Origin of the sequence: Nostoc sp. DedQUE09 (assembly GCF_034530915.1) — a bacterium.
In the GTDB taxonomy this organism is placed as follows: domain Bacteria; phylum Cyanobacteriota; class Cyanobacteriia; order Cyanobacteriales; family Nostocaceae; genus Nostoc.
The window spans coordinates 1-50,057 of sequence record NZ_JAVRCE010000060.1; the positions used below are offsets into that span (position 1 = coordinate 1).

A 50,057-nucleotide genomic window follows, 5' to 3' on the forward strand; every position below is an offset into this window, starting at 1 on the left:
GGTGGGGTAAAAACCAGATTCGTAAACGACTCCAGACTTGTGTGTACACCGTAGCTCCGACTCGGAGAGGGACGGTTTTGCGTAATAAAACCAGGGAGAGGTTTTTTGATTGAGCAAATTGGGTAGATATTATATGAGCAATCGAATTCACGTTAATGTTAATTGTCATCGTGTGTTCTACTGTGCGATCGCTTACTAGCCCAAGTTAGGCATCGCCGACAATTAATGCTGCATAACATAGGCCAACTAGCTATCATTAGCTAAGTGGTATGCCAGATATATCGTCGGCAATACCATTTAGCTAGCAGTCTTTCTTTACTGCTTACACTCGCACCCATAAAAAGTAGTTTGATCCACTTTCTATTCCCTGCTCTCTATTGTGATACGCATTGGCTAAAAGTACTCTAAATAAGTACGGGGTGCAAAAAATACAAAAAATTCTTCAAGATTCAAGATTAAGGATACGGCTATGGCAACCGAACAGTTAACTAGAGACAGCGACAATCTAGATTTAAATCAGCTACTAAAAACGCTGAATGCTGTTAAACAGGGTGACTTCTCTGCTCGGATGCCCATAGATCATACTGGTGTGGCAGGGAAAATAGCTGATACGCTCAATGATATTATTTACCAGAATGAGCGGATGGCGGCGGAACTACAACGGATTGGTAACGTTGTTGGCAAAGAAGGAAAAATTGTCGAACGTGCCTCTCTTGGAGATGTTCAAGGTTCTTGGTCAGATTGTGTTAATTCTGTCAATACTCTAATTACAGATTTAGTTCAACCAACAGCTGAAACGACTCGCGTAATTCGGTCGGTCGCTAATGGTGACTTATCGCAAACGATCGCCACAGAAATTGAAGGCAGAGCCCTGCAAGGTGAGTTTCTTCAAACTGCTAATATCGTCAACACGATGGTAGATCGGCTTGGTTCTTTTGCATCGGAAGTAACGCGGGTGGCGCGTGAGGTGGGAACTGAAGGTAAGTTGGGCGTTCAAGCCGAAGTGCAAGGTGTGGCTGGCACTTGGAAAGATTTGACTGATAACGTTAACTTGATGGCGGGTAATCTTACCGGACAAGTTCGCAACATTGCCGAAGTTGCTACTGCGATCGCAAATGGTGACTTATCCAAAAAAATTACCGTTAATGTCAAAGGCGAAATTCTGGAACTAAAAAACACCGTCAACACGATGGTGGATCAGCTTAATTCTTTTGCATCGGAAGTAACAAGAGTTGCCCGTGAAGTGGGAACTGAAGGGAAGTTGGGTGTACAAGCAGAAGTTAAAGGTGTAGCAGGTACTTGGAAGGATTTAACTGACAACGTTAACTTGATGGCAGGAAATTTAACAGCCCAAGTCCGTAACATTGCGGAAGTGACAACGGCGGTAGCGAATGGCGACTTATCCAAGAAAATTACTGTTGATGTCAAAGGCGAAATTTTAGAGTTGAAAAACACCGTCAACATCATGGTGGATCAACTTAATTCTTTTGCATCGGAAGTAACAAGAGTCGCGCGTGAAGTGGGTGCTGAAGGAAAATTAGGCGGTCAAGCAGAAGTTCGCGGGGTAGCGGGTACGTGGAAAGACCTGACCGATAGTGTGAATTTCATGGCGGGAAGCTTAACGGCACAGGTGCGGAACATTGCCGAAGTTACAACTGCGGTTGCAAATGGCGACTTATCTAAGAAAATCACTGTCGATGTCAAAGGTGAAATTCTGGAACTTAAGAACACCATTAACACAATGGTGGATCAGCTTAATTCCTTTGCATCAGAAGTGACGCGAGTTGCGCGTGAGGTGGGAACTGAAGGAAAGTTAGGCGTACAAGCAGAAGTCCGAGGAGTAGCGGGTACTTGGAAAGATTTAACTGATAACGTTAACTTAATGGCGGGTAATCTCACCGGACAGGTGCGAAATATTGCCGAAGTTGCCACTGCGATCGCAAATGGTGATCTATCTAAAAAAATCACCGTCGATGTTAGAGGTGAAATTTTTGAACTCAAAAACACCATCAATATCATGGTGGATCAACTTAGTTCCTTTGCATCGGAAGTAACAAGGGTTGCCCGTGAGGTGGGCAGTGAAGGTAAACTGGGCGTGCAAGCCGATGTGCGCGGTGTGGCTGGTACTTGGAAAGATTTAACTGATAGCGTGAACTTCATGGCGGGAAGTTTAACGGCACAGGTGCGGAATATTGCCGAAGTGACTACGGCGGTTGCAACAGGCGACTTATCCAAAAAAATCACCGTCGATGTCAAAGGTGAAATTCTGGAACTTAAAAACACCATTAACACAATGGTGGATCAACTCAATTCCTTTGCATCAGAAGTAACACGGGTTGCCCGTGAGGTAGGAAGTGAGGGTAAATTGGGCGTGCAAGCAGAAGTGCGCGGCGTGGCTGGCACTTGGAAAGATTTAACCGACAGCGTAAATTTCATGGCGGGAAGCTTGACGGCACAAGTACGGAATATTGCCGAAGTAACTACGGCGGTTGCAACAGGCGACTTATCCAAGAAAATCACTGTCGATGTTAAAGGTGAAATTCTGGAGTTGAAAAATACCATTAATACAATGGTGGATCAACTCAGTTCCTTTGCAAGTGAAGTGACGCGAGTCGCCCGTGAGGTGGGAACTGAAGGTAAATTGGGTGTACAAGCAGAAGTAAAAGACGTTGCTGGTACTTGGAAAGATTTAACCGACAGCGTGAACTTCATGGCGGGAAGCTTGACGGCGCAGGTGCGGAACATTGCCGAAGTTACAACTGCGATCGCCAATGGTGATTTATCTAAGAAAATTACTGTTGCCGTCAAAGGCGAAATTCTGGAGTTAAAAAATACCATCAATATAATGGTGGATCAACTTAATTCCTTTGCAAGTGAAGTGACGCGGGTGGCGCGGGAAGTGGGAAGCGAGGGTAAGCTGGGTGTGCAAGCAGATGTGCGCGGCGTAGCTGGAACTTGGAAAGATTTAACCGACAGCGTGAACTTCATGGCGGGAAGTTTAACGGCACAGGTGCGAAACATTGCTACAGTAACCACGGCGGTGGCAAATGGCGACCTCTCGAAGAAAATCTCCGTTGATGTCAAAGGTGAAATATTGGAACTCAAGAACACCATCAATACGATGGTGGATCAACTCAACTCCTTTGCAAGTGAAGTGACGCGGGTGGCGCGGGAGGTGGGAACTGAAGGTAAATTGGGCGTGCAAGCAGAAGTTAAGGGAGTGGCAGGTACTTGGAAAGATCTCACCGAAAGTGTAAACTTCATGGCGGGAAGCTTGACGGCGCAAGTGCGGAACATTGCCGAAGTTACCACGGCGGTAGCTAACGGTGACTTATCCAAGAAAATCACTGTTGATGTTAAAGGTGAAATTCAGGAACTCAAAAACACCATTAATACAATGGTTGATCAGCTTAATTCTTTTGCATCAGAAGTAACAAGGGTTGCCCGTGAGGTGGGAACCGAAGGTAAATTAGGCGTACAAGCTTACGTTAGAGGAGTTGCTGGCACTTGGAAAGATTTGACGGACAACGTGAACTCGATGGCGGGGAACCTCACCGGACAAGTCCGCAACATCGCGGAAGTTACCAAAGCGGTGGCTAATGGCGACTTATCTAAGAAAATTACCGTCGATGCCAAAGGCGAAATTTTGGATTTGAAGAACACCACCAACACGATGGTGGATCAACTCAGTTCCTTTGCCAGTGAAGTAACACGGGTGGCGCGGGAAGTGGGAACTGAAGGTAAGTTAGGCGGACAAGCGCAAGTCCAAGGTGTCGCGGGTACTTGGAAGGATTTAACTGACAACGTGAACTCGATGGCGGGGAACTTAACGGCACAAGTGCGCGGTATCGCCAGAGTTGTAACAGCAGTTGCTAACGGTGACTTGAAACGGAAACTGATGTTAGATGCTAAGGGAGAAATTGAAACCTTGGCAGAGACAATCAACGAGATGATTGATACTCTAGCAACATTTGCCAATCAGGTAACTACAGTAGCGCGGGAAGTGGGAATTGAAGGGAAGTTAGGCGGACAAGCTAGAGTCCCTGGCGCGGCTGGAACTTGGAAAGATTTGACAGATAACGTGAATGAACTTGCTGCTACACTGACAACTCAGTTGCGAGCGATCGCAGAAGTTGCTACAGCTGTAACTAAGGGCGATTTAACTCGTTCAATTGCCGTCGAAGCATTAGGTGAAGTAGCGATACTCAAAGACAACATCAACCAGATGATTGCCAATCTGCGGGAGACAACGCAGAAAAATACTGAGCAAGATTGGTTGAAAACTAACTTAGCCAAGTTTACTCGAATGCTGCAAGGGCAGCGAGACTTAGAAACCGTATCTAAACTAATTCTTTCAGAACTAGCACCCTTGGTAGGAGCGCAACACGGTGTATTCTTCCTGATGGACTCCTTGGAAAATACACCGTATTTGAAACTAATTAGTAGCTATGCTTACCGCGAACGCAGACATCTAGCTAACCGCTTCCACTTGGGCGAAGGTTTGGTAGGACAATGCGCTTTAGAAAAAGAGCGAATTCTGCTGACGGATGTACCAAACGATTATGTCAAAATTGCTTCTGGGTTAGGAGAAGCTACGCCCCTGAATGCCGTGGTGTTACCTGTACTTTTTGAAGGACAGGTGACAGCAGTGATTGAATTAGCATCTTTCCGCCGCTTTAGCGAAATTCATCTGACATTCTTCGATCAGCTTACCGAAAGTATCGCGATCGTCCTCAACACGATCGCAGCATCGATGCGAACTGAAGAATTGCTCAAGCAGTCGCAATCTTTGGCTGAAGAACTCCAAACCCAGCAAAGCGAACTCCGCGAAACCAACAAGCGCTTAGAACAACAAGCCCAATCACTCAAAACCTCTGAAGATTTACTCAAAGGACAGCAAGAGGAACTGCAACAAACCAACGCCGAATTAGAAGAAAAGGCAGAGTTGTTGGCGATGCAAAAGAAAGAAGTCGAGCGCAAAAATCGGGAAATTGAACAAGCAAGACTGTCTTTAGAAGACAAAGCTGAACAACTTGCCCTCTCCTCAAAATACAAATCAGAATTCCTCGCCAATATGTCCCATGAACTGCGGACACCGTTAAATAGCTTGTTGATTTTGGCGAAATTGTTGACAGATAATATCGAGCGCAACCTCACCGACAAGCAAGTCGAATACAGCCAGACAATTTACTCAGCCGGTACTGACTTGTTGGCGTTAATCAATGACATTCTGGATCTCGCGAAAATTGAATCTGGAACCATGTCCATTGACATGACTCAAATGCCATTGGCAGAGTTGGGTGAACAGATTGAGCGCACCTTCCGACAAATCGCTCAGAGCAAAGGACTTGGTTTCACAATTGAATTTACTCCCGAATTACCAAACAGTATTTATACAGATGTCAAACGTATCCAACAGGTATTGAAAAATCTGCTCTCCAATGCTTTTAAATTTACAGAGCATGGGGAGGTACGCTTACGGATTGCAGTAGCCAAGCTAGGGTGGAGCAACGACAACGAAACCTTAAATCGTGCCCAGTTGGTGATTGCTTTCTCAGTCAGCGATACAGGCATTGGCATTGCCCCCGAAAAACAGAAAGTGATTTTTGAAGCATTCCAGCAAGCCGATGGCTCTACCAGTCGCAGATACGGCGGTACCGGATTAGGCTTATCAATTAGCCGCGAAATTGCCCGTCTATTCGGCGGCGAAATTAAACTCATCAGTCAACCCGGTGAAGGTAGCACCTTCACATTCTACTTACCACAATTGAGTGCTGAGTCACGAGTGCTGAGTGCTGAGTCTAGATCGACACTTCCCACTACTTCGGCTTCTCTACGAGACGCTACGCGAACGCTCAGTACAAGTCCCTACTCCCCACTCCCCACTACTTCGGCTTCGCTCAGTACAAGTCCCCACTCAGCACTCAGCACTCAGCACTCAGCACTCATAAATGATGATCGCACGACTATAGAAAGGGGCGATCGCGTGTTACTAATTGTCGAAGATGACGTTAATTTTGCGCGTATCCTTCTAGATATGGCGCAACAACAAGGATTTAAGGTGATAGCAGCCCAAACCGGTAGTACAGGTTTGATGCTAGCGCAGCAATTCCTACCTTCAGCCATTTTGCTAGATATCCGGTTGCCAGAAATGGATGGTTGGACGGTATTGGATCGTCTCAAACATGACCCAAATACCCGTCACATTCCCGTACATATCATGACTGTTGAAGAAGGAAAACAGCGCGGTTTACAACTAGGTGCGATCGCATATCTCCAAAAACCCTTAACCAGCGAGACAATATCCGAGGCGTTGACCAAAATTAAAGGTTTTGTTGAGCGCCAAGTGAAAAATTTATTGGTAGTCGAAGACGACGACACTCAACGGCTGAGTATTGTTGAGTTGATTGGTAACAGCGATGTTTCAACTACTGCTGTGGCTGACGGTGCAGCTGCTCTAGAAGCTATTCGCACCCAGCATTTTGATTGCCTTGTCCTCGATTTAGGGCTACCCGACATGACCGGGTTTGAACTGATCGAGCAGATAAAGCTTTTACCTCACGGTAAAACTTTACCAATTATTGTCTACACAGGTAGAGAAATTAGCAAAGCTCAAGAAACAGAACTCAGACGAATTGCCGAAACAATCATCATTAAAGATGTGCGATCGCCTGAACGTCTGCTTGATGAAACAGCATTATTTTTACACCGAGTCCAAGCAAATTTACCTGCACCAAAACGACAAATACTCGAACAACTGCATTCACAAGACTACTTACTTACTGGCAAAAAAGCGCTAATTGTAGACGATGATATGCGGAATATCTTCGCCCTTACCAGTATGCTGGAGCGTTATCAAATCCAGGTTTTATATGCTGAGAATGGTAGAGAGGGAATTGCTATGTTAGAAAATACACCAGATATTGATGTTGTTTTGATGGACGTAATGATGCCAGAAATGGATGGTTACGAAACAACACGCACGATCCGCCAAAACGAGCAATTTAAGTCTTTGCCGATTATTGCACTGACCGCTAAAGCTATGCAAGGCGATCGCGAGAAGTGTATTGAAGCCGGCGCATCAGACTACATTACTAAACCCGTAGATACCGAACAATTGCTGTCGCTGTTGCGTGTTTGGCTATATCGTTAATGATGCGATCGCTTTCACTAATTCCTCTGAATCTACAGGCTTAGAAATATGCCGTTGAAATCCGGCAGCGATCGCTTGCTGATGATCTATCTCACTAGCGTAAGCAGTTAAAGCGATCGCGGGAATTGTCCCTCCTTGCTCTGGTTCCAGACTCCTCACCTGTCGCATCAGCATATAGCCATCCATTTCGGGCATTCCGATATCGCTGATAATTAGATTTGGCAGGGATTGACTCAATGCAGTTAAAGCTTCAATGCCTGAAGGGACAACGGTAACAGTTGCACCATATTGCTCCAGCATGAAGGGCAAAAATTCTCGCATATCTGCATCATCATCCACTACCAGAATCTCTAAGCCAGACAGTGGTGAAGACTGAGCCGCCACCAGTGAGGAGTTAGCTTTTGCATCCTTAATTCCTTTGTTTTCATCCTGTAAGCATGGAAGTCTGACGGTGAAAATTGCTCCTTGTCCTTCGCCCAGGCTTTTTACCTGCACAGTTCCCCCGTGAAGTTCTACGAGATGGCGGACGATCGCTAATCCTAAACCTAAACCGCCAAATTTTCGAGTTGTCGCCCCATCTGCTTGACGGAAATAATCAAAGACATAAGGTAAAAACTCAGGTGCAATCCCTTTTCCTGTGTCAGTTACACAAATTTGTACCTGTGAGCTAACTTGCTCTAATTTAATTTTTACCTGTCCCCCAGTAGAAGTAAACTTAATGGCATTAGAAAGGATATTCCAAATGACTTGTTGCAATCGATTGGCATCGCCTAAAACGTCCCCGACACCAGATTTAAGAATTGTCTGAATTTGGATAGACTTAGCCTCCGCCGATAAACGCACTGTCTCGATCGCAGCTTCAATGACTGATACCAAATTAATCCGGCCAAAGTCGAGGTTAAGTTTACCCTGAAGGATGCGGGAAACATCGAGCAAATCTTCAATTAATTGGGTTTGTAACTTGGCATTACGCTCAATGGTTTCTAGGGCGCGATCGCTTGTTGCTTGATCGAGCTTGCGGGTTCGCATTAATTTTGCCCAACCGAGAATCGGGTTGAGTGGGGTTCTCAGTTCATGAGATAAGACAGCAAGAAATTCATCTTTGATGCGGTTTGCTGATTCAGCAGCGCTTCGTGCGGTTAGTTCGGCTTCGTAAAGATGGGCACGAGCGATCGCTTGGGCGCATTGTTGAGCAACAGCCAAGATAAACGCTTGATCTTCTCCACTCAATTGTTGAGGCTGGGCAAATCCTAAAGTTATACCTCCAACTGCCGAACCTTCTACCATCAATGGAATAGAAATCCAGGCTTCAAAGTCATATTTAGAGTAAGCTTCAGCTAAATGAGGGTAACGAGCGATCCGATTTTTTGTTGATTCAGCCCAAATAGGTTGCCCAGTCCGCACAGCTTCTGCTAAAGGAGAAGGTAAATCAATGGAAAAATGCCGCCAAGTGTCTACCAAATCTTGGTTATAGCCAACCGCCCGCACAATTTCCAGTTCAGTTTTACTTTCATTCACCAAGGCGACAAGAGCAGAACTGGCTCCCAAGGCAGCCATACTCTGCTCGACAATCACATCAGATACTTGGGCTGGTGTCAGCGATTCTGAAAGAGCAGCTGTGATGGATTGAAGACGGGCAATGCGCTCTAATGCTCGTTCTGCTGTTTTTTGTGCTTGCTGCGCTTCTTGGTAAAGGCGAGCATTATCAATAGCGATCGCCGCCCGATGAGCAATATTCTCCGCCAATGACAAGTCAGCCGTGCTGTAACGACGTTCTGATTCAGCGTTTACAAAGGAAATAGCACCAAAAATTCTTCCACGTGCCATTAATGGCAAAATTATACACGATTTTAAACCAAGCTCACGTATAATACGCAGATGTTCTGGATCTGGGATGACTCTTGCTAGCAATGCATCTGAAATTTCAGTTATCATTTCAGCTTGTCCAGTACGCAAAACTTTAGGCACGCCTTCCTGTGCATCCAAATTTCTGGGATAACGTTGATAAAGTTCCCAGCCTAATCTCACTTTCTGTGGATCGCGGTGAGCAACTGCTACCCGATTAATTGATTGGTTGTCTTGCAACAGATCAACGCCGCACCAATCAGCGAAGTAAGGCACAGCCAGATTTGCCACACTTACTAATGTGCTTTCATAATCGAGCGAAGAACCAAGGGTTGCACTGACTTGAGCCAAAAATGTTGCCCGTTGCTGATCGGCTTCTGCTTCTTGTCGCGCGGTTTGCTCTTGAATCAGTTGGATACGTTCGGCTTCAGATTGTTTGCGATCTGTAATATCAAGCACAACACCACTCATGTGTGTGGCTTTACCTGCTTCATTAAAAAAGGCTTTTCCTCGGCAGGCTAGGTAGCGAACACTGCCATCATCTCGAATAATTCGATATTCTAAATCATGCTCTACACCTTGGTTAATCGCTCGGCTCAACGATTGAGTCAGCAATCCCCGATCATCTGGATGCAGACGAGCTAAAATTGCTTCAAAAGTGGCAACACAGGTTTCAAGTGTTAAGCCAAATAGTTGATAAATCTGCTCATCCCAGTCAAAGCGATCGTTGGCAATATCCCAACTCCAAACACCGATCTGGGCAGATTTCAACACTAGATTGAGTTTTTCTTGACTATTTTCTAGACCTTGATAAAGACGAGCATTTTCTAAAGAAATAGCAATTTGAACTATCAATATTTCTAGTACAGAAAGTTTATCGTGTGTAAAAGCGCTAGAAATAAGATTATTTTCTAAATATAAAATACCAATTAATTTTGACTGAAGCGCGATCGGTAAACAAAGTACAGATTTAGGTTGCTTTCGTATTATATATTCGTCTTTGGAAAACAGATTTTGCTCCGTGGCATTTTGCAAAATCACTGCTTCTTGAGTTCGCTGGACATAATTGAGCATTGATTGCGGAATAACCTGTGAAATTTCACCCTCTAATACAGGTCGATAAACATTGAGCTTTTCTGCTTGGGAATTAAATTTAGCTTCTACTTCGATTACCAAGTTTTGCTCGTATTCAAGCAATAAATAACCAATTTCTGCTCCTGCTTGCTCAAGAACAATCTGCATTAAAGTCTTCAACAACCGTGAAAACACAATTTCACTAGATATGCTTTGAGATGCTTTAACAACCGATAAAAAGTCTAGTTGTTCACCTGTGCTGAAAAACGTTCCATTAGAGATAAGCTGTTGTTGCGGCAATAGCTGAGGATAGGATTCTTCGAGGTGTTTAACTTTAGCAGATGCCTCCCAGCGTACATAAGCATTTTTAGCTTCTTGCAAGTAGGTTTTGGCAATTAATTCAAACTTCCGTTCCACATAAAATTTAGCGCATAACTCATTAGCCAAAGCTTCATATTGAACAAATCCTTGCTCACAGGCTGAAGCAATTGATTGCTCATACAAGCGCATTGCATCTAAATCTCGATTTTCAATGCGAGCTATTTCAGCAGCTACTAATTGAGACTTGTGTAAGAAGTTTGCAGGGCAATGATTAGCCCAGTATTGCAATTGCTGCTGATGGAATTTTAAGGTTTGCAAAAACTGTTTTTGCTCTTGCTCAGATAGTGTTGGATAAAGAGCCGTGAGAGTCAGTGAGTAATATAAGATATAATCTGTTTCAATTAGTGATGCTAGTGTTGTCACTGGGAAATTAGACAATTTTAAAGCAGAATTAAATGCCTCTGTATATTTTCCATAAGTAAAAAATATAATTAATTTAATAACATGATAAAAAATAATTCCACTGACGAAACCTGCATCTGTAATAATAGATAAAGCTGATGCTTCATCAAATTGATCATTACTGAGAATCAGATTGTGGTGAGTTAGTCCGCGCAGATTCATCAGTAGCATCTGCTGTAGTTTGATTGTCTGATAGACAGTCTCATGTTTAGACTGCCGGGCGAATGTAGTATATTTATCTAGAGATTTGTATGTTTCTGCAAGTGGAAAACCTAACTGGATAATTTGCCATGAGCTTTGATAACCATTGTAGTTAGCCATCGTCACATCACCAGCTTCTACACAGCCGATAAATCCTCGCTCTAAAAATTGAATATCGTTCAAAATATGGTTACACCAAAGGTTAATATGACTTCCATGAATGTGCAGAACAACTCCTCTAAGTTTCAAGCCATGCAACTTTTCATTTAATTGAATTGTCATCTCAGAGAATGCGTACCCAGTAGGAATATCATGAAAGATGGAAACCAACAACATGGCATACATGCTGTAGGCAAAACAGGAATCTTCTGTATTGCCAAACTTGAGTGAGTAGTTAACTGCTTTAAGTACGACTAACGGAAAGAGATCAGGTCTACTGAGATAAGTAGGTGCGCCCAAAGTTGTCAACAGGCTAATGACTGTTTTAATATTTGGATCTTGGATTACTATAGAATTAATTAAATCAGAGACTTGTCTATTACCTAAATTGGTTAATACTTGGATTTTTTCAATTGCGATCGCAGCTTGCACTTCCTCATTTGTATCAGGGAATGTCACCCCGAAAAGTTTTAAAGCTTCTAATCCCAATGTCAGCGCCTCTTCATACCTTCCTGCAACTTGATAGAGTCTGATTTGCAGCATATAAATATTAGATTTATCGATAGAAGACGCTGCTTTTATAAATAGCAATTCAAATAATTTTTCTGCTTGTACTAAATTACCTGTTAAAAATTCACACTCAGCTAATTCTCTGAATAGCGTAAATGTTTGTTCATATTGTTCAATCCAGGCATTTTCAGCTAAAAGATTAATGGCAACGCTAAAAAACTTTTTAGCAGGAGCGTAGGCTGTAGAAGCTTTTGCTTTCTTAGCAGCGATTAAATTCAACCGTAGCAATTCATCTTTTTCTGTCTGTTCAATAATTAGATCCACAGCGAAATTGAGTTGATTGACTAAATCAAATATTTGCTCGTTTACTTGTTCAAAACTAGCATTTTTCAGCAAAAGTCGTCCAATTGCCAGGTGAACTGCCGACTTTGATTCATCAGCAGTTAAGGAGTATGCAGCTTGCTGAACTCGGTCATGATAGAAACGATAGTTTTTCTGGGCAGTTTCATCTGATATGGGTATAATTAATCCTCTTAAAATTGCATCAACAAGCGCATTCGCTGTTTTCTCAATAGATTGTTCACCAACGATCGCTAAAATTTCTAAATCAAAACGATTACCAATACAAGAAGCTAACTTAAGTACCTGTTGAGTTGCGGCTGGCAGTTTTTGCAGCCGCTCAATCATCAGACTAACAATATTATCTGTAATCCCTTGAGCTTCAATCTGAGTTAAATTCCATCGCCAAATACGATGTTGGCGGTCAAAAATCAGCAGATTTTCTTGATGCAGTGTTTTCAAAAACTCATTGACAAAAAAAGGATTACCGTCAGTTTTTTTGAAAATCAATTGAGCAAGAGGCTCTACTTGTTCTACTGAACTATGCAAAGTATCAGCAATCAACTGATTTACATAAACAATACTCAATGGCGTAAGGATAATTTCGGTTATTCTTGCTCCATACTGGCAAACCTTCTCCATCATCAAACTAAAGGGATGCACAACATCTACTTCGTTATCTCGAAAGACCAAAATGAAGCAGAGATATTGGATACTAGACCCAGTAATGACGGTTTGAATTAAATTTAAAGTAGCGCTGTCTGCCCACTGCATATCATCTAAAAAAACAGTGAGAGGATGCTCTTTTTGAGCAAAGACGCTGATAAAATTCTGAAACACCAAATTGAATCGGTTTTGAGATTCGGCAGGCCCCAACTCTGGTATAGGAGGCTGTTCTCCAACGATTAATTCAACTTCGGGAATTACATCTGCGATCAATCTACCATTGTTTCCTAATGCTGCTTGTATTCGCTTTTTCCAGGTAGCAAGTTGATCTTCAGGCTGCGTTAAAATTTGTCGAGCGAGTGTTTGAAAAGCTTGAACAATAGTGGAATAAGGAATATCTCGTTTGTACTGATCAAATTTACCAAAGATAAAAACCCCACGTTCTCTAACAATGGGTTTGTGAATCTCTTTCACCAAAGAAGATTTACCAACCCCAGCATAGCCAGAAACTAAAACCAGTTCTGGTTTACCTTGACTAACAACTCGTTCAAATGCTTGTAAAAGCTTGGCAATCTCTGCTTCTCGCCCATACAATTTTTGAGGAATTTGAAAACGCTCTGAGATATCTTGTTCACCCAAAACAAAGGATTTAATTTGTCCAGTTGTCTCCAATTGTTTTAAGCATTGTTCCAGATCGAATTGCAAACCTAAAGCGCTCTGATACCTCTGTTCTGCAACCTTCGACAACAATTTGATGATGATGTCACAGAGCATTTGAGGAATATCAGACTTTAACTTATTCGGGGATGGTGGAGATTTGGCAATCTGACAATGCACCCACTCTAAGGGGTCTTTACCTTGAAATGGTAGCTGACCTGTTAGCATCTCATAAAAGGTGATTCCCAGAGAATACAAATCGCTGCGATGGTCAATTCCTCGATTCATCCGCCCAGTTTGCTCAGGTGACAAATAAGGTAGACTGCCTTCAATTTCACTGGAACTGCTAACTATTTGCTGCTGGTAGGGAATGAACGTAGCAATTCCAAAATCAGCAATTTTGACCTGATTAGTTTCGAGGTTAATTAAGATATTTTGCGGCTTAATATCCTTGTGGACAATGTGATGAGTGTGAATTTGTGCAAGTTTACTAGTGATTTCAATCGCAATTTTCAGAAACGGCACAGGCTGTTGAAATTGGCCTAGTAACTGGTCAAGCGATCGCCCCTGAAAATCCTCCATAATTAAATAAGGGATTCCCTGATGCATCTCTAAGGCGTAAGCTTTAACTACGGCTGGGGTGTTTAACCTTTGAGCGATTGCATACTCATGTTTGAGTTGTTCAATATTATTGGGTGTACACTGTTCTGGACGTAGCCCTTTGATAATTACCGGACGCTGATCTTTAACCCTAATTCCACGGTATATGACTGCTTTTACCCCTGCTTTTAATAAAGTGACAATTTGAAATCCGGGTAATGCAATCATCATGCCAAATACTCCAGCCGTGCTTCTTCAAATATAGTTCGAGCTTAATGTATTTTAGATACATTTCCTTGGGCAGATGAAATTTAGATAATATTCAGTTTGGATAATTTACGTTCTGCTAACTCCCAAACGAAAAATAAGCTAAAATTCAAGCAGAGTAAGCATTTCCCGCTCATAAACTCCCCATGCTTGATAACCTGCAAACCCAACTTTACCAACTAGAACAATTTGCCAACAGCCTTGTTTCTAACCAACTGACACACCTTAGCATGGTGAGCATTGGTATCATATTTGCGGCTGGCTTGCTTACCAGTCTTACACCCTGTATGCTTTCTATGCTGCCAATTACTATTGGTTACATTGGCGGTTATGAAGCTAAAAGCCGCTTGCAAGCAGCTGCCCAATCAACTTGGTTTGCTTTAGGATTAGCAACTACCTTGGCAGGGCTAGGAATAATAGCAGCTTTTGTAGGAAAAGTCTACGGCCAAGTGGGAATTGGTTTGCCGATTATCGTCAGCATTATCGCCATTCTCATGGGGCTGAACTTATTAGAAGCACTACCTCTGCAATTTCCATCCTTGGGCGAAACGAATTGGATTTCGCCAGATTTACCAGCCGGATTGCGTTCTTATTTGCTGGGGCTGACTTTCGGCTTAGTCGCATCCCCTTGTAGCACACCTGTTTTAGCTAGTTTGTTGGGTTGGATTGCCAATACACAAGACTTAATTTTAGGGGCTGTCTTGCTACTTTCTTACACAGCCGGTTATGTAGCACCATTGATTTTGGCGGGTACTTTTACAGCTTCAATTAAAAAGTTACTAGAATTGCGTCGCTGGTCTGGTTGGATTAACCCAGTTAGTGGGGCACTATTGGTAGGATTCGGTGTATTTTCCTTAATTTCTCGGATTCCCCTTGGCAGTTTTTAATATCAATACTTTTGTTAGATTTTACACCTAATGACTTCAGAAGATTCAGCGTCCAAAGAAATAAAATGGTGGGCAGTACCTGGGCAGTTCTTACGCCAAGAGCTTTTGCCCGTACTGACTAACTTACGACTAGCGATCGCACTACTGCTATTGATTGCGATCTTTAGCTCCACTGGTACTGTAATTGAGCAAGGTCAGTCACCCGCATTTTACCAGGCTAACTACCCAGAACATCCAGCTTTATTTGGTTTCTTAACTTGGAAGGTAATTCAGGTAGTTGGATTAGACCATGTATATCGTACTTGGTGGTTTTTGGCATTACTCATTTTATTTGGTACTAGCTTAACTGCTTGTTCATTTACTCGACAGTTGCCTGCCTTAAAAGCTGCCCAGCGCTGGAAATATTACGAAGAACCACGACAATTTCAAAAATTAGCTTTAAGTGCAGAACTAGATACTGGTTCCCTAAATTCCCTCAGCGAAATCTTACAAAAACACCGTTATAAAATTTTTCCAGATCAAGAAAAAGAAAATCTCCTTTATGCCCGTAAAGGAATAGTCGGACGCATCGGCCCAATTATCGTTCATATTGGCATCGTCGGTATTTTGCTAGGGGGAATTTGGGGGGCGATGACTGGGTTTTTGGCTCAGGAAATGGTTGCTAGTGGCGATACATTTCAAGTGACAAATATTGTCGATGCTGGCCCTTTAGCCGCCCAAATCCCGAAAGATTGGTCTGTGCGCGTCAATCGTTTTTGGATTGACTACACACCATCTGGCGGCATTGATCAATTTTATTCGGATATGTCTGTCTTGAATAAGCAGGGGGAGGAAATTGACCATAAGAAGATTTTTGTCAACGAGCCTCTGCGGTATCATGGCATAACTTTCTATCAAACTGATTGGGGAATTGCAGGTGTTCGCGTCCAATTTAACAACAGCCCGATTTTTCAGCTACCAATGGCGCAATTGAACACCAACGGTAACGGACGCATTTGGGGAACCTGGGTTCCTACCAAACCGGATTTGAGTGAAGGTGTCTCCCTTTTGGCGAAAGACTTGCAAGGGATGGTATTAATTTATGATGCCACTGGCAAACTTGTTGATACAGTCCGTGCGGGGATGTTCACCGAAGTTAATGGCGTGAAGCTGAAAATTTTGGATGTCATTGGTAGCACCGGCTTACAAATTAAAGCCGATCCAGGCATCCCAATTGTTTATACAGGGTTTGGCTTGCTCATGCTGGGTGTAGTAATGAGTTACTTCTCCCACTCGCAAATATGGGCATTGCAAAAAGGCGATCGCTTGTATGTCGGTGGCAAAACTAATCGTGCCCAAGTTGCCTTTGAACAAGAAGTTTTAGAGATTTTAGATCGGCTAAGTTCACAGCCAAAAGGTGAGGAAAAAGAGGCAGCGATTGAAGTTTAAACACAGAAGGGAGGCAGCGCGTTGCGGAGGTTCCCCCCGTTGTAGCGACTGCCGTCGCGCAAAGCAACTCGCAGAGAAATGCAGAGGATTACTTTGCGTACCTTTGCGTTAACCTCCGCGTCCCTCTGCGTTTCAAAGTTATTTACCATTAATCACGCCCACACGCCTACAAATTGAAATTACTAGAGGTATTTATTAAACATTGGAACAAAAAATTTCTATGTCTGCTAAACTTCAATCTCAGCGGCGGGTTTGCCTTCTACCTTTAATCGCTATATTGTTGAGTATTGCTTCTTGCGCTGCCGAGCAAAAAAATATAAAGCGTGTTTCCCTTGTTGGTACTGGGGCAAGTTTTCCCGCACCTTTGTATGAGCGCTGGCTTTCAGATTACAACCAGCAAAATCCCAATATAGAAATTAACTATCAAGCTATAGGAAGCAGTGCTGGAGTACAACAGCTCATCGACGGTACTGTAGATTTTGCAGCTAGTGATGTGGGAATTACAAGTGAACAAGCAGCCAAGATAAAACGGGGAGTAATCGCTTTGCCAATAACTGCCGGTTCTATTGTGCTGGCTTATAACCTCACACCAGTTTCACAGCAGTCGCCTCAAGTGAATGTGCCACCAACTCTCAGGCTACCACGCCAAGTTTACGTAGATATCTTTCTGGGAAAAATTACGAATTGGAATCATCCTAGAATAGCCACAGCTAATCCAGAGGTAAGTTTGCCCGATTTACCGATTCAGCTTGTACACCGAACTGATGGTAGTGGAACTACAAGCGTCTTAACGCAACACCTAAGCACCATCAGTCCAGAATGGAAAAGCAAAGTTGGGGCTGGTAAATCTGTAGCATGGCGAGTAGGAATTGGTGGAAAGGGTAACGAAGGTGTTACCGCCCTGATTCAACAGATACCAGGAGCTATTGGCTATGTAGAATACATTTACGCCAAACAAAATAAGCTTCCTGTGGCTGCTTTAGAAAATAAATCTGGTAATTATATTACACCGACACCAGCATCTGTAGCACAAACTTTAGAAGCCGTGAAATTACCAGGTGATAACTTGATTGCTTTCATCACTGATCCTACAGGTGCCGAGTCTTATCCCATTGTCACTTACAGCTGGCTTTTAACTTATCACCAATATCCAAACCGAGTCAAAGCTCAAGCATTGAAAAACTTTGTCAATTGGGCTGTGATTGACGGACAAAAATCTAGTTTGGAACTTGGGTATATTCCTTTATCAAAAAAAGTTGTGCTTCAAGTGCAATCTGCCGTGAAGAAAATTGCTGAATGAAGCCGATTAATACCATCTGCGCTCATCAGCAATAATGTTACTTTTGGTGACGCACTTCAACTACAGTATGTACATTACCGCGAGGCGTGAAATCTGCTTTCACCGTGACTTCCAACGGATCGCAAGCAGCCACAAAATCATCTAAAATTTGATTGGCAGATTCTTCGTGGGAAATATAGCGATCGCGGTAACTATTAATATAAAGTTTGAGCGCCTTCAATTCCACTACCCGTTCATCAGGCACATAGCTAACATAAATTGTCGCAAAGTCAGGATAACCGGAAAACGGACATTTACAAGTAAATTCCGGCAAACTAATGTTAATGTCATATCGCCTCCCCACACGCGGATTGGGAAAGGTAATTAGTTTACCTTCTGCAATGTCGCGTTCGCCATACTTCATTTCTTGGTTTGTCATTTGTCATTTGTCATTTGTCATTAGTTATTCTACTTATCTTTACGTCCTTTTAGTAATTTTGTAGCTTGTTAACTCTTAACTCCTAATTCCTAACTCCCGCTCAATACTCTTCCTTCTCCCAGTCTGGACAATTCTCATCTTCACAACCGTGGGGATGCATAGCACAAACTAATAAATTACCACCATAAACTTGACCGTGGTAATGACTACAACCGATACAGGCAGCATTTTTTTCAGATGTGGGTTCAACTGAATAAGGAAAACCCGGATCGACATCTGCTACTATGTCTTCCAGTTCCCAGTAAGCTTCAAATATCGGTTCAGCTAAATCTTGTAGATAGTGATCGACTTCAGTAACAATATTATTGTGTACTTGCTCCGTGACTTCTTCCGTTAGTTCAAAAAATGCGTCTACCACTTCACTCATTCCCAGGAAGAAGCGCTCTACTTCATCAGCCACTGCTTCGACAATTTCTACTAAATCTTTTTGCCACTGTTCCATAAACTTGACACCTTTGCAGGCTATAAACAGGACGCTTGGTGTTATCTAGCTTGAAACACTAAGATACACGCTAGGCAATGTATCTTATCAAGTTTTTATCCGAAGTGTCATGTCAAAATGCCACTTATTACTAATATTTTGCTTAAAAAATGCTTTTTATTGATCGCGTTGCAATCGTTTTAACTCGTCTTGCAGGTTTAGCACTTCTTGGCGTAATTTATCTACATTCTCATCATTTGAAGCCTCTTTGACCGTTGGCTCTTCATCTTCCTCTAAAATTTCAATGCGGCGAGGTTGAGAAGGGGACGCTTCTGGTGAGGTTTCACCAGATGGTTGGGCTTGTTGGGCTTGCTTCATCATATCTTCAACGAAGCGGCGAGCTTCTTCTGTGTTCATTTCGCCCTTTGCCACCATTTCATCTGCCAGTTTTTGGACTTGTGATCGCACTTCGGCTAATTTTCCCCCTGCTTTCTCACCTGCGTAAGAAGCTAATCCAACACCGAGGTAAAAAGCTTTTTGAACAATATCTCCAAAACCAGGCATGGTTTTTGACCGCTCCTAAAAATAGGGCGACCCGGAGACTACGCCTACCACAAGCCTCCCGTGTTGCTGCTACCTTCCGGTTCTGACAAGATTTGGGTGTTGCGATCGCATAGATCCAGGTCTTCCATAAGCATAACATTAAAATTCAGTAAGTGTGTGTTATTCCATAACAATTCGCCATTCATAAAGCTGATAGTTGACGCAGCCGTGTTTCACCAAGGGGTCATCAGCTACAATCGCTTCCGCTTCCTCCTTTGAGGCTGCCTCAAACAGCAACATCCCGCCTCTTTGATCCACCCAATAGCCTGTTCGCGCTTTGTGTCCTTTAGTAATTAATTCCCGAATGTAGGCTTTGTGGGCAGGTACATATTGGTCAAAGGTAGGTTTATCGACTTTCCCCTCTTCAATTTTTACAAACCACGGCATTGGCTTCTTAACTCCAGTTACAACCGACAGTCTACGTAAAGTACCCACTACTGATTCAGAGTACTGAATACAATAAATCTTGAGTGAAATGCGCTATGACTTTAGCCTAACGCACCCCTATATCTGTAATATATCTGTAATATTTTTTGGGCGTTTGCTGTTCACTACTCAACAGCAATAATGATTTCATAATCCAAAATCTAAAATTGAATGAGCCGTTTTTTTGTTGCCCTCCTACCACCGCAAGATATTCAAGATTACGCCAACGAGATTAAGCAGTATTTTGCCGATCGCTATGCTAGTGGCGGCGCGCTAAAGTCTCCGCCTCATATTACCCTGCAACCGCCCTTTGAATGGGCAGATGCTAACTTGCCACTGTTAGAAGCATCCTTGAAGGAGTTTGCCAGTGGCCAACAGCCAGTAGCAATTACACTCAGAGGGTTTGAGGCCTTTGCACCTCGTGTAATATACATTAATGTCGTCAGAAGTCAAGAGCTTTTAACTTTGCAAGCTGATTTAATGGCTTATACAGAAAGCAACTTGCAAATTGTTGACAAGGTTTCTAAAACCCGCCCTTTTGCACCCCATTTAACGGTTGCATTTCGGGATTTAACAAAGCAGAACTTTAAAGCTGCTTGGCCAGAATTTGAAAATCGTCAGTTACATTTTGAGTTTACTGCTGATAAATTAACCTTGCTGCTTCACGACGGGAAGCGCTGGAATATTAAACGAGAGTTTGCTTTTTTCTCTGGTAGTAATTGAGCGATGTTTTTGTGATGGATGCTGGCGCTGTTTGATATTGGAGCTTATTTTGTTTTGGATTAATTGATGATTTATATATTCTCTAATCATTGGTGATACAGAGAAAAGATAAGTGTTTTTTTCTACTAAAGACCGCTCTTGCAAAGATTCTAAAGCATCTAGTAATTGTGGTGTTGCTATAGTAGGTGATATTTGCGATCGCAGTTCTGAAAGCGAAACTGGCTGAGAATTACTTGCTAACCGCCCGATAATCATGTTCTCTGTATCTGACACGCGTTTAAAATACTCTTTTAAAAGCTGGCTAATCTCACCAAAAACTAATGTTTTTTGGTTTAAAAACTCCGAAATATTACCGTCAAATAACTTATCAATTTTGTTAAAGGCTATATTTAATGCCAATGGATTACCGGCATAGCTCTCAATGAGTTGATGCAAATCACCATTTGAACCACAAAAAGCACCTTTGCTTTTAAAGATTTCTTCTATTTCTGGGATTTGCAAGCCTTTTAGTTGCAATGACTTAACGGGTAATTTTTCTCCTATCAGTTGCCTAATTTCTCTCGGCGTTTCCTGACTTGTAAGCAGTAAGGAGCTTTGATGAACTGTTTGTGCCACTCGTCTGATAAGTTCACTATAACCTTCATAACCTTGACGATAATATCCAATATCATATTTACCTGAAGCCTTTTGTAAAATTGCCTCTAGATTATCTAAGATCAATAAACAGCGAGCATTTTTTAAACAATTAATCAACTGTGAAATTCTGCCGTCTAAAGTTTTTGATAAATTAGTTTCCTGCCCTTTAGATAAAAGTTTAATTAGATCGGCTAGCATATCTTTAACTGGTGGAGCATTGCGGAGACTGCGCCAAATTACAAACTCAAACTTATCTTGAATTTGCTCTGCTAGCTTTACTGTTAAGCTGGTTTTGCCCATACCATCCATACCTAACAAAGTCACTAGTCGGCAGTGTTCTTCGAGAATCCAGTCTTTTAGTGTTGCTAGTTCTGCTGTGCGTCCTAAGAATACAGAGATATCGGGTGCTTCGCCCCAATCAGTTAAATTTTGGATTGAATGCTGATAACTGATTACTTCATCAGTCCGAGGTAGTTGATAATCACTTGGTTCAAGTAATAAATTAAAAGCCCTAAAACAGGTGTTTAGAGTTTGTTTGTCAACTCCTACTTGGCAATGAAATACCTTCATCACTGTATCTGGATCTAAGCCAGTGCGATCGCTTAAATCTTCTAAAGTATAGCGTTTATCTAGGTTTTCCCAACTTTGTGCCTGACATTTTGCTGTTTGAAGTTTCTCAAACCCTTGAGGTGTAAGAATAACACCCCGTTTGCGCCTGCGTTTTAGTGGATTCATGACTGTCTCTTAAGTTTTGTACATACACTCCTATAAGTAATAGTCAGTAGTTAGCGCCTGTAATATGCCGCCAAAATATCTACTTCACTTAAGAGGGTGCTACAAAGATGAGATGTGCTTTTCCTGAAATCAGGTTTGTTAAATATTATGAATATAAATGTAGAAACGTAGCAGTGCTATGTTTCTACAAGAGTTCTCGATAACGCAGATTTAATTTCACCAGATATCTATTGTTATTGATTTTACTGACGATGTATGTTTTGCAGAATTGCCAGAGATAAATCAGAAGTTTTGCGGAAATTGTTGGTAGTTTTTATATGTTGTCAATGCCAGAGAGTCAGTTAGCTAGTACTCCACCACGTTAATTTTAATAAATTTGCAGTGTCTAGAGCGGTAGGGGCGCACATCTGTGTGCCATTAACACGTAGTATCATTAAATTGAGAATAAGCGATCGCCCCTCTTTCTTTTTCCCTGTGTGTAGTCGCATACGTCGAACGTCTCAAAGAGTTGCAGCTTGTCGTCACACATCGCTTAACTTTCGGAACGCCTTGCAAACAAGAAATGTTAGATTTATTTATTTCTACTTACCTAATTTTTGTAAAACAAGATACATTTAATGGTAGTTTAATCGCAAAGGAACCAAAAAGTATGGCCGTTAGTAGCCCTGAAGTGATCCGTCATATATTGATCGGATTGGGATATTTAGCTCCTGAGATTGATCCTAAACCGGATCTGACTAAATTTGCTCCCTGGAAGCGGAATAACAACTCTTTGACAGACGATCCTACTGAAGAAGCGATTAAAAAGTTTCAGAAACAGTATTCACAAAAACTTACGGTTAATGGTAATGCTGATGCAGAGACTCGAACTGTCATGGAAGATACAGTCAAAGGGCTTCAGAATAGATTGAAGTTTCATGGTTTTGCAAGCAATGCTGAAATTCCTCCAGACAAACCTTTTTATGGGCCGGCTACTTATACAGCAGTCAAAAAATTTCAGAAATCTCAAGGTTTAACTGAAAATGGGATTGCTACTTTTGAACAACGTCAAATTCTACAGCAATCTAGTCTGACAGATAAGCCCAAACCTCAGACACAAGTAAAGCTGATAGATTTGTATTTCCAATTCAAAAAGAATCCTCAAAATCCTTCTTACATCGCAGCGTTAAATAACTTACAACAAAATTTACCCAAGGACGTTTTACACAAAGTTACTAACAAATGGAGGGGAACAAACGATCAAAATCCAGAAATTGTCAAGCTGACGAATCTGTTTACTTATTATGATGACAATAATGCAAATCATCGTGATGCATTAAATCACTTACAAAGTCAGATTACCCCAGCTATCTCTCAAGCATTTTTAAGTCTTTGGAATAAGAAGTAACAAATGGAACTTACAGCAGAATTCAGAATTCAGAATTCAGAACTAAAATTTTGTACCTCATCAACTTGAAATCTGCTTTTCCACATCTGATACCAATTGAAAAAATGTTTACGACAGATAAACCCAACCACGCTGACGCGCACCCCTTAGTAAGGCCAGGGTTGGGGAGATGTATTATCTATGTGTTGCATTCTTTTTTCAAATTGGTATGATATCCAAGAATTAAAAACCAGGTTTCTGATTTCTGGTGAGTAGGAAACCTGGTTTTTGAAAAATTCTAAATTCTCATCTAATACTCAATTCCCGGTTGTGCTTTCACACCTTGATCGCGGAAAGGGTGCTTAACTAGGGTCATTTCAGTTACTAAATCAGCACGCTCAATTAAAGCAGGTGGCGCTCCTCTACCTGTGAGAATAACGTGTTTGTTAGCAGGTTTTTGTGCCAAACCTGCTAAAACGTCTTCTATTGGTAAGTAAGACATTTTGAGGGCGATATTGATTTCGTCTAACAACACTAGATGAAAGTCTGGGTTGCGGATGTATTCTAATGATTTTTCCCATGCGGCGCTAGCTTTGTCAAGATCGCGATCGCGGTCTTGAGTTTCCCAGGTAAAGCCTTCGCCCATTGCGTGAAATTCTATCTGGTCTTCCCAATAGCTGAAAACCCTTTTTTCGGAAGGTTCCCAGCTACCTTTGATGAATTGAACGATTGCTACTTTATACCCATGACCGAGCGATCGTAACACCATCCCCAAAGCCGCAGTGGTTTTACCCTTACCGTTACCAGTATTTACAATAATTAACCCTTTTTCTGGTACAGCTTCTGCTATGCGCTTGTCTTGCACTTCTTTGCGTCGCTGCATCTTTTTGCGGTACTGTTCATCAGTCAGAGATGAAGACATTACCTCATCAATTAAGCGCCCAATTTCTTGGTCTGGGTTCAATTCTTGCGGTGTATGGTTTTTCATCAAGCTTGTCTAGAAATAACTGTTAAAAGTGTTGAAAATGAACCAAAATCGTCTTACTTATCCAATTTACTTAAATTACTTAATTGCAAATGTACAGTAAGTTTTTATGTGAAATATTAATAGTCTGTTAGCCTTATTAATGATTTGCAGACAAGTGGAAATATATATGATACACAAACTGAACTTATAATTTGAGTTTACTATTACTGTTTTAACTAATTTAATATGTTCATTAAAGCACTTTAGCAGGGAAAATTTATCATTATATCTTTTGGCACAGTTATGAGTTCAATAATTTAAGTGTCAGGCGTATGATGTCTAATATCAGGAGTTATGAATTTATGGATGTTGTTGTTTCCATTTTTCCCATAAAGCCTGCGTATCCTCTGGTTGACCATCATAGTTGAGCAATTGGTCTGAAATTATCACCCATGACTGGGCACTGCGTGTCCAAATGTTACCCACTGGGCGTAACCAACTTGTATCATCTAAGGTTCCAGCTTTGACATTGATAGTATTTGGATTGTAAGTCCTTTCATGGAACAATCGCGTTCCGCAGTCGCCACAGAACAGGTTATTTACTTCACGCCCGCTATCACTTTTTCGAGTCCAAGCTTTCGGTTTTCCCTGAACAATCACAACAGCGTCTCGTAATATTGTAAGAGACATGCCAAAGGCACTCGACGATTGTTTTTGACATTCTTTACAGTGACATAAGTAAAGTGTTAACGGTTGGGCATGAATTTTATAACGAATCTGTCCACATTGACAACCTCCACTATATGGAAGATTCATAGATTTTATCTCCTGATAATTTGTATTGTTTTATTGTAAATAAAACTATCTCAAACTTAAAGCGGGTTTTAGTAGACACAAACAGAAGATATAAGAACACGAAAAAATATTCATTCTCTACACTTCCCTAAATCCTCCTCATCCTTCATCTTCATCCGATTCATCATCCTCACTCCAATACTGTTGAGGTGCATTTCCGTGAACTTCTAAAATCTTCGGTTTCTTGATTTTGTTATCAGTTGGATTAATTGCTTCTAACTGCACATCAAATTTCCAGTTGTCACCAAAATCATAAAGATAAGTCATTTTACCACCTGGTTCTAGAGACAAATCACCAATCTGCACTTGGTCTGCAAATGGGGGTGTTTCCATATAAGCATGACCTATTTTTATGATACGCCCAAAATGGTCTTGATAACTAAACTCGTACAGGTGATCGTAATCGAAGTCAAAAGCATCAAGAATTATCTCTGCTAACCAGCTTAATGGTTTTTTCGCTGATATGGCAATGCGTCGCCAAGCCTTAAAAAGGGATACTTTAAAAATATAAATACCATCAGTGAAGCCTTGCTTGGGAACAATTAAATTATGCTCCCATTCGGGAAAGAATGGTTGAAAATGTGACTGCAATTTTCCAAAACTCACATTCACATCATCCTGTAATTCTCCTCGTATACCTAATGGAAAGAGGAATTGCAACAGAGCATCACCAAAGGGTAAGCGTTGTAAACTAGTAATTCGCCACCCTTTGCCTTCTTGTGGTTTTCCATGTTTGATAGATAACAAGCCAAATAACTCTAACAAGGCAACATTATGCAGACCGGGGTAATAACTAATATTGTTTTGATCTTCATATTTAGGAAATTTTAACCCTTTATCTGGAACGCGGGGCCAAAGTTGAATACATCTAAACAAATTCCCTAATGAATCTTGATGTTCACCCAAAACTTCGTTATTTCCCCAAATTAACCAGGCTTCTAATAGGTTGAAATAACGTTCTGTTAAATTGAGGCTTGACCATGATTGCAAAGTTGCTGCGTCTAAAACTAAAACCTGCTTCTTCCCTTGGGATCTAATTTGGGCTATTCCAGAACTGCGTAATAACAGATATAGTCCATTAATGTAGGGGTACGATTTCTGTACGGGGCGTTTGAGTTTGGTTTCAATTGGATGACTTAACTGAGAGTTAACTTCTGATAGGACTTTTAGCGGTAGAAGGTTATTAACACTACTAACTTCTACTCCATTTGGTTGTAAGAAATCTATCAGAGTTTGAAAGTCATGCAGAATTGTACCGGGTTGATTTTCATCAATACTGAGTTCTTGTAGAAGTTGTTGTTGTGACTCTGTTAGAGAAGGCAGTTCAGGATTGAGTGTGCGTTCTAGTCGCGCAAATAAATCTTCCATAAATAAAAATTCTAAATTCTAAATTCACAATTTAACCTTCTGTATAACCTGTTTTATTTATACTATGAATACAGAAGTTCTCCTGATAAACATTGACCTACCAAGCGTCACAACAGGACTATCAATACCGTAAGTTTAATGAAGTATAAATGATAATATTTTCACCTTTTACTTGACAATCCCAGAAATTTGATATGAATAGTAACACTCGCCTACAGATGATTTTAGCTGATACACGTATTAATACAGTATTACCTGCGATCGCTCAACTAAATCTACCTAACTGGTGGTTAGCAGGGGGTGCAGTCCGAAACACCATTTGGTCTTCAATTTTTGGCAATGACTGTGGGTTAGGTATTAAAGATTTTGATATTGCATTCTTTGATATAGAGGGGAACCGTTCTCAAGAACTAGCAGCAAAGGCGATTCTCACAGAACAATTTCCTCATGACGAGTTTGATGTCAAAAATCAAGCCAGTTTTGCTCGTTGGCGTCTTGGCAGCAGACCTTATACTAGTACAGAGGATGGCATCGCAGATTGGCTGCACACCGCTACCGCTGTGGGAGTTAGACTAAATACCCAAGGACAATGGCAATTTTTCACACCCTACGGGTTGGATGACTTATTTGGTGGCATTATTCGACCTACGCCAACGCATACTTATAATTTAGACGCACATAGTAAGGCATCTGGATTTTTACAGAAGTGTCCTTATCTGCGGTTGGCGTAAAAGTTACAGTCAGATTTTAGCCACTAGTTGCCGTTACCAGGAAATAATCACTTTTTAATTTACAACTCTTGGATACTGAAGCGCAATGCTAATAATTTTCTATGTATTGGGAATAATTAAACTAGAACCCCTTTCACGATAGAACAGGGATGATGCTAATTTTATAACTTTATAGGCAAAAATCAATGCCAAATCGCACTGGATACCAAATCAACTCGACTCTCTACGAAGGAATCCAAACAATTATTTATCAAGCACAAATGCCAAAGACGCAACAGCGAGTTATCCTCAAGCTGCTTAAAAATGAATATCCGACTCTTGAAGCCTTTACTCGCCTTAAAAATGAGTATCAAATTCAGCAAGGTTTAGACCATCCCAATATAGTTAAAGCTATCAGTCTAGAAACTTTTGAAAACCGTGTAGGGCTGTTGTTAGAAGACTTTGGTGGTCAGTCTTTAACTCAATTTTTACAAACAAAAAAACTTGACTTAATTAACTATTTAAAAATTGCTATTCAACTGACTAAAGCTTTAGATTATTTGCATAATAACCAGATTATTCATAAAGATATCAAACCCAATAATATTATAATTAACTCCCAGACAGGTATTGTTAAACTCGCTGACTTTGGTATAGCCTCCCGTCTTAATAACGAAAATCCTCAATTTAATAACCCTAACTGCGTTGAAGGCACACTTGCCTATATGTCTCCTGAACAAACTGGGAGAATGAATCGTATTCTTGATTATCGTACTGACTTTTATTCCCTTGGTGTGACTTTATATGAAATGCTTACTGATAAAACACCATTTGTTAGCCAAGACCCCCTAGAAGTAGTTTATAGTCACATTGCAGTTCAAGCGAGAAACCCGCAATCACTAAATTCACAAATTCCTACAGCTATCTCTGAAATTGTGATGAAGCTGATGGCAAAAAATGCGGAAGATAGATATCAAAGTGCTACAGGATTATTAGCAGATTTAAAATCATGTCTCAAGCAGTTAGAAACTAAGGGAATCATTACTGATTTTGTTCCAGGTCGTTTGGATATATTGAGCCAGTTATTAATTCCTCAAAAATTATATGGTCGTGAAGAACAAGTTAATCAAATTTTAGCTGCATTTGAGAGAGTTACATCTGGAACTAGTGAAATGATGCTAGTTTCTGGTTATTCTGGAATTGGCAAATCAGTTCTAGTCAACGAAGTTAATAAACCTATTACTCGCAAACAAGGGTACTTTATCTCTGGTAAGTTTGACCAGTTAAAACGGAATATACCTTATGCTTCTTTAATTCAAGCTTATGCATATTTAATGCGGTATTTACTGACCGAAAATAATGAAAAAATAGAAGTATGGCGTAATAAAATCTTATCAGCTTTAGGAACAAATGGAAAAGTTATTACTGATGTAATTCCAGAAGTAGAATTAATCATCGGTACACAGCCAGAAGTTGTCCAAATCGGTGCAACAGAATCACAAAATCGCTTCAATCATGTTTTTAAAGAATTTATTCAAGTTTTTACTCAAAAAGAACACCCATTAGTCATCTTTTTAGATGATTTACAATGGGCAGATTCAGCCACTTTAAATCTAATTCAACTACTCATAACTGATACCGATAGCAAATACTTTTTATTTATTGGGGCATATAGAGATAATGAAGTTAGTTCAGCACATCCTTTAATCCAAAAAATAGAAGAAATTAAAAATAGTGCCACCGTTGTTAATAATCTTATATTGCAACCTTTAAATTTAGATAATGTAACTCAGCTAGTTGCTGAAACTCTTCAAAAAATAGATATTAAGCAGGATAAAAAAACAGGAGCTTTTCATAAAAAAATTATTAACCTAGCTGAACTAATTTTTAACAAAACAGGTGGGAACCCATTTTTCATAACACAACTAATTCAGGTACTTCATCAAGAAAAACTGTTAAAATTTGATTTTGCTAATGCTGAATGGCAATGGAGCCTAGAGGATATTCAAGCAATTGGAATTACAGATAAAAATGTAGTTGAGTTAGTTGCCAGCCGAGTTCAAAAACTACCAAAGTTTACCCAAGATGTTTTAAAATTAGCAGCTTGTGTAGGCGACCGATTTAGTCTGGATATTTTATCGATAGTCAATGAAAAATCACCTTCTTTGACAGCAAATGATTTACACTCAGCTTTGCAAGCAGGATTAATTCTACCTTTAAGTGAAGCTTACCGCATCCCTTTAGTTTTTAATCAAGAAGAAGCAGTTAATTTAAATTTCGACACCTCACAGGTGGGTTACAAGTTCTTACATGACAGAGTACAACAAGCAGCATATTCGTTGATTCCAGAAGAACTGAAGAAATCTACTCACCTGAAAATTGGGCAATTGCTTCTCCAAAATATACCTAAAGAGGAAATAGAAGCTAATATTTTTGATATTGTCAATCAGTTGAATGTAGGTATTGTTAACCTGATAGATCAATCTGAAAAAACTGAATTGGCACGATTAAATTTAATTGCTGGGCGAAAAGCTAAAGCTTCTACAGCTTACGAAGCTGCTCTTAAATATTTCACAAATGGAATAGAACTTTTAAATATAGACGCTTGGCAAACTGAATATACCTTAACCATCGGTTTATATGAAGGAGCCGCAGAGGTAGCCTATCTGGGTGGTGATTTTGAGCAGATGCAAAAATGGGCTGAGGTGGTGCAGCAAGAAGCAAAAATTCTTTTAGATAAAGTGAAAGTTTATGAAGTACAGATTATTGCTTCTATAATTCAAAGCAAACAACTGGAAGCCATTCAAATAGCAGTATCAATTCTGCAATTATTAGGAATAAGTTTTCCAGATGAACCAACATCAACTGATATTCAACAGGGGATGGATGAAATTGCTGTTTGTTTAAAAGGGAAAGCCATTGCGAATTTAATTAATTTACCATTAATGACTGATCCTAACAAGATTGCAGCCATGAGGATCTTAATGGGAGTTCTCCCCGCGGCTTTTCAAACTGCTCCTGTAATGATGCCAATTATTGCCTGTAAAATGGTCAATTTGTCTCTAATGTACGGCAATACGGCTGTATCTGCCTACGGTTATAGTCTTTATGCATTACTTCTTTGTGGAATTCAAGGAGAAATTGATTCTGGCTATGAATTTGGGAAATTAGCTTCACGTCTGGTCTCACAATTTAATGCTGAAGAGCTTAAGGCTAAGATTTTGACGGTTGTTAGTGCCCATGTTATGCATTGGAAAGACCATATTAGAGAGACATTAACATCATCAATGTCAGGATATTCTAGTGGTTTGGAAACTGGAGATTTAGAATATGCTGGTTATTGTGGTTATATTTATCCCTATCATTCATTTTGGCTGGGTAAGGAACTTTGGGTTCTAGAAAAAGAACTGATAGCTTATTGTGATTCGCTGAAAAAAATCAACCAACAAGTAGCTTTCACTTGGAACTCAGTGTATTTGCAAACAGTGCTGAACTTGAAAAGAAGTTTTGAAAATGTGGATTGTTTAATTGGAGAAGCCTACGACGAGCAAAGTATGCTGCCAATTCATCAGCAAGTAAATGACCTTTACACAATTAACCATTTATTTGTGAATAAACTAATGCTCTCTTATATATTTGGGGAGTATTTTAAAGCTGTAGAAAATGCTGCGATCGCAGAAAACTCTTTAGGTGGTGTTACAGGGTTGTTTGTTGTCCCAGTGTTTTATTTCTACGATTCTTTAGCTCACTTGGCAACATATCATACTGCTAAAGATTTTGAGAAGCAAGCTATTCTAGAAAAAGTCCAAGCTAATCAGCAAAAGATGGAACTTTGGGCTACTCATGCTCCCACAAATCACTTACACAGATTTTATCTCGTCGAGGCAGAACGGTATCAAGTTTTGGGTCAAAAGCTAGAAGCAATGGACTATTATGAAAACTCGATTGCCAAATCTCAAGCAAACGGTTTTCTCCAAGAAGAAGCTTTAGCCTATGAGTTAGCTGGAAAATTCTATCAATCTTTAGGTAAAGAATTAATTCATCAAACTTATATAACTAAAGCCTATTATGCCTATATTCGTTGGGGTGCGATCGCTAAAGTTAAACATTTAGAATCAAAGTATGTTTTTCTAGTAGGACAAACTACTACTATAGAAAACACTAGTTCAAAAATTGATACAACTCATATTATTACTAACACTACTACCAATAGCAGCTTGAGCGATTTTCTAGATTTTAATGCATTCATCAAGTTTTCACAAGCGATTACTAATGAAATTGTTTTAGAAAATTTATTGGGTAAGCTGATCCAAATTTTACTAGAAAATGCTGCCGCCCAAAAAGCAGCACTACTTCTACTTAAAGATAATCACCTGTATATTGAAGCTTCTGGGAATGCTACAGACGATGTGGTGACGATTTTACGTTCTATTCCTGTTGAAACTTATCAAGATTTACCGCTATCTGTGATTAATTACGTTCTCCGAACCCAGCAATATATTGTATTAAATGATGCAATGGCTACAGAGCCTTTTAATTTTGATATTTATATCCAAAAATCTCAAACAAAATCAATCTTTTGTTTGCCCATTATGTATCAATCACAGCTAACTGGTATTATTTATTTAGAAAACCAGTTATCATCAGGGGCTTTTGTTCTAGAAAGGGTAGAGGTATTAAAAGTTTTAGTTTCTCAAATGGCTATTGCAATAGAAAATGCCAGCTTGTACACAAGAGCACAAGAGAAATCTAAAGAATTAGAACAATCGATAAAAGATTTACAAGAGGCGCAACTACAACTTATCCAAAGTGAAAAAATGTCTTCTCTGGGTAATTTAGTCGCAGGTGTAGCACACGAAATAAATAACCCTATTGGTTTTATCACAGGTAGTATTGCCCAAGCAAAAGATATTGTTAAAGATTTAATAGACTATCTGCAACTGTACCGAGAAAAATTCCCCAATCCTGGCAATGAAATTGAAGAAAAAGCCGAAGAGATAGATATAGATTTTCTGCTAAAAGATTTACCAAAAATGATTGATGGGATGACAGTAGGGACACAGCGCATTCGTAATATTAGTACATCTCTTCGTACTTTTTCCCGAGCTGATACTACCTCTAAGGTGTTAGCTAATATCCATGAAGGTATTGATAGTACTTTGATGATTTTACAACATCGTTTGAAAGCCGATCATAATCGCCCAGCAATTAAAATCATTAAGAATTATGCAGACATACCATCAGTAAAATGCTATTTGGGACAATTGAATCAAGTGTTTATGAATATTATTGCAAATGCAATTGATGCTTTAGAAGAAGCAAATATCGGTCGTGATTTTTTAGAAATTCAACAAAAGTATCCTAATGTTATTACTATTGAAACTCATCTACAAATAGATAATGAAAAGGTAGTAATTAAGATTCAAGATAATGCTCAAGGAATGCCTGAAGCAGTTAAAAAACGCATTTTTGAAAATTTGTTTACTACCAAATGCGTAGGAAAAGGTACGGGATTAGGACTATCTATTAGTCGGCAAATTATAGTTGAAAATCATGGCGGAAATTTGACTTGCGAATCAGTTTTGGGAGAAGGGACACAATTTATAATTTCTATTCCCATTTTGGGAAAATAAGTAACTTTTGATAGTTGTAGCCGCAGATTCATGACTTCTCAAAGAAGCTTACTTCTCCTTTATAGTATTTTTATACTAGTTTTTCTCCTTGACTGTGCTAGTTGCGTAATTCCTGATTGCCTAAACACCAGAAGAAGTACTTGTGTGTACATTTCTCAACTAATAATGTAAAGATTATGCAAAGATGAGTATTTAACCATAGACATCTAAGTAAGATATTGACTATGTAGTTATTTTGAGGATCTTGAGATATTCTATTTTCAAGTTAGACACCCACGGATAATAGCCCACTAGGAGGGCATCAAAATCTTTTTACCAATCAAGAGTCAACTGCTGACTATTTTCTTTTCTAATAGGATTTAGGCACTGGCAAAAAACAAATATGAAGGATGTATTTTAGGCATTTAGTCCGACATTTTTGATACTTTGAAGAGTGATTTTTACTGAATAAGGATGATTAAAAAAGCCTGAAACAATTAATTTTCATTAATTTACACTCTAATTAATTTGTACAGTGCTTAAGACTTAGATAGTTTGAGAAATTCAAATAAGTGATACTCAGAAGTATTGCAATAGTGGGTGTAAGTCTTCAAGAAATATTACTTTTGCTCAAATATAACATATAAAGGATGCCGAAAACATCAATTTTTGGTAATTTATTGTGCCTAAAAACTGCATAAATATCAACTTGATAACTGAAGTTAAGTTACTGAACAAATCGATTTAGGTAGGTAAAAATTATGGCAAATATCATTGGAACCAACGGTAATGATACTCTAATGGGCAGCGACAGCGCGGACACGATCAATGGTAAAGCAGGTAACGACCTTTTGAGAAGTGGTGCAGGAAATGATACTCTTATTGGTGGTGCTGGTGATGATACCTTGAGTGCTAGCGATTCATCAGGCAATAAGTTACTGAATGGGGGCGATGGCAATGATTCTCTCTCTGTCTCTAAATCCTCTCCCGACTACTTCCAGGAACAACGTGACAAAAACACCCTCAACGGTGGTGTAGGTGACGATACCTTGAATGCTAGCAATTCATCAGGCGATAACCTGCTTTCTGGGGGCGATGGCAATGATTCTCTTTTTGCCTCTGGCGCTTTTGGTAATAATACCCTTAACGGTGGTAATGGCGATGATATCTTTACGGATAGCGATGGCAAGGATATCTTCATAGGTGGCGGTGGCAAGGATAAATTTGTTTACACCTCCTTTTCCTACAACAATAATAATATCACTGATTTCGGTGGGGTAGGAAAAGGAACAAACCCGACAGCAGCAGTCATTGCCGAAGTGGACACCCTAACATTTCAAGGTGCAGGCTTAACTGCCAAAAATCTACTGTTGACCCAGAATGGCAAGAATCTGGAAATCAGCTTTTCTGGGGTGTTTAGTCCTAACAAACTCATCCTGGAAAACTTTGCCCTGGAAAACCTGCAAAACTTGAGCAAATCTACAGGAGCCGCTGTAGACTTGGGCAATATTTTGTTTAATGGGCAAACTACCATCACAGACAGCTTTGATGTCTTCAATGCCAACTCCACTCAAAGCACTATCTTCAACAAGAACACTGTTACTTTTCTTAATGATCTTGATAATAATGTTAACGGCTTTGACAACTCAGATGATGTCATCAATGGTCAGGGGGGTGATGACATCATTGATGGCAAGAGTGGCAACGACCTTTTGAGGGGTAGTGCGGGCAATAATACTCTCAACGGTGGTGCTGGTAATGATACCTTGAACGTTGACTCTTTACTAGGCGATAATTTGCTCTCTGGGGGCGATGGCAATGATTTTCTCTTTGCCTCTGGCTACCAGTATGAGTCCGGCTCGTTCTACGGCCCACAAAAAGATGACCTTCTCTTTTTAGGTAATAATACCCTCAATGGTGGTGCAGGGAACGATACCTTGAGTGCTAGTGGTTCAAAAGGCGATAACCTGCTCTCTGGGGGCGATGGCAATGATTCTCTTGACATCTCTGGCTATCTGTATGGAGGTAGCAACCCGTACTTCTCCTCTTCCAGCAACTCTGTCTCATCTGGTAATAACACCCTCAACGGTGGCGCTGGTGACGATACCTTGCGTGCTGGCGGTTCAAGAGGCGATAACCTGCTCTCTGGGGGCGATGGCAATGATTTTCTTGACATCTCTGGCTATGAGAATCGAGCTAGCGACTTCTACTACGACTATCGCTCCTTAGGCAATAACAGCCTTAACGGAGGCGCTGGTAATGATACCTTGGATGCTCGCGGTTCGATAGGCGATAACCTACTCTCTGGGGGCGATGGTGACGATTCCTTCTATCTAAGCTTCTTATCCGAATATTTTGCCCCCTCTGATTTAATTACACAAACGGTAGATGGGGGTAAGGGTGACGATGTGTTGTCCGTCAATTTTGGCTCTTATGCTACCGGAGGAATTACAACGACATTCAATGCCACTACTAACATTTCATCAATTACGGCGGACACCTATCGGGTTAGTTACAAGAATATCGAACGATTAAATATCTCAGGTACAAAGTACGATGATAACCTTGTGGGGAGCAATGGCAACGATACGCTCTCCGGGAGCGATGGTTATTATAATGGCAAAGATACAATAGATGGGGGTAAGGGTGACGATTTGTTGTCCGTCGATTACAGCAATGCTACAGCGGGGATCGCAACAACATTCAATGCCACTACTAACATTGGCTCAATTACGGCAGGCACGAATAGCGTTAGTTACAAGAATATCGAACGATTAAATATCTCAGGTACACAGTACGATGATTTTATTGTGGGGAACGATGGCAACGATACGCTCTCCACGGGCAATGGTGGCAAAGATACGATAGATGGGGGTAAGGGTGACGATTTGTTGTCCGCCAATTACAGGTTTGCTAGTGGAGGAATCAGAACCACATTCAATGCCACTACTAACATTGGCTCAATTACGGCGGGCACGAATAGCGTTAGCTACAAGAATATCGAACGATTATATATCTCAGGTACAGAGTACGATGATTTTATTGTGGGGAACGATGGCAACGATACGCTCTCCGGGAACAATGATAATTCCAATTATAGTAACAGTGGCAATGATACGATAGATGGGGGTAAGGGTGACGATTTATTGTCCGTCTATTTTTATGCTACAAAGGGAATCACAACGGCATTCAATGCCAGTACTAACATTGGCTTAATGACGGCGGGCACGAATAGCGTTAGCTACAAGAATATCGAACGATTATATATCTCAGGTACAGAGTACGATGATTTTATTGTGGGGAACGATGGCAACGATACGCTCTCTGGCAATGGTGGCAATGATACGATTATTGGCGGTGCAGGTAATGATAGCTTGAGTGCTGCTGTCTATTCAGGCAATAACCTACTCTCTGGGGATGATGGCAATGATATCCTCACAGGTGGCGAGGGTAATGATAGTCTCTATGGAGGAATTGGTACTGATACCTTTGTTTTCAATAGTTACAATGGAAGTGTTGATACTATTTATGACTTCAACGCCACCAATGACCTAATTCAGGTATCGGCTGCTGGTTTTAATGGCGGGTTATCCTCAGCTAATCAGTTTATAATCGGAACATCTGCAACGACAAGTAATCAACGATTTATCTATGACAATATTACAGGTGCATTGTACTTTGATGCAGATGGCAGTGTGGGTGAATTTACTCAGGTAAAATTTGCACAACTTTTGGGCAATGTGACACTAACCGAAAACAACTTTGTGGTCGTTTAATTGTGATTAGCGCTCTACTATCACTCTAAATATAGATTGTGAGGTGCCCAAAAGAGCGCCTCGCATTCGATTATCAATGTAATTAGTGTTAATAGAGAGTATGTGTTGGGTTTTTTTAGCATGGATGCGGACGGTTTGCAGTATTCTTGGTTAAATTGATTTATATCTGCATTGGCAATTTTTATAAAGTTAATTTTTGAGAAATTTACTATTCCTCAAGGGTGACATTTACGTAAGTCTTGTATGTAAGTAGTGACTTTATTACTTAATCAAATCAACACAAAGTTAGTCACAATTAGCACTTGTAACTTATTAATTAACTGTTATAACTAATTGTATACATCAACTCTTGTATGTACTAGCTTTATCATTTACTAGAAAAAAGATTTTCTAGGAGATATAAAAGTCAATTACTAGTGAAGTCTACAAGCATATTAGACAGCTTTAATGGGCTAAAGTTATTAGCCCAAACTTTAGTTTGTAGTAAAGTACAAGATGCAAAAATCGTAAATAATTAAGGGAGTCATCTTGTGGAAAAAAGAAGAGAAAATGGGAGAATAGTTTCAAAAGCTATTTCGTTCCTGGTAAGTCGTATAACTTTGATTGTGCTTGCAGTCACTCTTGTGCTGTTTGTTGGAGGTAAGTTTGAACTAGCAAGTGCAGCTCAACCTAGTGCGGAACTAGAAATTCAAAAATTAACATCCTGTTACGCTCTGGGAACTGACGCCATTGGTCGAGGAAATCTCAAAGAAGGAAAGAATATTTATCGGGGTTGTTTTACTCAAGATGCAGTTCTCACTGCCATTTTTCCTGATGGGGCAACTCAAACGAATTATGGGACAGATTCTTGGGCAGATTTTGTCTATTCAGTATTTCAAGGAAATGGTTATACGGCTACTCAACACTTGATGGGTACAATAAACATTTCAGTTCAAAATAATCAAGCAACGATGACTTCTTACCTCCATGCGACTCACAAACGCTCGGAAACCAGCATTGATGTCGCTAATGGCACTTATGAAGATCAAGTCGTTAACAGAAATGGGCGCTGGAAAATTCGTAATCGTACTCTCAAACTCATCGATTTCCTGAATCTTAGCTCCCCAACTACGTCTTCAAGCACTAATGCTCGAAATGCTAATTCCTCACCTACTTTTGTAAGACCAAATATACCTCGTTTAAAAGAATAATTATTTAGATCGGAATGATAATAATACGGGTTGGATAAGTAGTCTTTACCTCCCTGATGACCTGGAAAAAGGGGTGAAAAATATTCATCCCTTTTTTTTGGCACTCGTTCAAAATATAGTGCGAGATAAAATATAGTTCTGAATCCAATAACTTTAAACTTTAGCAACCCTTTGCAGTTAGCTTTTATGCTGTTTGATATATGAATACAGAAGTTCGCGATCGCTTCGAGGATTTACAATTAAGCATGGGCTATTTCCGTGACTTCCATGACTTACAATAACTACGGTAATGCTCATCTGGGGACAAACTCCTAAACAACTGGTGCTAACTACCCGAAAATCACCCCATAATCCCTCAAACTTTAAACGAGATTTTAACCAATTCTCTAAATCTTCGAAAGCGGTTGAGCTTAACTGCTCGTTTGCACATTGCGAACACACAAGCACCAAACCAGATTCCCATCGGGGAGAAACAGTTGGAATAGAAGTTTCTGATCGAGTATTTATTAGAGGCAATGGTTGCTGAGAATTGGATGCAGGCCTCTTGAGGATACGTTTGAGTAATGCTTTAATACGCTGTAGGAATTTTTTCATGGACTTACCCCACTTATTTCTCTAACAAGATATTGTAAATTTCCTGTTTAGTCTGTTCTACTAGAACGCCCAAGAAATGCTAGTCTATGCCAAGTCGTTTGTAGATTATGTAGAATTTTCACCTATGGACGCTAAGAGGGCATGATATTACTATCTTTAATTGCAACTCAGTATTACAATCTAGGGGTTCCCACTCGCTGGGGAAACTATATGGAATTAAAACATGACTAAGCTGATTGAATACGAAGAAGCCAGCGACGAAGTACGTGCAGTGTATGACGACATCCGCGTTACACGTCAAACTGACTACATCAATAACTTTTGGAAAGCCATAGCCAACCATCCTCCTACACTGCAACGAACGTGGCAAGCGTTAAAGGAAGTGATGGTTAGCCCTGGTGAGATCGATCCATTGATGCGCGAACTGATTTACATTGCTGTGAGTGCGACCAATGGCTGTGAGTATTGTATCGCCTCACACACAGCGGCAGCGCGTGCCAAGGGTATGAGTGATACTATGTTCGGGGAGCTAATGGCGATCGCAGCTACTGCCAATATGACCAATCGCCTCGCCAATGGCTATCAGATTCCGGTGGACGAGAAATTCAAGACGTAGGAGTTTAGCCTTGTCTATCCCTACTTAAAAATAAGGTTTAGCAGAATCATTTACTATGCCCAAGGTTCAGATTAACGGGATTGATTTGTTCTACGACATTAAGGGAACGGGTGAGCCTTTGCTATTAATAGCTGGCTTTCTTTGCGATCATGCCTATTGGTCGCTGATTATGCCATCGCTGGTTTCGCAGTATCAAGTCATTCGCTTGGATAACCGAGGTATGGGGAGAAGTTCTGCTCCCGAAAACCCCTATAGTCTGAAGCAGATGGCTAGTGACGTTGCAGCATTGCTCGATCGCATCGGCATTGATCGGGTGCATTTAGCAGGTCATTCAATGGGTAGTCAGATAGCCCAAGAGTTAGTGTTAGCACACCCTGAAAAGGTAAAAAGTCTGATACTACTCTCATCTTTGGCAAAAGGTGATGCATTATTCAACAGCATCATTGAGACTTGGGGCGAACTTCCTAGTAATGTAGACCTAAAACTTTATGAAAAAGTTATATTGCCCTGGATATTTACAGATGCCTTCTACTCAATTCCTGACATGATCGAAGGTCTGATTGAATTTGCGATCAGATATCCTTTCCCACCTGCGACTCATTCACTTTATCATCACAGCCAAGCCATCCTGAGTAGTGACACAATAGACCGCCTCCAAGAAATTCATTGTCCTACCTTAGTTATGGTTGGTAAACAAGATATTCTCACTCCGCTAAAGTTTTCCCAACAACTTGCTCAAGGTATTCCCAATGCTGAACTTGTAGTCATCGAACGTGGTGGTCACGGCTTCTTGATTGAGTCGCCGGATGCTGTAGTTGCAGCTATACTCAATTTTCTGGGGAAGTTGAAGCCAGCTTATAGCAATTTTTGATTCTTAAGAGAATTTTTCAAAGCCTCCACCGCCAGGAGTTTCTATTACAAAAACATCCCCAGTTTTCATCTCTACTATTGCCGTGCTGTCTAAATTTTCTTCCATTCCATTCTGACGTTGTATCCAGTTTCGTCCTACTTTTCCTGCTTCCCCACCATTTAATCCAAAGGGAGGAACAAGCCGATGACCAGAGAGAATATTAGCTGTCATCGGTTCAAGAAATCGAATGCGGCGGACAACTCCATTACCACCCGAATATTTTCCTTTGCCACCGCTATCGGGACGAAGACTAAAGCTTTCTAAAAGTACAGGATAACGTGTTTCTAAAACTTCTGGATCGGTCAAACGGGAGTTAGTCATGTGAGAATGAACACCATCAGTACCATCAAAATCAATCCCCGCCCCAGAGCCACCGCAGATAGTTTCATAATATTGATACTGCTCATTACCAAAAGTAAAATTATTCATCGTTCCTTGAGAAGCAGCCATAACACCCAAAGCGCCATATAAAGCATCGACAATAGTTTGAGAAGTCTCTACATTACCTGCAACTACTGCGGCTGGATAGGTTGGGTTGAGCATACAGCCAACCGGGATAATAATTTGTAAAGGATTAAGACACCCGGCATTGAGAGGAATATTATCATCAACTAAAGTACGGAAGACATATAAGACTGCTGCTTGAGTTACAGCTTTGGGAGCATTAAAATTACTATTTAGTTGTACAGAAGTCCCAGTAAAATCGATGGTAGCACTGCGGTTTTCTGGGTGAATCGTCACTTTAACTTTAATTTGCGAGCCATCATCCATTTTATAAGTAAATGAGCCATCCTTGAGAACTGCGATCGCACGCCTAACAGACTCTTCAGCATTAGCTTGTACAAATGTCATATAAGCCTGAACAGTATCAATTCCGTATTGTAAAACCATTTTACAAAGTTCTTGAACTCCCCGTTCATTTGCAGCAATTTGGGCTTTAAAATCAGCGATATTTTGATCGGGGTTACGAGCAGGATAAGTATGATTTGCAAGGTGCTGTCTGACTGCGGTTTCTCGAAAATTTCCCTCTTCAACCAAGAGAAAATTATCAAAAAGAATTCCTTCTTCTTCCACTGTGGTACTGTGTGGAGGCATAGAACCGGGAGTAATTCCACCTATATCTGCTTGATGTCCGCGAGAAGCAACAAAAAATAGGGGGGTAGGGAATAAAGTATTTTCACTATTTTCCAAAAAAACAGGGGTAATTGCAGTGACATCAGGAAGGTGGGTTCCGCCGTTATAGGGGTTATTAGATAGATAGACATTTCTCGGTTTTAGAGTGTCGCCTTTATCGTTAATTAAACTGCGAACACTTTCACTCATTGAGCCTAAATGTACAGGAATATGGGGGGCATTTGCTACTAATAATCCCGATGAGTCAAAAATTGCACAGGAGAAATCCAGCCTTTCTTTAATATTCACTGAGGTGGCGGTGTTTTGCAACACAATTCCCATTTGTTCGGCGATAAATTGATAGAGATTTTTAAAGATTTCTAAGCGAACAGGATCGGGTTGAGATGTTGTGTGCATTTTTAATTCCTATTTGTTGAAATTCAATGAATTACTTAACATTTGCTGATGTAAGTTGAGTTAAGCAAAGTGCAACCCAACACAAAGCTTAATTGATGTTGGGTGTCACTTCACACATTATGTTCTCGACCTATAAACCTCATACATTAAAAGGCTACCTGCTACAGCAAGATTGAGAGAGTCAACCGCACCTACCATCGGAATCCGAACAAGATGCTGGCATAAATCTCGCTGTTCTGGGGTTAGACCTTGGCGCTCCTCACCCAGGAAAAGAAGAGTAGAATTGGGATAATTAAACTGATGAAATTCAGACATTCCATCTGGTGAAGCACCAATAACAAGACAGCGGTGGTTCTGTACCCAGTGACGGAGCGCAGAAAAGCTTGTACGTACAAACTTTTGGTTAAAAAGCGAACCCATAGATGCGCGAATAACATCGGGAGCAAAGGGATCTACGCTATCTTTGATAAAAATAAACCCAGCACCGCCAACAGCTTCTGATGTGCGAATCAAGGTTCCGAGGTTTCCTGGTGAGCGAACAGTTTCAAGAGCCACCCAGCACAAATTAGATTGTGGCGAGATATCACGGAGCTTGAACCAGCGCTGACGAACAATTGCACCAACTCCAGAAGCACGTTCACTTTGGGAAATACATCGAAACTGTTCGGGTGTCAGGCTGATGCAAGGAACACCAGAACGCCGAGATTGCCGAACTAGTTTCCGTGCTAGAGGTGCTGTGAGCAGTTTCTTACTAAATGCGATCGCTGAAATATCAAAACTGTTGTCAATTACTTTTACAAAGTTACGCACACCTTCGATATAGAATAATCCAGAGGCGTCACGATGTGCGCGGTCAAATTGGAGCCTTTTAACTTCGGTTAGAGTAGCCTCGACATCTAACCGTTCCTGGCTGGAACTATTAACACCAGCCATCCTCCTTGAGCAGAGCTACTTGGCTCTCTACATAAAAAACTTGAATTAGCATGAGATATTGCGGAAACTATACCGCAGACATCAACTTCACTGCGATCGATATTAGCACATCTTTATTCTAAGTCAGGTGTATTTAATTTTCCATCTAGACAAAGCTAGCGAATTCCCGAAGGAAGAGAAGATAAATTTAACATTGAAAATCTCCGAATACTTTTCTGAAAGTTAATATTTTCGGTTAATCAAATTAAATCATAAATCTCTATCTCAGACGTTGCAAAATTAAATGATTACGTTCAGTTAATCTCGCTTCCCAGTTTGGTTCAACTATAATCGTGCTAATTTTTTCGATAATAATCGCAGGCCCATTAATACTATCTTCTGGTTGTAAATCTTCCCGTCGATAAACAGGAGCATTATGCCATCTATCAGCAGTAAACATCTTGACTGTCTCAACAGATACAGGGACTTCATCTAAAGAACGGGTACGAATAATTAAAGGTTCTTCGGGAGTATCCATTCTTTGAATTACTTCCACTGAAGCAGATTCGACAATTAAGTTTTTATCTAATTGAATGAAACCATAGCGAAATTGATGCTCAGTTTCAAATTCTTGTCGCATTCCTGCTACTTCATCGGCATAATTAACACTCAAGATGGAGTTAGTACCCTCATATTTTAAGTTAGCTTTTCGGATTACTTCTACTTGAATTGGTATTTCATCTATTTCACTTCTAGCTTGAGTTTCTAAATATTCCATTAACTGTTGTAATTTAGGGATTAATGCTTGAGTTAAAGGTTGTTCAACTCCTCCTTCTCTAATTGCCCCTACATCAGCTAATCCCATTCCATAAGCAGAGAGAACTCCCGCATAAGGATGTAAAAATATTTTTTTCATTCCTAAAGTATCGGCAATTAAACAAGCAACTTGCCCGCCTGCACCGCCAAAACAACAAAGTACATATTGGCTGACATCATAACCCCGTTGCAGACTGATTTTTTTAATTGCGTTTGCCATATTTTCCACTGCGATCGCAATAAATCCTGCGGCTACTTGTTCAGGAGTACAATCATTTAATGTAACGGCTTGAATGTCTTGGGTTAATTGTGTAAATTTTTGAATAACAATATCTTTATCTAAAGGTAAATTGCCATCAATGCCAAAAACTGAGGGAAAATATTGTGGGTGAATTTTACCTAACATCACATTGGCATCAGTAACCGCTAATGGCCCGCCACGTCGATAACAAGCAGGGCCAGGATTTGAACCAGCAGATTTAGGGCCGACACGATAACTAGAACCATCAAAAAAGAGAACTGAACCACCACCAGCAGCAATAGTATTAATTGCTAATACGGGAACTCGCATCCGCGCCCCAGCTATTTCTGAATCTAGTTGTCGTTCATACTCTCCTTTAAAGTGGGCAACATCTGTACTTGTCCCTCCCATGTCAAAGGTAATAACTAACTCAAAACCTGCTCTTTTACTAGTTTGAACTGCACCGACAATACCGCCAGCCGGACCGCTCAAAATACTATCTTTGCCTTGAAATTGTTCGGCTGCGACTAAACCGCCGTCAGATTTCATAAACATTAATTTGACGCTAGGTAACTGACTTGCTACTTGGTTAACATAGCGGCGCAGAATAGGAGTTAGATAAGCATCGACTACTGTTGTATCTCCTCGACTAACTAACTTCATTAACGGACTAACTTGATGGGATACGGATATTTGAGTAAAGCCGATTCTTAAAGCAAGCTGGGCTATTTCTTGTTCGTGAGCAGGATAGCGATCGCTGTGCATAAAAACAATAGCACAACTCCGAATTCCTCTATGGTAAACTGCTTGTAAGTCCCTTTTGACTTGTTCAAGATTTATGGGTATTAATTCATTTCCGTTAGCATCGTAGCGTTCATCTATTTCAATTACCTGCTCATAAAGCATCGTTGGTAAGATTATCTGTCGGGCAAAGATGTTAGGACGGTTTTGGTAGCCAATTCGCAGCGCATCTTTAAATCCTTTGGTGATCAGAAGAACAACCCTGTCTCCCTTTCTTTCTAACAGCGCATTTGTTGCTACGGTTGTCCCCATTTTTACCACTTCTATGGCTTCAGTAGGAATGGGTTCGTTGCTAGCAATACCCATGATATCTCGAATACCTTGGATGGCTGCATCTTGATATTGTTCGGGATTTTCTGAAAGTAGTTTGTAGACTATAATCCATTGCTGGTTAGGCAGAGGAACAATTAAAAAACGTTCAGGATGTTTTGAAACTCCATCAATAATTGCTTGATTATTAGTAACAGCAATAATATCTGTGAATGTACCACCGCGATCAGCAAAAAACTTCAACATTACTCTGTTTCCTGTGTAATCATAAAAAATTACGAAATAGCTTTAAAAGTCGTGATTGATGTATCAAATATTTTTTACCCCTCCCTAACCCTCCCCTTGTAAAGAGGCTACGGTGTACACACAAGTTTGCCCAGAGCGAGTTTCCACCCAAAAAAGGTGGATTCAAATTGCTCAAGACCGCGAACCAAAGTAGTAATACCGGGAGGTTTTTGAGACTTGTAACCAGACCAACCAGCAAGTCGAGCAATAATCCAAGTAGCCCAAGGAAGAGAGGAAGGAGGATAGGGATTTTGTTGCAATTGAGTTTTCCCTCTAAAGTTGGTGAAATGCTAGACAAGCAATGCTGTTGCTCGTGTGAAAAAGCAACAGTAGCAGGTAAATCATGGTTATCCCGTCCCTGAATCAGTTGTAAAATTAGCACGGCGACTGACAAAGCTAATACAGTCAGTCGTTGAATGGCAGCAATCGATTCTAATTGGGTAGCTTCGAGATTTAAACCAGCAGTTTTGAGGGTGGCAAAAAGTTGTTCAATTCGCTGTTTCTCCTGGTGTACCATCGAATCACCTGTAAAGCTTGTTCTAAACAAACAACTTGGTGGGTGGTGAGCAATCGCCAATGAATCGGTGCTTGACCTGGTGGTGGGTTGACCTCCACGGCTTCCACGGCATAAAGTGTCACACTCGGAGGATAATCTTGCCCATTCAATTTATCTGGACGTTGAATTTTCACCATTGCACGGCGAACAATTAATAATGCCTCTCTTGCGGTTCTACTAGTGCGTGCATCAGCTGGGACATCTACTGTGTAAGTCCCCTCACTCGGCTGTTGGTTTAAGTATGTATAAAGTGATGAGGTCTTTCCCACCAGGCGACGGTCAGTGCGCGCTCTGACCAATACATGATTGTCTTGATTTGCGACTGTCACAAATTCCTCATACATATCGCTTTCTCGGTCGCCGATATGAGTGATCATTTTGGCTTCACCAACACTGATGCACCGTTGAGTTTCATCAGCTGAACGCAGCCATTTGTATGATTCTTTTTCCTCTATTGGCAATTGGCCGTAGTTTCGTTCATGCTTATCTTGATGGTTGATATCTCTTGTCCACAGTTTTACTGTACTTCCCCTCAAGGGAAATCCATTTGCTGCATCTAATACTAGTGTGGGATGAATATAAAATCCTACATCCGTATTGTTTCCTACTACACCTAGACCCAAAGCTTCCAACCTGCCTACATGAGACTGCAAGTTAATTTCGCTGGTATCACTGATAGCTAATATATGCTTTCCTTCTACATGAGATACGCAGTGATCTGATAGGCTTCGCACTAATTCCCCTACTGTCACACTCTTATTCTCCAAAAATCGATAGTATCCTATTTGTTCGGCTCTATTTTTACTTATTTGTCGAATGCTGACTGATTGATGTTTTCCCAAAGCTTCGTACAATGCTGCCCCCTTTTAGAGAGTCTTGGGTCTCCAAATGCTTTTCCCTCAACTGCTTACGCGTGTATTCTGATTGGATTTTCCATCGCCTTTTACTCCCCACAACTCCTTCCCTTATTACTTTACTTGGACTTGTGTGTACACCGTAGCCCCTTTATAAGGGGAGGGTTAGGGTGGGGTAAAACCGTGCTTAATCAGCTATTTCAGACTTGGGTGTACACCGTAGCCCTTTAGACTACGGTGTAGACAAGTACTAAAAACCTCGATAGCTCAAGGCAACTTAACCGTTTTTATACGCAGAACAATATATTATCTGCGTATTTTTTATGAAAAAAAGATTCATCCCAATGTATATTTCTGCATTATTTTGGGAACCATAAATCGAGGAAGCATTATACACCACAAGGTATTACTTCCTGAAATATCACGTAACTTTTAGAGGATAATTATGTCTAAACGCAAGTTGCCCAAAGGCCGTAGTGTCAGTTCAGTTGCTCTAGAACCAGAAGTAGCGATCGCAATTCTTGGGTTGTTTTCCGCTGCGGCTGATGGTGAAGGTATTTCTTCCACAGAAGAATATGCTTTGAGTGAATTTCTCGGTCGGGTTGACTTATTTGAAGATTACTCTGAAGAAGACTTTGAAGAATTGACCGAAAAAGTCGTCAGCTTGATTGAAGAAGAAGAACCAGAAGATTTAATCGCCCAGTCTATCGAATCCTTACCCAATAGAGGTTATCGCGAAGCTGCATACATCACAGCTATCTTAGTAGTAGGGATTGACGAAGAAGTACCCGAACACGAACAAGATTATATCTCTGAACTTCAAGAAGCTTTAAATATTTCAGACGAACGCGCACAAGAACTTATAGACGCAGTGTTTGGAGAGGAAGAAGAGGAGTAATATTTTTTGATTTGCAACCTCTGTTTAATTTGGGGTTGCTAATTTAGAATATACAATAATTTTGTTTGAATTAAGTTGTTCAGATTCCCGACTTCATGAAGAAGTTGGGAATTTTGCATTGTATCAAAATTAACATTTTTCAGATAAAAGTAAAATATCCTTGAGCGATCGCCATTCAACTTTCACATCACGTTATCATCGGATATTGTGGAATTTCCGTGCGTAACTCGATAGCATCTATGACCGCCTCTCACTCCGAAACTCCATCTACCAAGCCCGATGCAAGTACTTTTATTTCTGACCATCTACAGGTGGATCGCAGTAAGCTAAGTCAAATGTACTTGCATTATGTCGAGACGAAGGATAAATATCCTCACGCGATATTGCTGTATCGGGTAGGAGATTTCTTTGAATGCTATTTCCAAGATGCTGTCAAACTAGCACAAGAATTGGAATTAGTTCTCACTAGTAAGCAAGCTGGGGAACAGGGACGGGTGGCGATGTCTGGTGTTCCGCATCACGCTTGGGAACGCTACGCGACAATGCTAGTAGAAAAAGGCTATGCAGTAGTGATTTGCGATCAAGTGGAAGATGCTTCTGAAGCTGCTGGGAGATTGGTGCGGCGAGAAGTAACGCGCATTCTTACACCCGGCACTTTGCTAGAAGAAGGAATGCTCAAATCCAGTCGCAATAATTACTTAGCAGCAGTAGTCATTGCCGTAAATCATTGGGGTTTAGCTTATGCAGACATCTCTACAGGTGAATTTCTCACGACTCAAGGTAGCGATTTAGAACATTTGACCCAAGAATTAATGCGCTTGCAACCTTCAGAGGTGTTAGTTCCGACAAATGCGCCTGATTTAGGTAGTTTGCTGCGTCCGGGAGAAACTTCGCCACATCTCCCCCAGTGTTTGCCACCATCATTTTGTTATAGTTTGCGATCGCAACTTCCCTTTTCTCAAGGTGAAGCTAGACCTAGATTATTGCAGAAATTTAAGGTGCGATCGCTCGAAGGACTTGGTTGCGATCATCTTCCCCTCGCCGTCCGGGCGGCTGGCGGTCTTCTGGAATACCTGGAAGATACTCAAAAAGAAAACCCTGTCACTCTTCAGAGACTCCGCAGCTATACTGTCACCGACTACTTAATTGTTGACAATCAAACCCGCCGTAACTTAGAAATTACCCAAACCGTTCGGGATGGCACTTTTCACGGTTCCCTACTTTGGGCTTTAGATAAAACTAGTACAGCAATGGGTGGGCGTGCTTTGCGGCGGTGGTTGTTGCAACCACTACTTGATATTAAAGGCATTCGGGCACGACAAGATACCATCCAAGAATTGATGGAAAATACGCCCCTACGTCAAGATTTGCGGCATTTATTACGCCAAATTTATGATTTGGAACGCCTTACAGGAAGGGCAGGTTCTGGTACAGCCAATGCTAGAGATTTAGTAGCTTTGGCAGATTCCCTCTCACGCTTGCCGGAATTATCCAACTTAGTAGTTGAGACGCGTTCTCCATTTCTCAAAGCTTTGCAGAAAGTCCCAAGTGTGTTGGAAGAATTGGCGCAAAAGTTACACGCACATCTTGTAGAGTCACCACCCATACTAATTAAAGAAGGCGGATTAATTCGCCCCAGTGTAAATCCCTTGTTGGATGAAAGAAAGGCAACTGTAGAAGCAGACCAGCAGTGGATTGCCAATTTAGAAGTTGATGAAAGAGCTAAAACAGGAATTTCCACACTGAAGGTAGGATTTAACAAAACCTTTGGTTATTACATCAGTATTTCTCGCACCAAAGCTGACCAAGTACCCGCTAACTATATCCGCAAGCAAACCCTGACTAATGAGGAACGTTATATCACCCCAGATTTGAAGGAACGAGAAGCCCGGATTTTGACGGCGCGGGATGATTTAAATCAGTTGGAATATGAGATTTTTACAGCATTGCGGGAAGAGGTAGCACAAGAGGCGGAAGTAATTCGCAATCTATCTCGTGCAGTGGCGGCGGCGGATGTGTTGTGTGGTTTGGCTGAGTTGGCGGTGCATCAAGGTTACTGTCGTCCCGAAATATTGCCAGGAAGAGAGATAAACATTGTTGATGGTCGTCATCCAGTGGTGGAACAGTCTTTACCTGCGGGGTTCTTTGTGCCGAATTCGACGCAATTGGGTCAAGAGTCATTAGTCATTAGTCATTTGTCATTAGTAGATGACCAAGAACAAATAACAAATACAACTCTTGGAGAGGCTGCGCCAACGACTACGCTCAGTACAAGTGACAAAGGACAAAGGACAAATGACTATCCCGATTTGATTATTCTTACCGGGCCAAACGCTAGCGGCAAAAGTTGTTATTTGCGTCAGGTAGGATTGATTCAGTTAATGGCGCAGATTGGTAGTTTTGTACCAGCTAGGTTTGCTAGATTGGGAATATGCGATCGCATTTTTACCCGTGTCGGTGCAGTAGATGATTTAGCGACTGGTCAATCTACATTTATGGTGGAGATGAATGAAACCGCAAATATTCTCAACCATGCCACATCTAGGTCGCTGGTATTATTAGATGAAATTGGCCGCGGGACAGCAACATTTGATGGTCTTTCCATCGCTTGGGCGGTGGCAGAATATATAGCAGTGGATATTCGGTCGCGGACAATTTTTGCCACCCATTATCACGAATTAAATGAACTAGCTAGCATTATTCCTAATGTGGCTAATTATCAGGTGACAGTGAAAGAATTACCCGACCAAATTATCTTTTTGCACCAAGTTCAACCAGGAGGCGCTGATAAGTCTTATGGAATTGAAGCGGGAAGATTGGCGGGTTTACCAGCCGTAGTTATTCAACGGGCAAAACAAGTAATGGGGCAAATTGAAAAACACAGTAAGATTGCGATGGGGCTGCAAAATCTTGATGGGTAAGCAAGTTTGTAGTAATACAGTATTTTGCATCTAAATGAAGTACATCCTTACCCCCCTTAATCCCAGGGCTGTTTCATTCCATAAGATGAAGGAGTTTGTCAATATCATGAGAGATAAA

At 40.8% G+C, this 50,057-nt stretch carries 26 protein-coding genes, 1 other RNA gene and 2 pseudogenes; 14 read left to right on the forward strand and 15 right to left on the reverse strand.

Annotation, left to right across the window (positions count from 1 at the left end; genetic code table 11):
* The first annotated feature begins 469 nt into the window (after nucleotides 1-469).
* The gene (locus RMY27_RS27775; protein WP_322668080.1) at nucleotides 470-7,153 is read left to right on the forward strand and encodes a HAMP domain-containing protein; all 6,684 of its coding nucleotides are present in this window, start codon (nucleotides 470-472) and stop codon (nucleotides 7,151-7,153) included.
* Here RMY27_RS27775 and RMY27_RS27780 read toward each other — a convergent pair.
* Nucleotides 7,142-14,218: an AAA family ATPase gene (locus RMY27_RS27780; protein WP_322668081.1), complete on the reverse strand. Its 7,077-nt coding sequence runs from the start codon at nucleotides 14,216-14,218 to the stop codon at nucleotides 7,142-7,144. The genes RMY27_RS27775 and RMY27_RS27780 overlap by 12 nt on opposite strands.
* A gap of 182 nt (nucleotides 14,219-14,400) precedes the next feature.
* Here RMY27_RS27780 and RMY27_RS27785 point away from each other — a divergent pair, with 182 nt between their 5' ends.
* The 3 genes from RMY27_RS27785 (at nucleotide 14,401) to pstS (ending at nucleotide 17,869) form a co-directional block, all read left to right on the forward strand.
* Entirely contained in the window at nucleotides 14,401-15,141 is a 741-nt protein-coding gene (locus RMY27_RS27785; RefSeq protein ID WP_322668082.1) for a cytochrome c biogenesis protein CcdA, read from the forward strand.
* A gap of 30 nt (nucleotides 15,142-15,171) precedes the next feature.
* Nucleotides 15,172-16,569 (forward strand): cytochrome c biogenesis protein, encoded by a 1,398-nt coding sequence (locus RMY27_RS27790; protein ID WP_322668083.1) that lies wholly within the window; start codon nucleotides 15,172-15,174, stop codon nucleotides 16,567-16,569.
* 220 nt (nucleotides 16,570-16,789) lie between these two features.
* Nucleotides 16,790-17,869 (forward strand): phosphate ABC transporter substrate-binding protein PstS, encoded by a 1,080-nt coding sequence (gene pstS / locus RMY27_RS27795; RefSeq protein WP_322668084.1) that lies wholly within the window; start codon nucleotides 16,790-16,792, stop codon nucleotides 17,867-17,869.
* Nucleotides 17,870-17,906: 37 nt separating this feature from the next.
* Here pstS and queF read toward each other — a convergent pair whose 3' ends face one another.
* The 5 genes from queF to RMY27_RS27820 all read right to left on the reverse strand — a co-directional run bounded on the left by queF (nucleotide 17,907) and on the right by RMY27_RS27820 (nucleotide 19,758).
* Nucleotides 17,907-18,287 (reverse strand): preQ(1) synthase, encoded by a 381-nt coding sequence (queF, locus tag RMY27_RS27800; protein WP_322668085.1) that lies wholly within the window; start codon nucleotides 18,285-18,287, stop codon nucleotides 17,907-17,909.
* Nucleotides 18,288-18,387: 100 nt separating this feature from the next.
* On the reverse strand, nucleotides 18,388-18,789 hold the full coding sequence (locus tag RMY27_RS27805; RefSeq protein ID WP_322668086.1) for a hypothetical protein: 402 nt from the start codon (nucleotides 18,787-18,789) through the stop codon (nucleotides 18,388-18,390).
* Nucleotides 18,790-18,945: 156 nt separating this feature from the next.
* The gene (locus tag RMY27_RS27810) at nucleotides 18,946-19,332 is read right to left on the reverse strand and encodes a phasin family protein (RefSeq protein WP_322668087.1); all 387 of its coding nucleotides are present in this window, start codon (nucleotides 19,330-19,332) and stop codon (nucleotides 18,946-18,948) included.
* Between the two features lie 25 nt (nucleotides 19,333-19,357).
* Nucleotides 19,358-19,454, reverse strand: an RNA gene (gene ffs / locus RMY27_RS27815) — signal recognition particle sRNA small type.
* 37 nt (nucleotides 19,455-19,491) lie between these two features.
* Complete coding sequence (locus RMY27_RS27820; RefSeq protein ID WP_322668088.1) at nucleotides 19,492-19,758, reverse strand: YciI family protein; 267 nt, start codon at nucleotides 19,756-19,758, stop codon at nucleotides 19,492-19,494.
* A gap of 210 nt (nucleotides 19,759-19,968) precedes the next feature.
* Here RMY27_RS27820 and RMY27_RS27825 point away from each other — a divergent pair, with 210 nt between their 5' ends.
* Nucleotides 19,969-20,520: a 2'-5' RNA ligase family protein gene (locus RMY27_RS27825; protein WP_322668089.1), complete on the forward strand. Its 552-nt coding sequence runs from the start codon at nucleotides 19,969-19,971 to the stop codon at nucleotides 20,518-20,520.
* Here the strand turns inward: RMY27_RS27825 and RMY27_RS27830 are convergent.
* Complete coding sequence (locus tag RMY27_RS27830; protein ID WP_322668090.1) at nucleotides 20,446-21,891, reverse strand: NACHT domain-containing protein; 1,446 nt, start codon at nucleotides 21,889-21,891, stop codon at nucleotides 20,446-20,448. The two genes, RMY27_RS27825 and RMY27_RS27830, sit on opposite strands and share 75 nt — an antisense overlap.
* 649 nt (nucleotides 21,892-22,540) lie before the next feature.
* Here RMY27_RS27830 and RMY27_RS27835 point away from each other — a divergent pair.
* Nucleotides 22,541-23,278: a peptidoglycan-binding domain-containing protein gene (locus tag RMY27_RS27835; RefSeq protein ID WP_322668091.1), complete on the forward strand. Its 738-nt coding sequence runs from the start codon at nucleotides 22,541-22,543 to the stop codon at nucleotides 23,276-23,278.
* 289 nt (nucleotides 23,279-23,567) lie between these two features.
* Here RMY27_RS27835 and cobO read toward each other — a convergent pair whose 3' ends face one another.
* From cobO to RMY27_RS27850, 3 genes are all read right to left on the reverse strand, one after another.
* The gene (cobO, locus tag RMY27_RS27840) at nucleotides 23,568-24,245 is read right to left on the reverse strand and encodes a cob(I)yrinic acid a,c-diamide adenosyltransferase (protein ID WP_322668092.1); all 678 of its coding nucleotides are present in this window, start codon (nucleotides 24,243-24,245) and stop codon (nucleotides 23,568-23,570) included.
* 339 nt (nucleotides 24,246-24,584) lie between these two features.
* Complete coding sequence (locus tag RMY27_RS27845; protein ID WP_322668093.1) at nucleotides 24,585-25,040, reverse strand: GFA family protein; 456 nt, start codon at nucleotides 25,038-25,040, stop codon at nucleotides 24,585-24,587.
* Between the two features lie 138 nt (nucleotides 25,041-25,178).
* Complete coding sequence (locus tag RMY27_RS27850) at nucleotides 25,179-26,447, reverse strand: plasmid pRiA4b ORF-3 family protein (RefSeq protein ID WP_322668094.1); 1,269 nt, start codon at nucleotides 26,445-26,447, stop codon at nucleotides 25,179-25,181.
* 194 nt (nucleotides 26,448-26,641) lie between these two features.
* Here RMY27_RS27850 and RMY27_RS27855 point away from each other — a divergent pair, with 194 nt between their 5' ends.
* The 4 genes and pseudogenes from RMY27_RS27855 to RMY27_RS27870 all read left to right on the forward strand — a co-directional run bounded on the left by RMY27_RS27855 (nucleotide 26,642) and on the right by RMY27_RS27870 (nucleotide 37,735).
* Nucleotides 26,642-27,178 (forward strand): nucleotidyltransferase family protein, encoded by a 537-nt coding sequence (locus RMY27_RS27855; protein ID WP_322668095.1) that lies wholly within the window; start codon nucleotides 26,642-26,644, stop codon nucleotides 27,176-27,178.
* Between the two features lie 185 nt (nucleotides 27,179-27,363).
* Nucleotides 27,364-32,790 carry an AAA family ATPase gene (locus tag RMY27_RS27860; RefSeq protein WP_322668096.1) on the forward strand — a complete coding sequence of 1,809 codons (5,427 nt, stop codon included), beginning with the start codon at nucleotides 27,364-27,366 and terminating at the stop codon, nucleotides 32,788-32,790.
* 746 nt (nucleotides 32,791-33,536) lie between these two features.
* Nucleotides 33,537-36,545, forward strand: a pseudogene (locus RMY27_RS27865) (hypothetical protein); the annotation flags it as partial.
* A 530-nt stretch (nucleotides 36,546-37,075) separates the two neighbouring features.
* Complete coding sequence (locus RMY27_RS27870) at nucleotides 37,076-37,735, forward strand: nuclear transport factor 2 family protein (protein WP_322668098.1); 660 nt, start codon at nucleotides 37,076-37,078, stop codon at nucleotides 37,733-37,735.
* Between the two features lie 177 nt (nucleotides 37,736-37,912).
* On the opposite strand, the gene RMY27_RS27875 is transcribed toward RMY27_RS27870, so the two are convergent.
* Entirely contained in the window at nucleotides 37,913-38,329 is a 417-nt protein-coding gene (locus RMY27_RS27875; RefSeq protein ID WP_322668099.1) for a (2Fe-2S) ferredoxin domain-containing protein, read from the reverse strand.
* A gap of 223 nt (nucleotides 38,330-38,552) precedes the next feature.
* Between RMY27_RS27875 and RMY27_RS27880 the strand changes: the two genes are divergently transcribed.
* Nucleotides 38,553-38,945, forward strand: a complete 393-nt coding sequence (locus RMY27_RS27880; protein ID WP_322668100.1) for a carboxymuconolactone decarboxylase family protein — start codon at nucleotides 38,553-38,555, stop codon at nucleotides 38,943-38,945.
* 55 nt (nucleotides 38,946-39,000) lie between these two features.
* Nucleotides 39,001-39,816, forward strand: coding sequence for an alpha/beta hydrolase (locus RMY27_RS27885; protein ID WP_322668101.1), 816 nt, complete (start codon nucleotides 39,001-39,003; stop codon nucleotides 39,814-39,816).
* Nucleotides 39,817-39,819: 3 nt separating this feature from the next.
* On the opposite strand, the gene RMY27_RS27890 is transcribed toward RMY27_RS27885, so the two are convergent.
* From RMY27_RS27890 to RMY27_RS27905, 4 genes and pseudogenes are all read right to left on the reverse strand, one after another.
* A complete protein-coding gene (locus RMY27_RS27890) occupies nucleotides 39,820-41,385 on the reverse strand; it encodes a hydantoinase B/oxoprolinase family protein (RefSeq protein WP_322668102.1) in 1,566 nt (521 codons plus the stop codon).
* A gap of 117 nt (nucleotides 41,386-41,502) precedes the next feature.
* Nucleotides 41,503-42,318 (reverse strand): RNA methyltransferase, encoded by an 816-nt coding sequence (locus tag RMY27_RS27895; RefSeq protein ID WP_322668103.1) that lies wholly within the window; start codon nucleotides 42,316-42,318, stop codon nucleotides 41,503-41,505.
* 259 nt (nucleotides 42,319-42,577) lie between these two features.
* On the reverse strand, nucleotides 42,578-44,671 hold the full coding sequence (locus tag RMY27_RS27900) for a hydantoinase/oxoprolinase family protein (RefSeq protein WP_322668104.1): 2,094 nt from the start codon (nucleotides 44,669-44,671) through the stop codon (nucleotides 42,578-42,580).
* A 107-nt stretch (nucleotides 44,672-44,778) separates the two neighbouring features.
* Nucleotides 44,779-46,108 (reverse strand): annotated as a pseudogene (locus RMY27_RS27905) (IS4 family transposase).
* 457 nt (nucleotides 46,109-46,565) lie between these two features.
* On the opposite strand from RMY27_RS27905, the gene RMY27_RS27910 reads away from it, so the two are divergent.
* Nucleotides 46,566-47,018: a tellurite resistance TerB family protein gene (locus RMY27_RS27910; RefSeq protein ID WP_322668105.1), complete on the forward strand. Its 453-nt coding sequence runs from the start codon at nucleotides 46,566-46,568 to the stop codon at nucleotides 47,016-47,018.
* 239 nt (nucleotides 47,019-47,257) lie between these two features.
* Entirely contained in the window at nucleotides 47,258-49,939 is a 2,682-nt protein-coding gene (gene mutS, locus RMY27_RS27915; RefSeq protein WP_322668106.1) for a DNA mismatch repair protein MutS, read from the forward strand.
* The last annotated feature ends 118 nt before the right edge of the window (nucleotides 49,940-50,057 follow it).

Excerpts from the sequence above, each read along its gene's own strand:
- RMY27_RS27850 (WP_322668094.1), bottom strand. The coding sequence starts at position 26,447 with ATGGAAGATTTATTTGCGCGACTAGAACGCACACTCAATCCTGAACTG.
- cobO (WP_322668092.1), bottom strand. The coding sequence starts at position 24,245 with ATGAAAAACCATACACCGCAAGAATTGAACCCAGACCAAGAAATTGGG.
- RMY27_RS27855 (WP_322668095.1), top strand. The coding sequence starts at position 26,642 with ATGAATAGTAACACTCGCCTACAGATGATTTTAGCTGATACACGTATT.
- RMY27_RS27890 (WP_322668102.1), bottom strand. The coding sequence starts at position 41,385 with ATGCACACAACATCTCAACCCGATCCTGTTCGCTTAGAAATCTTTAAA.
- RMY27_RS27900 (WP_322668104.1), bottom strand. The coding sequence starts at position 44,671 with ATGTTGAAGTTTTTTGCTGATCGCGGTGGTACATTCACAGATATTATT.
- RMY27_RS27780 (WP_322668081.1), bottom strand. The coding sequence starts at position 14,218 with ATGATGATTGCATTACCCGGATTTCAAATTGTCACTTTATTAAAAGCA.
- RMY27_RS27805 (WP_322668086.1), bottom strand. The coding sequence starts at position 18,789 with ATGGAACAGTGGCAAAAAGATTTAGTAGAAATTGTCGAAGCAGTGGCT.
- RMY27_RS27835 (WP_322668091.1), top strand. The coding sequence starts at position 22,541 with ATGGCCGTTAGTAGCCCTGAAGTGATCCGTCATATATTGATCGGATTG.
- RMY27_RS27810 (WP_322668087.1), bottom strand. The coding sequence starts at position 19,332 with ATGCCTGGTTTTGGAGATATTGTTCAAAAAGCTTTTTACCTCGGTGTT.
- RMY27_RS27895 (WP_322668103.1), bottom strand. The coding sequence starts at position 42,318 with ATGGCTGGTGTTAATAGTTCCAGCCAGGAACGGTTAGATGTCGAGGCT.
- RMY27_RS27830 (WP_322668090.1), bottom strand. The coding sequence starts at position 21,891 with ATGAATCCACTAAAACGCAGGCGCAAACGGGGTGTTATTCTTACACCT.
- RMY27_RS27785 (WP_322668082.1), top strand. The coding sequence starts at position 14,401 with ATGCTTGATAACCTGCAAACCCAACTTTACCAACTAGAACAATTTGCC.
- RMY27_RS27775 (WP_322668080.1), top strand. The coding sequence starts at position 470 with ATGGCAACCGAACAGTTAACTAGAGACAGCGACAATCTAGATTTAAAT.
- RMY27_RS27885 (WP_322668101.1), top strand. The coding sequence starts at position 39,001 with ATGCCCAAGGTTCAGATTAACGGGATTGATTTGTTCTACGACATTAAG.
- RMY27_RS27910 (WP_322668105.1), top strand. The coding sequence starts at position 46,566 with ATGTCTAAACGCAAGTTGCCCAAAGGCCGTAGTGTCAGTTCAGTTGCT.
- RMY27_RS27820 (WP_322668088.1), bottom strand. The coding sequence starts at position 19,758 with ATGCCGTGGTTTGTAAAAATTGAAGAGGGGAAAGTCGATAAACCTACC.
- RMY27_RS27860 (WP_322668096.1), top strand. The coding sequence starts at position 27,364 with ATGCCAAATCGCACTGGATACCAAATCAACTCGACTCTCTACGAAGGA.
- pstS (WP_322668084.1), top strand. The coding sequence starts at position 16,790 with ATGTCTGCTAAACTTCAATCTCAGCGGCGGGTTTGCCTTCTACCTTTA.
- mutS (WP_322668106.1), top strand. The coding sequence starts at position 47,258 with ATGACCGCCTCTCACTCCGAAACTCCATCTACCAAGCCCGATGCAAGT.
- RMY27_RS27825 (WP_322668089.1), top strand. The coding sequence starts at position 19,969 with ATGAGCCGTTTTTTTGTTGCCCTCCTACCACCGCAAGATATTCAAGAT.
- RMY27_RS27875 (WP_322668099.1), bottom strand. The coding sequence starts at position 38,329 with ATGAAAAAATTCCTACAGCGTATTAAAGCATTACTCAAACGTATCCTC.
- queF (WP_322668085.1), bottom strand. The coding sequence starts at position 18,287 with ATGACAAACCAAGAAATGAAGTATGGCGAACGCGACATTGCAGAAGGT.
- RMY27_RS27880 (WP_322668100.1), top strand. The coding sequence starts at position 38,553 with ATGACTAAGCTGATTGAATACGAAGAAGCCAGCGACGAAGTACGTGCA.
- RMY27_RS27790 (WP_322668083.1), top strand. The coding sequence starts at position 15,172 with ATGACTTCAGAAGATTCAGCGTCCAAAGAAATAAAATGGTGGGCAGTA.
- RMY27_RS27845 (WP_322668093.1), bottom strand. The coding sequence starts at position 25,040 with ATGAATCTTCCATATAGTGGAGGTTGTCAATGTGGACAGATTCGTTAT.